Here is a 55,135-nt window from a genome sequence, read left to right on the forward strand (position 1 = left end):
GACAGGCGACGCTTGTGCGTCAGTCCGGCGAGCGGGTTGTTCTGGTCCATGAACTGCGACAGCTGCGAGGTGCCGAAGAACTCCTTGATCGATGCCACGACCGGGCGGATGTTGATGAGGGTCTGCGGCGCGATCGCCTCGACGTCCTGCGTCGTCATCCGCTCGCGAACGACGCGCTCCATGCGGGACAGGCCGGTCCGGACCTGGTTCTGGATGAGCTCGCCCACGGCGCGGATACGACGGTTGCCGAAGTGGTCGATGTCGTCGGTCTCGACGCGGACCTCGATCGCCTCACCGTTCTTGGTGCCGGGGATCGTGGCAGCGTCGGCGTGCAGCGCAGCGAGGTACTTGATCGTCGCGACGATGTCCGTCACGGTGAGGACCGAGTCGCTCAGGGGCGCGTCGATGCCGAGCTTCTTGTTCACCTTGTAGCGGCCGACCTTCGCGAGGTCGTAGCGCTTGGAGTTGAAGTAGAAGTTCTCGAGGAGCGAGCGGCCGGCCTCGACCGTCGGCGGCTCGCCCGGACGGATCTTGCGGTAGAGGTCCACGAGGGCCTCTTCCGCCGTGGTGACGTGGTCCTTCTCGAGGGTGTCGAGGATCGACGGGAAGTCGGCGAACTCCTCCCGGATCTCGGACTCGGTGAGGCCGAGCGCCTTGAGCAGCACCGTCACGGACTGCTTGCGCTTGCGGTCGACGCGGACGCCGACGGCGTCCCGCTTGTCGATCTCGAACTCGAGCCAGGCACCGCGGGACGGGATGATCTTCGCGGAGAAGATGTCCTTGTCGCTCGTCTTGTCGGCGGCGCGCTCGAAGTAGACGCCGGGCGAACGGACGAGCTGCGAGACGACCACGCGCTCGGTGCCGTTGATGATGAAGGTGCCGCGGGCGGTCATGAGCGGGAAGTCGCCCATGAAGACCGTCTGGCTCTTGATCTCACCGGTGTTGTAGTTGAAGAACTCGGCCGTGACGAACAGCGGCGCGGCGTAGGTGAAGTCCTTCTCCTTGCACTCCTCGGCCGTGTGCTTGGGCGGCTCGAAGCGGTGGTTGGAGAACGAGAGGGACATCGACGAGCCGAAGTCCTCGATCGGGGAGATCTCCTCGAAGATCTCCTCCAGCCCGGAGGTCGCGGGGACGTCCTGGCGGCCGCTCTCGTTGGCGGCAGCGACGCGGGCGCGCCACTTGTCGTTCCCGAGGAGCCAGTCGAAGCTCTCGGTCTGGAGACCGAGGAGGTCGGGGACCTCGAGCGGTTCGAAGATCTTGGCGAAGGAGACGCGCCGAGACGCGGTGCGGTTCGCGATCGCGTCGGCGGACGGAGCAGAAGGGGTGCGCGAGGCAGCCAAGAGGGGTCCTTCCCTGCGGTTCGAGTGCACGCTGTTGCGCTTTGCGTCCTGCTCGGCCACCCTTGTGGTGTTCGCCGAGGCTCCGAGGGCCGCTCAGCCCTTGTTTTCCAAGGACTTTCGCGTCTCACAGCTCCGCGGACCACCCTTCGAGAACGCCCCGGAGTTCGCTCCGGACTGTCTGAAGGTTGGTCCACCCGGCATCAGGGATGGGTTTTGCAGGCACACGCCAGCGCAAAGCGTTAGCATAGCCGACCGAGTCAAGGATGAGCAACCCGGACGTTCGTGCACGAGCGTGGGACGCCTCAGCGAGGCGTCGGCGGGGCTCCGCGGCGACATACCGACGCCGTGTGCCCGGGCTCGATCTCTGTGCAGACGACGAAGCCCGCACCCCTGGGGGTGCGGGCCTCATCGTCTGCGATGGTGGAGCTGTGGAGCTCAGATCACTTGAGGGTGACCGTGGCGCCGGCGCCCTCGAGGGCAGCCTTGGCCTTCTCGGCCGTCTCCTTGTTAGCAGCCTCGAGGACCGCCTTCGGAGCACCGTCAACGAGGTCCTTCGCCTCCTTCAGGCCGAGGCTCGTGAGGGCGCGCACCTCCTTGATGACCTGGATCTTCTTCTCGCCAGCCGACTCGAGGATGACGTCGAACTCGTCCTTCTCCTCCTCGACCTCGACCGCGGCGGCGGCCGGACCTGCAACGGCGACAGCGGCGGGGGCCGCTGCGGTGACCTCAAAGGTCTCCTCGAACGCCTTCACGAACTCGGAGAGCTCGATGAGGGACAGTTCCTTGAAAGCCTCGATGAGCTCTTCGGTGGTGAGCTTCGCCATGGTCGGCGTTCCTTCCTGGTTGTCCTGCGTGAAGCAGAGGGTGTGGGGTGTGTGCGGTTCCTGGGCGATCCCTGACGGGAAGGCTCAGGACTCGCTGTCCTGCGAAGCCTGCTTCTCGCGCAGGGCGTCGATCGTGCGCACGGCCTTGGAGGCGGGGGCCGTGAAGAGGTATGCCGCCTGGTAGAGCGACGCCTTGAAGACGCCGGCCAGCTGGGCGAGCAGCACCTCGCGGGACTCGAGGTCCGCGAGCTTGTTGATGTCCGCAGCGGTCATCGGGCGCCCGTCGAGGACACCCGCCTTGATGATCAGCTGGGGGTTCGCCTTGGCGAAGTCACGCAGGCCCTTGGCAGCCTCGACCGGGTCCCCGGAGACGAAGGCGATTGCCGACGGCCCGGAGAGGTCGGCGTCAAGTCCTTCGACACCGGCCTCCTTGGCCGCGATCGCGGTCAGCGTGTTCTTCACCACGGCGTAGGTTGCGTTGCCGCTGAGCGACCGACGCAGCTGCTTGAGCTGCGCGACGGTGAGCCCGCGGTACTCAGTCAGCACTGCAGCGTTCGACTCGCGGAACAGGTCCGAGAGCTCCGCGACTGCGGCTGCCTTGTCCGGCCTCGCCATGGCAATCCTTCCGATGGTGGTGCCGCGTGTCTCGCCGGGGATCCCGGCTCCCGCACCACACACAAAAAAGAGCCCCGCGCAGGCGCGGGGCTCGCATCGCACAGCCCTCACGGGCTGCTGCTCTGGTTGCTCTCTCACCTGCGCCGGCCCCCGCTGCGAGCGGAGCTTCGGTCAACTGCGCCCGTTTCTGGGCACGATCGACGACCTGCGGTCTTGGGTACCTCCATAGCGTACGCCACGTCGTCGCCAGGTCCAAACGCCCCCGGTCGACTCCCCCGGCCACAGGGCCGGGCCGTCGGCTCCAGGACGGCACGAAGCCGGGCCCCTCCCAGGGACCCGGCTTCGTGCTGCACTGCCAGCGGGCCTGCGCCCGCGTCACGACACGACCGTCAGGCGGCCTCGTCCTCGCCGAGCAGCTTCGTCGTCTTCGTCTGGTCCACGGGGATGCCGGGGCCCATCGTCGTCGCGAGCGTCGCCCGGGTGATGTAGCGGCCCTTGGAGGAGGACGGCTTGAGACGCAGGACCTCGTCGATCGCTGCGGCGTAGTTCTCCACCAGCTGGTTCTCGGTGAAGGAGACCTTGCCGATGATGAAGTGGAGGTTCGAGTGCTTGTCGACGCGGAACTCGATCTTTCCGCCCTTGATCTCCGTGACAGCCTTCGCCACGTCCATCGTCACGGTGCCGGTCTTCGGGTTCGGCATGAGACCGCGGGGGCCGAGGACCTTACCGAGGCGCCCGACCTTCCCCATGAGGTCCGGCGTCGCGACGGCGGAGTCGAAGTCGGTGAACCCGGCCGCGACCTTCTCGATGAGCTCGTCGCCACCGACGATGTCTGCGCCCGCGGCGCGTGCCTGCTCGGCACGCTCACCCGTGGCGAAGACCAGGACCCGAGCGGTCTTGCCGGTGCCGTGGGGCAGGTTGACGGTGCCACGGACCATCTGGTCCGCCTTGCGGGGGTCGACGCCGAGGCGGAAGGCGACCTCGACGGTCGCGTCCCACTTGGTGACCGAGGTCTCCTTCGCGAGACGCACGGCCTCGAGGGGCGTGTACAGGTTGTCGCGATCGATCTTCTCCGCCGCGTTGCGGTATGCCTTGCTGCGCGTTGCCATCTGCTTGTTCTCCTTGTAGCAGTCGTGGTCTACGGGTCCGCGCGGACCCTGCCACTCTCCAGCGGGCCTACGGCCTGCCGGACGGATGTGAATGAGGTGCTGAAGGTCAGCCTTCGACCTTGATGCCCATGGAGCGAGCGGTGCCGGCGATGATCTTCGAGGCAGCCTCGAGGTCGTTGGCGTTGAGGTCCTCGAGCTTCGTGGAGGCGATCTCGCGGACCTGGTCGGCCGAGAGGGTCGCGACCTTGACCGTGTGCGGGGTGGGCGAACCCTTGTCCACGCCAGCGGCCTTCTTGATGAGCTCCGCTGCAGGCGGCGTCTTCGTGATGAAGGTGAAGGTGCGGTCTTCGTAGACCGTGATCTCCACGGGCACGACGTTGCCACGCTGCGACTCGGTCGCGGCGTTGTACGCCTTGCAGAACTCCATGATGTTGACGCCGTGCTGACCGAGCGCGGGGCCGATCGGGGGTGCCGGCGTGGCAGCGCCGGCCTTGATCTGGAGCTTGATCAGCCCAGATACCTTCTTCTTGGGAGGCATGTCGGGTCCTTCGTGTTCTGACTCAGTAGATGACGACGCCGCACGGCGCCGTCCGCTCGCTCAGGATCAGATCTTGGCAACCTGGCTGAACGACAGCTCGACCGGGGTCTCCCGGCCGAAGATCGACACCAGCACCTTGAGCTTCTGGCTCTCGGCGTTGATCTCGGAGATCGAGGCGGGCAGCGTGTCGAACGGCCCGTCGGTGACGGTGACGGACTCCCCGACCTGGTACTCGACCTCGATCGCGGGACGCCCTTCGGCACCCTTGCTCGTGCCGTCCGCCTTGGGGGCGATGAGCGGCGCGAGCATGCCGAAGACCTCGTCCTGGGTCAGCGGCACCGGCTGGTGGGTGTGTCCCACGAACCCGGTGACGCCGGGCGTGTGGCGCACGGCGCCCCACGACTCGTCGGTGAGGTCCATGCGCACGAGGACGTAACCGGGGATCCGAACGCGGCGGACGACCTTCTTCTGCGCGTTCTTGATCTCGGTGACCTCCTCCATCGGAACCTCGATCTGGAAGATGTAGTCCTCCATGTTGAGGCTCTGGATGCGGTTCTCGAGGTTGGCCTTGACCCGGTTCTCGTAACCCGCGTAGGAGTGGATGACGAACCAGTCACCGGGCTTGGAGCGCAGCTCGCGCTTGAAGGCCTCGACCGGGTCCTCCTCGACGTCCTCGTCAGCAGCGACGTCGCTGCCTGCGGTCTCGTCGACGGGCTCGGCGTCGGTCGCGGGAACCTCGTCCGAGGCGTCCAGCTCACCGGCATCCACGTCCTCGGACGTGGCAACGGTCGCATCCGCGCTCTCGGCATCGGACACGACGGCGTCGACGATCTCCTCCGTCGGTTCGAACGACTCCTGAGACACGGGTCAACCTGCTTTCTACTGACTGTCCGAGAACCTGCCCGGACGGACTGTGGTGTGGTGCGGCGCGGACCGCGGCCCGGCGTCGCGCTGTTCGTACCCGGCACCCGCAGGGCCAGGCGTCGTCGGGACGACGGCTGGCGTCAGCCGAACACCCAGAAGACACCCTTGCCGATGAGGAAGTCCAGCAGGACGACGAATCCCATCGCGACGAGCACGAAGACGATCACGACCAGCACGTAGTTGAACAGCTCCGAGCGGGTCGGGGTGACGACCTTCTTGAGCTCCCCGACGACCTGGCGCAGGAAGAGGGCGACCCGCGCGAAGAAGTTGGCCTTCTTCTGCGTGGACTTCTTGTCGCTGCTCTTCGCTCCGCTGACGCCGACGCTCTCGGCGTTGGCGGCACCAGATGCGGATTCGCTCACTGTTCGTCCCTACGTCGTGGCCTGTGTCATCACGTGCCCATGACCTCGTCTCCCCCATGACGGGGGCAGCGCCACGACCGACCCGAGGTCGGTGATGACACTCAGCAGGGCAGACAGGACTCGAACCTGCAACCTGCGGTTTTGGAGACCGCTGCGCTACCAATTGCGCCACTACCCTTTGAGGACGACATCCAGTATCCACGGCTGCGAGATACCCTCGCGGGCACGCTGCAGTGTGGTGGACGTCAACCACCGATTGACCACTGTACGCGACGGCGGTCCCCCGGTCTAACCAGCGTCGCTTCCCGCGGCCGGACCGGGGCGAGAAGCGAGCCAGCGGGCCTCCCCTGCCGACCATGTCCACCGATCGACTGACCCGCCCCTCCACCGGTGGGCGCGGCGCAGATCCCGCCGGTCCACGGCTGCCGCGAGCACCCGTCAACGGAGCATGCTGGTCCCATGACACAGACCACTCCCGCTCCGGCCATCGAGGTCAAGGGACTGACGAAGACGTACGGGGACCGTCACGCTGTCGCCGGCGTCGACCTCACGGTCCGCGCCGGCGAGATCTTCGCGATCCTCGGACCCAACGGCGCCGGAAAGACGACGACCGTCGAGATCCTCGAAGGCTTCCGGCAGGCGACCACCGGGCACGTCCGGGTGCTCGGTGAGGACCCCGCTGTCGCGGGCCGGGCCTGGCGCAGCCGCATCGGCGTCGTGCTCCAGGACTCCCGCGACCAGCCCGAGCTCAGCGTCCGCGAGCTCCTGCGGCACGTCGCCACGTACTACCCCGACGCCCGGGACGCTGACGAGGTGATCGAGTCCGTCGGCCTCACGGACAAGGCCACGGACCGCGTGCGCCACCTGTCCGGTGGCCAGCGACGCAGGCTCGACGTCGGCCTGGGCATCGTCGGGCGGCCCGAGCTGCTCTTCCTCGACGAGCCCACGACCGGCTTCGACCCGCACGCGCGGCGGAGCTTCTGGGACCTCATCTCGTCCCTGCGCGACGGTGGGACCACCATCGTCCTGACGACCCACTACCTCGACGAGGCAGCGCACCTCGCGGACCGCGCCGCCGTCGTCCGGGCCGGCCGTGTCGTCGCGCTCGACGCCCCGGACCAGCTGGGGGGCCCCGGAGCCCGCCTCACGACCGTCCGCTGGCAGCAGGACGGGCAGAGCAGGTCCGAGGCGACCGACCAGCCGACAGCCCTCGTGGCCCGGCTCGCCCGGGAGGTGGCCGGACCCGACGGGGAGGTCCCCGGCCTGCAGGTCGTCCGGCCGAGCCTCGAAGACGTCTACCTGTCCCTCATCGCCCAGGCCGACGACGCGGACGCGCCGTCCCGGCCCGGCACCGCACAGGAGGTCTCACGATGACCGCGACCCACGTACCCCAGCGCCGCGACGCCGCGAGCAGCGGCCAGCCCACCCGCCTGCCGAGCACGGCGAAGCTCGGATGGGAACGCACCCGGGTGGAGATCACGACGTTCTTCCGGGAGCGTGACGCGCTCGTCTTCATCTTCGCCTACCCCATCATCATGCTGGCGATCTTCGCGACCGTCTTCGGCAAGGACGGGGCGACGCTGGGCGACCCTGCCGACGGGGCGGTCGTGCCCTTCGCCCAGTACTTCCTCCCTGGCATGATCGCCACCGGCATCATGCTCACGACGTTCCAGACGCTCGCGATCAACATCGCCGTCGAACGGGACGAGGGGACCCTCAAACGCCTCCAGGCCACGCCCTTGTCCCCGACGAGCTACATCCTCGGGAAGATCGGGCAGGTCCTCGTCGTCTCGCTCGTCCAGCTCGCGCTCCTGCTCGTGGTCGCCGCGCTCGTCTTCGACGTCCCCATGCCGTCGACCCCCGGCGCCTGGAGCACCTTCGCCTGGGTCTTCGTGCTCTCGGCGACGACCGGCGCCGTGTGCGGCATCGGGTTCTCGTCGTTGCCCGGCAGCGGCAGGTCCGCGAGCGCCGTCGTGACACCGGTGGTCCTCGTCCTGCAGTTCGTGTCGGGGGTGTTCTTCGTGTTCACCGACCTGCCGAGCTGGATGCAGCGGATCGCCGAGGTGTTCCCCCTCAAGTGGATGGCCCAGGGCATGCGCTCGGTGTTCCTCCCCGAGCACGCTGCGGCGTGGGAGGCGTCGGGGTCCTGGCAGCACACGACGACGGCCCTCATCCTTGGTGCATGGCTGATCCTCGGACTCCTCGTCGGTGTGCGGACCTTCCGGTGGCGACGCCGTGACGACGGCTGACGCGGCGCACCTCGCCGGTCCGCCGACCCGCACCCACCCGGGCGCGGCGTCGGACGGACGTCACGTGCAGCGCGAGGCCGCGTCCTGGTCGCGGGTGCTGCGCTACTGGCACCTGGCGTTCTACGGTCTCGTGGCCATCGCCGCCGGGTCCCTGGTCGCGGGCGCTTCCGACCGCCCGGCCGGCTGGGGCACCGGGCTCACCACCTCGCTCGTCGCGCTGGCCGTCCTCGTCGTCGTGTACGCGTCGGTGGGCAGGCGGGCCGTCGAGACCGAGAACCTCCGCAGCGGCGCGCTGTACCTGGGCGTCCTGTTCGCGGTGACGGGCTTCGTCACCGGCATCGACCCGCTCGGCACCGTGCTGCTGTTCGTCGCGTACTCGCAGGTGTGGCTCCTCGCACCCACGACGCGGTCGGGGGTGTACCTCTGCATCGTCCTCACGGCGGTGGTCACCCTCGCGCTGCTGTTCCGGCTGCGCGACTCGGGAGAGCACCCCGCCGTCATCGTCTTCCAGATGCTGCTCGGGCTGGCGTTCGCCCTCCTCATGGGGATCTGGCTGCGGACCGTGATCTCCCAGGGCACCGCCCAGGTCCAGCTCCTCGACGACCTCGAGGCCGCCCAGGCGGAGGTGGGACGACGCCAGCACGCCGCGGGGGTCGCCGCTGAGCGCGAGCGGCTCGCCCGCGAGATCCACGACACCCTCGCCCAGGGCTTCACGAGCGTCATCATGCTCACGCAGACGGCAGGGATCGACCTCGAGCGCGGGGCGGTCGCCGCCGTCGCCCAACGGCTCGATCTCATCGAGCGCACGGCGCGGGAGAACCTCGCCGAAGCGCGGTCGCTCGTCGCGGCCTTCGCACCACCGCCCCTGCAGGGATCGAGCCTCGGGCAGGCGCTGACCCGGCTCGTCGAGGGCTTCGAGGACGAGACGGGCGTTCCCGTGGCGGCATCGGTGGACGTCCCGGACGACGCGGCGGGACCGACCCTGCCTCCGGGCGGGGACGTCGTGCTCCTGCGCGCCGCGCAGGAGTCGCTCTCGAACGTCCGGCGCCATGCCCGGGCGACGTCCGCGACGCTCGAGCTGCGGTTGACCACGAGCGGCGCGACGCTCGTGGTCGAGGACGACGGCGTGGGGATCGACCCTGGCATGAGCGAGGGGTTCGGCCTGCAGGGCATGCGCGAGCGTGTCGCGGCCTACGGTGGGTCCGTGCAGATCACCTCCCGCCGCCTGACAGACCCCAGCGACGCCCCGGAGCACCCCGGGCCCCGGCGTGGCACCCGGGTGCACGTCACGGTTCCCGGTGCCCACCATGGCGACCACGCACACGCGGTGCACGCCGGTGTGTGACGCCCGGGGAACCGTCCGGGTGCTCGTCGTCGACGACCACCCCGTGGTGCGCGCCGGGATCGCCGGTCTGCTCGCGGCCGAACCGGACATCGAGGTCGTCGGCGAGGCCGAGGACGGCCAGCAGGGCGTGGCGCTCGCGCGCGAGCTCGCGCCCGACGTCGTGCTCACCGACCTGCGCATGCCTGTGCTCGACGGCGTCGCCGCGACGCGGGCCATCCGCGCCCTGCCGGCCCCACCACGGGTGGTGGTGCTCACCACCTACGAGACCGACTCGGAGATCCTGCGGGCGGTCGAGGCCGGTGCCACCGGCTACCTGCTCAAGGACACTCCCCGTGCCGAGCTCGTCGCCGGTGTCCGGGCAGCTGCGCGCGGCCAGACGGTGCTCGCGCCGTCGGTCGCCACCCGCCTCGTCACGCAGATGCGTGGCGAGGACGAGCGCCTCACCGCCCGGGAGATCGAGGTGCTCGGCGCCGTCGCGCGCGGGCTGAGCAACCCCGCGATCGGGCGGGAGCTGTTCATCGCCGAGGCAACCGTCAAGACGCACCTGCTGCGGATCTTCGGCAAGCTCGGCGTGGACAGCCGGACGCTCGCCGTCACACGGGCGATGGAACGGGGGATCCTGCCCGCCCCCCGATGACGGGTTCCTAGACGGCGTGGGCCGGCAGGGATGCCGCCAGCGTACGGCCGAGGGCCTCCGCCCAGGTGCGGACCGCATCAAGGTCACGCGCGTCGCCGTAGGTACCGCGCGCGGCGAGGATGGCGGCACGCTCGGCCAGGGAGAGCTGGAGCACGTCGAGGTTGCCCGGGAAGTACTGGTGCGCCTCCGGTTGCACCGCCACATTCTCGACGGTCGGGAGCGTCACGGCGGGGGCCTTCCCGGACAGGCCCGAGGAGAACAACCAGACGCGACGACCGGGGAGCTGCCGGGCGACGCGGTCGACCATGTCCCGTGCCGCGGGGAGCCACTGCCCCAGGTAGATCGCCGACCCGACGACAAGGGCGTCGTAGTGCCCGACGTCGTAGACGTCCTCGGGGTCGATCTGGTCGACATCGACACCGTGGTGCGCCAGGGATCTCGCGATGACGGTCGCGATCTCCCGCGTCGAACCGTGCCGTGACGCTGCGCTCACCAGAGCTCGCATGGTGTCTCCTTGGTCGTCGTGCCGGCACGCGTCTGCGCGCGTCGTCCCTCCATCGTCCCGCCGCACCGCTCGGGGATCGTGGGCCGGAAGTCCCGGTTGCTGTCAGAATCGGGGAATGCGCCACCCGTCCTTCCCCGCACCCCAGGTTCCAGGAGATCAGCGGTGCGGCGGCGGCCGTCGGGATCTGCGGACCCTGCCCAAGGCCCACCTGCACCTGCACTTCACCGGGTCCATGCGCAAGGAGACTCTCGCCGACCTCGCCGCGGTGTACGGCATCCGGCTGCCCAGCGCCCTCCTCGACGCCGACCCTGTGCTGTTCCCGGCCGACGAGCGGGGCTGGTTCCGGTTCCAGCGGCTGTACGACGCGGCACGTGCCTGCGTGCGGTCGGCCGACGACATGCGCCGGATCGTGCTGGAAGCGGCTGAGGACGACGCCGCCGAAGGCTCCGGCAGGCTGGAGATCCAGGTCGACCCGACGTCGTACGCGCCGTTCGTCGGCGGGCTCACACCCGCGCTCGAGGTGGTGCTCGACGCCGCGCGCACGGCGACCCAGACCTGGGGCACCGAGGTCGCGGTGATCGTCGCCTCGTCGCGCATGCGGCACCCCCTCGAGGCGCGGACCCTCGCCCGGCTCGCTGCGCGGTACGCCGGCGACGGTCCGGGAGAGGTCGTGGGGTTCGGCCTGAGCAACGACGAGCGCCGGGGCACGACGCCGGACTTCGGCCCCGCGTTCGCCATCGCGCGCCGTGCCGGTCTGGCGTCCGTGCCGCACGGCGGCGAGCTCCTCGGCCCCGACCACATCCATGAGGTCGTCGAGAACCTGCGGCCCGACCGGCTCGGCCACGGCGTGCGCGCCATCGAGGACCGTGAGGTGCTCGCGACCCTCGTCGCGAACGACGTCGCGCTCGAGGTCAACCCGGCGTCCAACGTCTCCCTCGGTGTGTACGCCGAGCACGCGGCCGTGCCGCTGCGGGCACTGGTGGAGGCAGGGGCCGTCGTCGCGCTCGGTGCCGACGACCCGCTGCTGTTCGGCTCGCGGCTCGTCGCACAGTACGAGACGGCGCGGGACGTGCACGGCTTCTCCGACGCCGAGCTCGCCGCGCTCGCCCGCTCGTCGATCACCGCGAGCCGAGCGTCAGCGGCCACGAAGGCCCGGCTCCTCGCGGGTGTCGACGACTGGCTGGCGACGCCCGGCGAGCGGTGACGGTCGATCGGGTGGGCAGCGGAGCGGCAGCAGACCGGCCCGGACTCGCCGCGGGTGCGCGCACGCTCAGCGAGCTGGACGCGCTCGTCACCGGGTGCTTCGCCTGCCCGCGCCTCGTCGCGTGGCGTGAGCACGTCGGTGAGGTGCGGCGGGCGGCGTTCCGCGACGAGGAGTACTGGGCACGGCCGGTGCCGAGCTTCGGCGACGAGGCCGCCCGCGTGGTCGTCGTCGGGCTGGCGCCAGCGGCGCACGGCGGCAACCGCACCGGTCGGATGTTCACGGGTGACCGCAGCGGGGACTTCCTCTTCGCTGCCCTGCACCGCGCCGGCTACGCCTCCCAGCCGACGTCCGTACGCGCCGACGACGGGCTCACGCTCCGTGACGTCCGTCTCGTCGCACCCGTGCACTGCGCCCCGCCGGACAACAAACCGACGCCCAGCGAACGTCACCGCTGTGCGCCGTACCTGGGCCGTGAGCTCGAGCTGCTCTCCTCGACGCTGCGCGTCGCTGTCGTCCTCGGAGCGTTCGGCTGGCAGGCGCTCCTCGCCACCCTGCAGGACCTGAACTGGTCGGTTCCCCGCCCCCGGCCGGTGTTCGGCCACGGTACGGAGGTGCTCATCCGGCACCCCGATGGACGTAGGCTCGTCGTGCTCGGCTGCTTCCACGTGAGCCAGCAGAACACCTTCACCGGCCGGCTCACGCCCGCGATGATCGACGACGTCCTCGACCGGGCGCGTGAGGTCACGCGGAGCCCGACCACGGATCCGTCCTCAGATCCGTCCTGAGATCCGGGAACCATCCCACGCGGCGCGCCGTTGATCCCTTACCTGTCACGTACCCGAGAAAGCGGTAACCCATGGAGGTCACACCTCTTGTCTGGACCCTGACGATCCTCGCGATCCTCGGGCTCCTCGCGTTCGACTTCTTCTTCCACGTCCGCAAGGCGCACATCCCCACCCTCCCCGAGGCGGCCAAGTGGTCGGCGATCTACGTCGGCCTCGCCCTCGTGTTCGGAGTGGGCGTGTGGGTGTTCGGCGGCTCCACGGCGGGCGCCGAGTACTTCGCGGGGTACGTCACCGAGAAGGCGCTGTCCGTCGACAACCTCTTCGTGTTCCTCATCATCATGGCGAGCTTCAAGGTGCCGCGCGAGGACCAGCAGAAGGTGCTGCTGTTCGGCATCGTCTTCGCCCTCATCGCTCGTAGCGCCTTCATCTTCGCCGGGGCCGCGCTCGTCAACCGGTTCTCCGCAGTGTTCTACATCTTCGGCGCCATCCTGCTCGTCACCGCGGTGAAGATGCTCAAGCCCGAGAACGAGGACGAGCCGACGGCGGACAACTTCATCATCCGCCTCGCCAAGAAGGTCTTCCACACCACGGACTACTACGACGGCGACAAGCTGTTCACCATGCACAACGGGCGCCGCGCGCTCACCCCGATGCTGCTCGTCATGGTGGCCATCGGTGGCACGGACATCCTCTTCGCCCTCGACTCGATCCCCGCGATCTTCGGCCTCACGCAGGACGTGTTCATCGTGTTCACGGCGACAGCGTTCTCGCTCATGGGGCTGCGCCAGCTGTTCTTCCTCATCGACGGCCTGCTCGACCGGCTCATCTACCTGTCGTACGGACTCGCCGCGATCCTCGGGTTGATCGGTGTCAAGCTCGTGCTGCACGCGCTCCACGAGAACACGTTGCCGTTCATCAACGGTGGCGAGCACGTCGAGGTCTTCGAGATCAGCACCGGGCTGTCGCTGTCCGTCATCGTGGGGGTGCTCACCCTCACCGTGCTCGCGTCCCTGCTGAGCCCGGCCGGCAAGGCGCACGCAGCCAAGACGGCCCAGGAGCGAGCGGCTGGCCCGTCGCACGCCGAGGAGGCCGCCAAGATCACCGACGAGACGCCGCTGGGGAGCGCGCGCTCGTCCGACTGACGTCCGCCCCACGTATTCCCCCGGTCGCCGCACGCGCGACCGGGGGAATACGTGTCTCCGGGCAGGTGTTCTCGCGAAGATGACGACGACATCGACACGAACGATCGGCTTCATCGGCGCAGGGAACATCGGCGGGCAGGTCGCTCGCGCGGCCACCGCCCGCGGGCACGAGGTGATCCTCAGCAACTCGCGAGGCCCGCACACCCTCGCCGACCTCGTCACCGAGATCGGCGACACGGCACGGTCGGGGACGGCGCAGGAAGCGGCAGAGGGCGGCGACATCGTCGTCGTGAGCGTCCCGCTGCACGCCTACACGGCTGTGCCCGTCGAGGAGCTCGCGGGCAAGGTCGTCATCGACACGAACAACTACTACCCGCAGCGCGACGGCCAGATCGAGGCTCTCGACACCGGCCGGTCCACGTCGTCGCAGCTGCTCCAGGAGCACCTGCCGACCTCGAGGGTGGTCAAGGCCTTCAACCACATCCCGGCCGCCGACATCACCAGCGACGCCCTGCCGGCCGGGCGCCCCGAGCGCCGTGCGCTCGCGATCGCCGGAGACGACGACGCCGCGAAGGCGACGGTCACCGCACTCCTCGACGACCTCGGATTCGACGCCGTCGACGTGGGATCGCTCGCGGACAGCTGGCGCATCGAGCCCGGCACCCCCGGGTACGGGCCCCGGCAGACGGTCGCCGAGCTCGAGGCGAACCTCGCGGCTGCCGAGCGCACCGCCCGGGGCTGAGGCGCCCTATCCCTCGGTGGTGGCGGCCGGCTGGGTGGCGGCGGGCTGGGTGGTGGCGGCCGGCTCGGTGGGCTCCGGCTCGGCGAGCGCGAGGTCGAGCAGCGCGAGGACACCCTCACGGGTCTCGGCGGCCGCGATGAAGCCCGCCTTGTGGCAGAACACCGCGTCCGCGACACCCGTCACCTCGGCCAGGTCAGCCCCGTTGAGACCGCGCCAGGCCGCAGGCAGGGCCTTGCGTGACCCGAACTGCGAGCCCTCGGGGGTCACCGTCTTGATGGTCCAGTTGCCCGTCGAACCGGGGAACACGGTGAACAGCAGCTCCGGCTGACGGGTGGCCGCACCACCGTGGGGCATGAAGCGGTCGAGGACGACGAACCTCGTGTCGGGGCTCGCCTCGTACGCGGCGACGAACTCCCGCTCCGCGGCGATCGACGTCGCGTAGCGGGTCTTGAGGCGCACGAGAACCTGGCGGGCGAGCTCCACTGCGACGAGGAACTGGGAGTCGAACTCCTCGTCGTCACCGAGAGGGTTGAACAGTCCGAGGTACTCCGAGATGTCGAGCGGCGCCGTGCGGAAGTCGTTGACCTCGTAGAGGTCCTGGCCGTTGTCGACGGCGTCGATCGCCGCGACGAGGCGCGAGTCGATCTTCTGCCACACGACCTCGTCGCCGTCGCAGAACTCCTTGCCGTAGTGCTGCCACAGCAGACCGAAGGCGGAGTACAGGATCCCGTTGTCGCGGGCCCCGGAGCTGCGCTGGTGGTGGTCGAACCGCTGCGCCTGCGGGTCGTACACCCCGCCGACGTCGAGCACGAGGTCCGCCTCGGCGAGCACGTCTGCGTCGCGGGTGCGCACCACCTGGGCGTCGGGGTGCAGGGAGGTCAGGAGCGCGACGCCGAACACGTCGTCAGCGTGGAACTTGCCGTTGTGGGTAGCGATGATCACCCCAGAACCTTACGCGGGCGCTTCCCAGGGGAGAATGCGGGGGTGACAGGCGTCCTCACCGGGTTCAGCATCATCGCGGCGATCATCGCCGTGGGGTACGTCGTCGGACGGATCGACCTGCTCGGGCCGCAGGCGCGGCCCCTGCTGGCTCGGCTCGTGTTCTTCGTCCTCGCGCCGTGCCTGCTGTTCACCGTGCTGGCGGACGCGGGGGTGGACGAGCTGTTCTCACCGCTCGCGGTGGTGTCCCTCCTGGCGGCTGTCTCGTGCTTCGCGCTGTTCGGGCTCGTCGCGCTCGTCGTGTGGCGTCGGACGCTCCCCGAGGCGGTCGTCGGGTCCCTGTCCGCCGGGTACGTCAATGCCAACAACATCGGGTTGCCCGTCGCCGTCTACGTGCTCGGCGACGCCGCGTACTCCGCGCCCGTCATCCTCCTGCAGCTGCTCGTCTTCACCCCGGTCGCTCTCACGGTGCTGGACGTCGCGACCGGTGGCGCCGCGACCGTGCGCAACGTCCTCATGCAGCCGTTGCGGAACCCGATCATCATCGCCTCGGCTCTCGGGGTGCTGCTCGCCGTGACCGGTGTCGAGCTCCCGGACCCCGTCATGGAGCCGTTCCGGATCATCGGGGCGGCAGCCGTGCCGCTCATGCTCATGAGCTACGGCATCTCCCTGCACGGCCAGCAGCTGCTGGAGCCGGGCTCCGGTCGCCGGGACGTGCTGCTCGCCTCGGCCCTCAAGCTCGTGGTCATGCCCGTCGTCGCGTGGGGCATCGGCGCCGGGGTGTTCGGGCTCCGCGGTGAGGATCTCTTCGTCGTCGTCGCGCTCGCGGCGCTCCCGACGGCGCAGAACGTCTTCAACTACGCGCAGCGGTACGGGCGCGGCGAGGTTGTCGCGCGGGACACCATCGCCATCACGACGATGGGAGCGTTGCCGGTGCTCATGGTCGTCGCAGCGGTGCTGCACTGAGCCGTGGTGCTGCACCGAGCGGCGTCGCTGATCTGACCGGCGTCAGCCGACGAGGTCCTCGACGAGCTGTGAGCGCAGCTCGGTGACGGACAACGACGGTGCCGTCGACGTCGTCGTCGCCGTGCCGACGATCGCCTGGTACGTGGTGCCGCCGTCGACGGAGAACTCCCCCGACCAGGTCGTCGTGAGCGTCACGACGTAGTCCCCCGCCCGCGGGTAGGTATAGGACACGGTGTGGTCGGGGAACGGCGCACCCGGGTCCGTGGTGACGAGCGGCCCGCTGCCGTCCGCGAAGTCCCAGCTGAACTCGACGGGCGTCGCACGGACCAGGACCGGTTGACCCAGGACGGTCGTCGGCAGCACCTGGACGTCGCTGCTCGCATAGACCGCCGCCACCATGTTCACCGGCAGCCAGCCAGCCTCCGGACCCACCGAGATCGACGACGCGGTCAACGGCAACGAACGAAAGTCCGCTTCCGTCACCGTGATCGGGATCGCGCCAGCCGCCGCGTTGCACGCCAGGACCTGGTTGAGCTCCGGGTCGGTCCACGTGCCGTCGTCGTTGAGGCGGCTGATGTCCGTCGGGTCGAGCGCGATACCCAGGTCGACGTCGCAGTCCGCGAACTCCTGGATTCCCTGGGTGAGGCAGTCGACCATGCCCGCCGTCGGGATCCCGCGGAAGCCAGCGGTGCACCGGTCGGTCTCGGTCACTGAATACTGGGAAGGGCCGCCGACCGGTGTTGCGCGCCCGTCGCCGGACGCCGTATCGCGAGAAGCTCCGACGTGAAACCCCCCGTCGTCGCTTCGCCCTTCAAATCCCCGGCCGTTATCCGGTGAAGGAGCAAGACTTGCCCCTGCTGCAAGAGCCATGGCGAACACGAGGGCGGTAGTCATGCGCCCTCGCCGACTGCGGTCGCCCTGACGATCCACTCCCCCGGCAGAACCATCTGGAGGTACACGGTTGTCGGAACGTCCGTCTCGGCTTCCCCCGATGCCACCACAGAGCCGCCATCATCACGGACTTCGTAAGCCGTGACGCTCGTCGTTCCTATGACCTCGTAGAACTCGATGGTGGCATCGGGTGGAATGACATCTCCGACCACAAGCCGGCCGTCGCCCCCCACCTGCACGAATCCCTGCTCGCGACTCTCCAGCGCATCGGCACGAGTATCCGCACAGAACTCACTCTCTTCATGGCAGATCGCATCCCAGTGCGTCACATCGTTGGTCTGGAGCGTGTACGAGTACAGGCTGATGAAGTACTCAGCCGCCGCCTGCGCTCCGGCTTCGTCGTCGTTGGCCATCGCGGCGGGCTTCTCAGGCGGTTGAACCGGTTGCTCCGACGGTTCGACCGAGGGCACGGCGCTCGACGGTTCCGCGGTCGGCCCGGGGTCCGGCCCGTCCTGCGTGCATCCACCGAGGAGCAGCAGGGCGGCGACCAAGAGGACGGCGCGTCGTCGCGCGGCGGGGATCATGCGCCTGACCCTAGGGGTCGAATCCGACGAAAGCCACCGTGTCCACGCATTCTGTGGACAAGGGCGTCAGCCCCCGGTCTGCACCCCGACCCACAGCCCATCGCGGGCCCGTGTCATCGCGACGTACAGCTCGCGTCGGTCGCGGTCCCACCGCTCGCGCGCCGCATCGCCGTCTGGCGGGGCGGCATCGGCGTCGAGGAGCGCTGCGGAGACCCCGCACACGAGCACCTGCTTGAACTCCAGACCCTTGGCGCGCTTCACGGTGCCGACCTTCACAGCATCGACGGGCACACCCTCGTACGCAGCGAGGCTCACCACGGGGACCCCCGCGGCCACCAGGGCAGCGGTCGCGGCGCGTGCGCCTGCGTGTGTCGGGGACAGCACCCCGATGTCTCCGTAGGACGTTCCCACCTCGGTCACCGCCGTCTCGACGTGGTCGACGAGCGCGGGGCCGACGTCGGACAAGGAACCGCGCCACAGCACGGGCTCGTGGCCGTTCCGGGTGACGGGCTGCGGGCTGTCCCCGCGCGTCGTCGACCCCGCCGTGTCTGCGAACTCGATGTCCGCGTACTCGTCGCCGTCGACGAGTCGACCCGCGAACTCGAGGATCTGCGCGGTGTTGCGGTAGTTGATGTCGAGCACGACCCCGCGTCCCGCCAACGAGATGCCCGCCTCGGCGAGCGAGTACCCCCCGGGGTAGATGGACTGCTGGCCGTCACCGATGAGCGTCAGCCCGTCCGGGGCATCGCCGGTCACCGCGTGGAGCATGCGGACCTGGGCGCAGGTGAGGTCCTGCGCCTCGTCGACGATGACGGACGTCACGCGCTCCTCCCCCGCGACGGAGCCGTACGGCTGCGAGCGCAGCGCGGCCTCGGCGAGGAGGATGCTGCCCGCCCAGTCGGCGACGCCCGCGTCGCGGAGGTTCGCCTCGTAGGCGAGGTACAGGTCCCAGACCGCGCGACGCTGGTCGACGGTGAGCCGGTGCTTGCGTCCGACGCGACGCAGGTCCGCGTACTCGTCGAACTCCGTGATGCCGCGTCCGCGCAGGACGATGCTCACCTCTTCCTGCCAGTACGTCACCGGCAGGTCGAGCTTGCCGAGCAGACCGTGACGACCCACGCGCACCCAAGCGAGGTTGAAGGCGTTGATCGCCCGGCCGTCGTCCACCCGGACGCCGACGCCCCGGGCGTCGAGGACGCGTCGGGCGAAGCGGTGCACGCTCGTGAACGTCACGCGCTCCGCGACGTCGGGCGCCAGCCGGGTGAGCGACTGGGCCATGACCCCGGGCAGGGTGTTGACGAAGGTCACGACGAGCACCCGGCCCTGCGGGTTCATCCGGGCGAGGTACGCCGCGCGGTGCAGCCCGACGACCGTCTTGCCGGTACCGGCCGCGCCGCGGATGCGAGCCGGCCCGTTGAAGTTGCGTCGCACGAGCTTGGCCTGGGTGGGGTGGAGGAACGCCATCCAGTCCTCGACCGGGCTGGCCAGGACGGAGTCGAGGAGCGCGGCGTCGATCTCCTCCTCGCTGAGCAGCGGCTCCTGCCACGTGGCGGCGACCCGGGCAGGCTCGGCGACGACGGCGGACTGCGCCATCGCGAGGGCCGCAGCCCGCTGCGGGGCGGAGGCCCCGGGTGCTCCCATGACGGGGAACAACGCCATGCAGCGCGCGAGGATCTCGTCGACGCGCGCCGGGGTGTGCCGCTGACCGTGGCCGGCGATGAAGCTCAGGGCGTCACGTTCGCCGAGGACCTGGACGCTGTCGACCGTCTCGTCGATGCCGGCCCTGCCGTGCAGCACGACCATCGGGTGCACCTCGTTGGGCGACAACCCGATCTCGGCGAGATCCGCCTCGGCGGTCTGCCCGAGGTCGGCGAGCGCGTAGATGTCTTCTGTGACGTCGTCCTGGCCGCGGAAGATGCGCCCTCCGGTGATGGAGACCTCGCGCCACCACTTGGTGTCGACGATGAAGACCCCACCGGGGCCGACGACGACGAGGTCGACGTTCGCGGTCCGGCTGCCGGGCCACCGGCGGTCGGCGAGGAAGTGGTAGCCGACACCCGCGAGCCGCTCGAGCGCGGCGACCGTCGCCTTCTCCGAGACCTCCGCAGCGGCGAAGTTCCGCGACCGTGCGAGCGCTGCCGCGGCCGCCTGCTCGTGGGCGACCGCGAGCGCTGCCTGGCGTCGCGACTCGACACCCGCTGAGCGTCCCGCTGCCATCCGGTCCCCCGTCTCGTCGCACGCGATGGGCGCGTGCACTGCTGCCGTTCTCATCGGCACCGTGCCGCGCGCCTTGAGTGGACCGGACGTAGCGTGGAGAACTCCTCACCCGACGACCCAGGGGGTTCCCTTGCCGACCACCACCGACCGGCCGCTCGTCCTCGTCCTGCACGGCGCACGCGGCGACCTCGCGAAGCGGCTCGTCCTCCCCGGACTCGCGGAGCTCGTCGAACGTGACCTGCTGCCGGAACGCTGGGCCTTGGTCGGCGCGGGCCGCCGCGCCATCAGCGAGGACGAGTTCGCGGAGCTCATCGACGCCTCGCTCGAGGAGTTCGGACACGGCGAGGGATCCGACGCGGTCCGCACGGCGGCCGACCTCACCCGGCACGTCCGTTTCGCTCAGGAGGTCACCGAGGACGACGCTGGCGGGCTCCCCGAGACGCTCGACGAGGTGCGGCAGGCACTGGCGGACGACCCTTCTGACGTCCTCGTGGTGCACTACCTCGCGGTCCCGCCGACCACCTTCGAGCCGTTGACCCGCGCGCTCGGAGCGCACGGACTCGCGGACGGTGCGCGGGTCGTCTACGAGAAGCCGTACGGGACGTCTCCGGAGTCGTTCGCCGAGCTGGACGACGCCGTCCACGAGGTCTTCGACGAGGAGCAGGTCTACCGGATCGACCACTTCCTGGGGAAGGAGGGGACGCAGAACCTCCACGTGCTGCGGTTCGCGAACGAGCTGTTCGGTGGCGTGTGGAACCGGAACCACGTGCAACAGGTGCAGATCGACGTGCCCGAGGAGCTCGACGTCGCGGGCCGGGGCGAGTTCTACGACGCGACGGGCGCGGCCCTGGACATGCTCGTCACGCACCTGTTCCAGGTCGCCGCCGAGGTGGCGATGGAGCCGCCGCACGGGCTCGACGCCGACCACATCGGTCCCGCACGTGAGGCCGTCATCGGGTGCTTCCGGCCGCTCGACCCGGTGAAGGACGTCGTCCTCGGCCAGTACGAGGGCTACCAGGACACCGACGACATCGCCAGCGACTCCCTCACGGATACGTACGTCGCCGCACGCCTGTGGATCGACAACGACCGGTGGCGGGGCGTGCCGTTCCTCCTGCGGACGGGCAAGCAGATGGCTGTCTCCGCGCAGCGGGTCACGCTCGTGCTCAACACCCCGGAGGACCTCTTCGGGGAGGCCGTCGCGCCGGGACGCATCAGCATCTCGCTCAAGGGCGACGGTGCGATCGAGCTCGCGACGACCGTGAAACGCCCCGGCCCTGACCTCGCGCTCGCGACCGGCACGGTGTCCCTCTCGCTCGACGACGTCGAGCCCGGCGAGCCCCTGTCTGCGTACGCCTCGCTCCTGCACGACGTCGTCGCCGGCGACCGGTCGTTGTTCACGACGGCGACGGGGTTGCGGGCCGCATGGGAGACTTTCGCCCCGTTGCTCGGCGAAGACCGCCCGGCTGCCTCGCTCTACGCTCCCGGGTCCTGGGGCCCGGACGCTGCCCGTGAGCTCACCGGCGACATCGGGTGGGTTCTCGGCGACTGACGGGCCAGGGCGCTGGCAGGTACCCGCGCCCTCTCGTGACAGCGAAGAAGGGCCGGTCCCACCCGAGGGTGGGACCGGCCCTTCTGTCCGGTAGCTACCGGCTCATCAGCGACGCGTGCGGTTGCCGCCGCGGACGCCGATGTAGATCGAGATGAAGATGACGGCCATGACGATGGAGATGATCCAGCGGATCCAGTCGATCCCGTCCGTCTCAGCCACCCCGATCACGCCAGCGAGGTAGTACCCCGCGAGGGCGCCGAGCGCACCGAGGACGATCGTCCACAGCATCCCGATGTTCTGGTGGCCCTTCATGACGAGGCGAGCAAGTGCACCGATGACGGCGCCGAAGATGATCAGACCAATGAGTTCACCCATGAGGGCACCTCCTTCAAAAGAGCCGCTCTAAGCGCGGCTTCTGCCGATGTCAACGGGTTGACCCTCCCAGGTTCCTTTCATGTTCGCATCTCGAACTCGAGCGGACCCGCTGGGAGCCGCGTCATTCCGGGGGAAAGTCGCTGTTGTGCGCACGGGGCAGCGCTCTACCGTCGGGCAAAGTTCGCCCGCTCAGGAGCACCACGAGGGACCCGCTGTCCGCGCGGACCGCCGTGCCGGCGCCTTCCCAGCTCCACCCCGTGTCGGTGGCTTCCAGCCGGACGTCCGTGAGATCGACTCCGAACCAGGCTCCTCGCACGGCGGTCAGCTGGTCGAGGACGGCCGCCAACGCCTCCGGTGGGGCAACCGGCGCACGGCCCAGCGCCACCGTCACGTCGAGGGAGTGGATGACGGCGTGGCTGAGTGCACCCGCTGCGCCGCCGCCGGGTGGCTCCCACGCGTGGAGCGCGGGCGACCGGAGCTGCTCGACCAGCTCGCGCACGGGCAAGGACGCGTCTCGGGCGGCCACCGTGTCGGAGAGGACCGTGAAGTCGCCCCGGGCGGCTGCCATCTCCGCCCCGAACTCCACGGGGCCCAGCCGGACGGGCATGGTCATGTGCGCGACGACGTTGCTGACCCGCCAACGCTCGCAGAGGGAGGGAGCGTCCCACGTGGCCGGGGTCGCCGCGGCAAGGAGATCCGCGAGCGCGGTGAAAGTGCCGGCCACCCACGCCTGAGGGTCAGTCATAACGCCCGGAAGTCCTCGTCCGCCTCGAGGATCCGTGCCGCCTGGGCGGCCGCTCGGTCCTCCCCGACGCGCGGGACGAGCCCGATGAGCGTGTGCAGCGGCTCAGCGTGCTCCTCGCACAGGTCCACCTCCACCGCTCGCCCGCCCCCCGTGATCCCATACCGTCGGACGGGACGCCCCAGGTCCCCGCAGGTATCGCACACCGTGATCTGAAGCTGCGCCATGTCACTCCCTCGCTCGTGCGCAACGCCGGGCCGTCGCGCGAGGGACAACTGTTCCCCCACCCACCCACACTTTCCTCCGACCAGGCGGCAGCGGCGCGGTTAGTGTGGGGACGGTGACGACCAGTCGTGGGTACGACCGTGCGAGCGCCGGATGAGCGACCCGCCTCCCGTGCTGCTCGCGCTCGACCTCATCGGCACGTTCGCATTCGGCCTCAACGGAGCGCTCACCGCCGTGCGGGCCGTACGGCTCGACATCGTCGGGGTCATCACCCTCGGCATGATCACCGCGCTGGGCGGCGGCATCATCCGCGACCTGCTGCTCGGCGTGCCCCCGGACACCTTCCGGGACCTGCGCTACCTCGCGGTCGCCGCCGCAGGCGCGCTGCTCGTCTTCGCCTTCGCGCACTTCCTCGAACGGTTCACCTGGTCGATCGAGGTCTTCGACGCCGCCGGGCTCAGCGTCTTCGCGGTCACCGGTGCCGCCAAGGCGCTCGACCTCGGGCTCGGCCCCGTCCAGGCCACCATCCTCGGTGTCATCACGGCCGTCGGCGGCGGGACGATCCGCGACGTGCTCATCCGCGAGGTCCCCTCCGTGCTCCGCACCGGGCTGTACGCCGTCCCCGCGGTCGTCGCCGCAGCTCTCACCGTCGTCGTCGTCCGGACCGACATCTACAACGTGCGCACAGCCCTCGGCGCGGCCGCCGTGTGCTTCACCATCCGTATGGCTGGACTGTACTTCGACCTCCACGCCCCGCAGCCGCTCGAGCCACGCCAGCGGCGCCGGTCAGACGACGAAGGGACGCCCCGGGGTGGCGTGGCCACACCTGAGCACGAGTGAGCGCTCGCTATCGGGGGTCATGACGTTCGTGACACGCCGATGCACCAGGACTGCGTCCGCGGCGGCTACGACACCGACACGGTCGCCGCGATCGCCGGCTCCCTCCTCGGCGCACTCCACGGCGCGTCCGCGGTGCCCGGGACGTGGCGCCGCGTCGTCCACGGCTGGCCCGGCATCCGCGGCGACGACCTCGCCCACCTGGCCCTGCTCGCGACGAGCCGTGGCATCCCCGACGCGGCCGGCTGGCCGTCCGGCCGGCGCATGGCGTACCGCGGGTACGACACGTCCGCGCTCGTCCGCCACCCCCACGACCCGCAGGTGTGGCTCGGCGCGGTCGGCGCCCTCGACGCGCTGCCGGACGAGGTGGACGCCGTCGTGTCCCTCTGCCGCATCGGCACCGGGCAGATCCCGGACCGCATCGAGCCCGGCAACCGCGTCCTCGTCCGCCTCATGGACCGCGCCGGCACCGCGGAGAACATCAACCTCGACCTCGTCCTGCTCGACGCCGCCGACGCCGTCGCAGCCCTGCGCGCCGAGGGGCGCACCGTGCTGCTGCACTGCGTCCAGGCGCAGGCGTGGTGGATCGCGAGCGAGCTCGCCCGACGCCACCCACACCTGCTGGTCGCAGAGACGATGCACGACGTCGTCGGCACCTCGCTCGCTGTCTACGACCCGGACGACATCCCGACCCAGGTGATGCTCAACCGCGCCGCCGGCATCCATGTCATCGAGGTACCGCAGTTCGAGCTCGCGTGGGAGGACGTGTTCTCCGCACCCTCACCGCACGCGGTGGTCAAGGAGCTCGAGGAGTGCGCCGGGCTCGGACCGCCGAGCCGCGTACCGGCGACGACGTCCCGCACGATCGTCTACCGCGTCATCGCGCGGGTGCTGACGACGATGTCCGACGACCGGCACTCCTGGATGGTGCGCGGGCGACGACCCGAGGACGAGGGCTGGGGATGGATGGGTGACCTCGCCGCGTTCCCGAGCCTGCGGCGCCTGCTGCTCACCCAGCTCGAGACCGCCCTGGTCACGGCGACGCCGGGCACGACCTTCGTGCCCGGCGAGGACGAGGACTACGTGCCGGACCGCCGGGTCCTGCTGCGCGACCTCGAGGCGGTCGCCGTCCTCGACGTCACCGGTACCGTGCACACGGGCACCGGGTCCATGGACCTGCTGCCGCTCTACCGAGCGGTCGACAGCAACCTCACGATGACCGTGGCGCGTGCCCTGGGGGCAGTGCTCGGATGAAAGACCGCTGACCTACCCACAGAGCATCGCCCAGAGCATGGCCCCTCGACCAAGGATGTAGACATGACGAACCCGAGCATCGACATCGTCGCCGCGGCACGGAACATCGCCACCCGCGCCCACGCCGGGCAGACCGACAAGGTGGGAGCCGCCTACATCACCCACCCGGCCCGGGTCGCCCAGCGCGTGCGTGAAGCGAGCGGCTGCGACGACGCGGTGGCCGCCGCGTGGTTGCACGACGTCCTCGAGGACACGCCGGTCACTGCGGGCGACCTCGTGACCGCAGGCATCCCACCCCACGTCGTCGCGGCGGTCGACGCGGTGACGAAGCGGGACGGCGAGCCGACCGAGGACTACCTCCGCCGGGTCGCAGCCGATCCGCTCGCAGTCCAGGTCAAGCGCGCCGATCTCGCGGACAACACCGACCCGACCCGGACGGCGCAGCTCGACGACGTGACCCGCGCGCGCCTCGCAGTGAAGTACGCGAAGGCCGAACGCCTCCTCACGGAGTACACCGCCTGACCCCCACGCGGCCCGAGCCGCACCGGTGCCACGTCAGCGACGAGAGAGCGTCAGCGCCCCTGCAGCGCGTCCAGCGCGACGACCATCGCAGCGGCCACGCGCCCGTCGAGCCGCCCGCCGGGGACCGAGACGTTGTAGCGGTCCCGCAGCGAGAACTTGCGCTCGACGGACAGCACGGGCTGACCGTTGCTGTCCGCGAAGTCGAAGTGGAACGCGAAGGGCAGGTCGACGAACCGGCGGATGATCGCGATCGCCGGGCTGCGCTCCTGGCCGCGAGCGTTGATCCCCGCGGCCTCGAGGTTCCACGTGGATCGCAGGAGGGAGGCCTTGAAGTCCTTCTGGAACAGGCCGATGGGCTGACCGGCGGCGTCGAGCACGTCGTACGTCGCGCCGAGGTCGATGGCCTGTCGCGCCCGGAAGGAGAACACGGGCACGGTCCGCGAGTCGTCCGTGTAGAACGTCACCTGCTCCTTGAACGCCATGCGCTTCTGCTGGGCGACGGCGAGCAGAGGACCTTCCTCGCCGTTGGGACCGACCGCGTGGATCGCGTAGCGGTTGACCATCATGGTGATCTTCTGGTGGACGGCGAACTGCTGGATGCCGTACAGGGCGTTGGCGTTCATGGTGCTCCAGACGAAGGTGGGGGGGTGAGCACTTGAACAGTAGTGGTCCCGGTCACGTCCGTCGCACCCCCCACGGCACACCCCCGCCAGGCACGGGCCATACCAAAGTCGCACCCGACCGGCCGTCACGGTCGGCCTGACGCCATCTCCCCCTGCGTCGCGGCCACCGCGCGCTCGACCACACGAGGCAGGCTCCCGTCCTGCGCGAACCACGCCCGCTGGGCATCGGCACCGTTGCCCCGTCGCCACACGTCGTCGAGCAACCCGCGCACGGTGTCCAGGTCGCCGGTGGCCACGAGCGCGTCCTCGACGTACGTGACGAGCTCGCCGATCACCTCCCGAGCGGGCACGGGACGCATCGTCCGGGCACTCACGAGGTTGTCGCCCAACCCCGACCGCGCCGCGCGCCAGGACGCGGCACGCAGCTGCTCCGTCCGCAGGGCGGGCGCGGAGTGTCCGCTGGCGGCGTGGCGCGAGGCGGTCTCGACGAGACCACGGACGAGCGCACCGATGAGCGCCGCGTCCTGCGGGTACAGGCACACGTCCGCGACCCGCACCTCGAGCGTCGGGTACTTCGCGGACAGGCGGGCGTCGAAGTACACCATCCCGGTGTCGAGGATCGCCCCGGAGTCGACGAGGGACTGCACGGTCGCGTGGTACGCGGCGGCGGAGCCGAACCCCGCTGCCGGGCCCGCCGTCGGCCACCGGTTCCACACCTGCGAGCGGAAGCTCGCGTAGCCGCTGTCCTGCTCCTGCCAGAACGGCGAGTTCCCGCTGAGGGCGAGCAGCGACGGCAGCCACGGACCGATCCGGTCGAGGACAGCGACGCCTTCCTCGTCGTCGACGATCTCCACGTGCACGTGGCACCCGCCGGTGAGCTGCTCGCGGGCGGTGAGCGCGAACTGCTGACTGATCCTGCGGTACCGCTCGGAGCGGCTCGCGGTCGGCTCCACCTGGACGGGCGAGGTCGCGATCGCCGCGACCTGGGCGCCGACGTCGAGCGCCGCGGCCTGCGCCTGGCGGCGCCCTGTGCGGATCTGCTCGGCCAGCTCAGCGAGGTCGGCGCACGGACGGGTGCCCGTCTCGATCTGCTGCTGCTGGAGCTCCGCCTCGAGCTCACCGCCCGGGAGCTCGGACGGCGTGTCCGGGTCCCGCTCGGCCGTGACGCCCGTAGCACTCGACCCCGGCTTCTCGACCGCGTCGAGCAGCGCTCCGGCGACCGCGACGGGGCGGCCTCCTCGCCCGATGAGCAGGAACTCTTCCTCAACTCCCATGGTTCGCACCGCCCCAGTGTGGGGGTATGGCGCCATTTGGGCATTCCGGCGACCCGCGGAGGGGAGATCCGCCCTACGCCGGCACCGCGTCGCCCGGGCCGGCGAGCGCCTCGAGGACGCCCTGCCCGAACTTCTCGAGCTTCGCCGCGCCGATCCCGCTCACCCCGCCGAGCTCCTCGAGGGACGACGGCCGCAGCACCGCGATGTCCCGCAGCGTCGCGTCGTGGAAGACGACGTAGGCGGGCACGCCCTGCTCCTTCGCGGTGGCCGCACGCCAGGCCCGCAGCCGCTCGAACACGGACGCCGCGGTGTCGTCGAGGTCGACCGCGGCAGCCGCGCGCCCGCCACCGCGCCCACCTGTCGCACCGCGCTTCGTCGACCGGGTGCGCGGCGCCTTGGCCGCCTCCTCGCGCAGCAGGACGCTGCGCGCCCCGGAGAGCACCTCCGCGCTCGCCTCGGTGAGCTGCAGCGTCCCGTACCCGTCACCGTCGACCCCGAGCAGCCCGCGGGCGAGGAGCTGGCGGACGACACCTCGCCATTGCGTGTCCGTGAGGTCGGTCCCGATACCGAACGTCGAGAGCGTGGTGTGCCCGAGCTGGGTGATCCTCGGTGTCTCGTTGCCGAGCAGGATGTCGACGAGGTGACCCGCTCCGTACCGCTGACCCCGCTCGCGCTCCAACCGCACCACCGTGGACAGCAGCTTCTGGGCGGCGACCGTCCCGTCCCACGTCTGCGGCGGGGTGAGGCACGTGTCGCAGTTGCCGCACGGGGTGCTCTCCTGGCCGAAGTACGCGAGCAGCTGGACGCGGCGGCACTCGACCGTCTCGCACAGGGCGAGCATCGCGTCGAGGTGCGCCGACAGCGTCCGGCGGTGCGCGGCGTCACCCTCGGACTGGTCGATCATGCGCCGCTGCTGCACGACGTCGGCGAGCCCGTACGCCAGCCACGCCGTCGACGGAAGCCCGTCACGGCCGGCACGGCCGGTCTCCTGGTAGTAGCCCTCCACGGACTTGGGCAGGTCGAGGTGCGCGACGAACCGCACGTCGGGCTTGTCGATGCCCATGCCGAAAGCGATGGTGGCGACCATGACGAGGCCGTCCTCGCGCAGGAACCGCGACTGGTTCGCCGCCCGCACCCGGGTGTCGAGCCCGGCGTGGTACGCCAGCGCGGGGATGCCCTGCGCGACGAGGTGCGCCGCGGTCTCCTCGACCGACCGGCGGGACAGGCAGTAGACGATCCCCGCGTCCCCGGGGTGCTCGGTGCGCAGCAGCTCGACGAGCTGGGCCCGCGGGTTGTTCTTGGCCACCACGCGGTACTGGATGTTGGGGCGGTCGAAGCTCGCGACGAAGTGCTTCGCGTCGGTGAGCTGGAGCCGCTGCGCGATCTCGGTGTGCGTCGTGCGCGTCGCGGTCGCGGTGAGCGCGATGCGCGGGACGTCGGGCCACCGCTCGTGGAGCACGGACAGCTGCAGGTAGTCGGGCCGGAAGTCGTGTCCCCACTGGGAGACGCAGTGCGCCTCGTCGATCGCGAAGAGCGCGATGCGCCCCCGGTCGAGGAGCGCGAGCGTGTCCGGGACGCGCAGGCGCTCGGGGGCGAGATAGAGGAGGTCGAGGTCGCCGGCGACGAAGGCCTCCTCCACCGCCCGGCGCTCGGGGAACGTCTGGGTCGAGTTGAGGAACCCGGCTCGCACGCCCAGCGCCGAGAGCGCATCCACCTGGTCCTGCATGAGGGCGATGAGCGGGGACACGACGACACCCACCCCGTCCCGCACGAGCGACGGCACCTGGTAGCACAGGGACTTGCCCCCACCGGTGGGCATGAGGACGAGGGCGTCACCGCCCGCGATCACCGTGTCGATGATCTCGGCCTGCTCACCGCGGAACGCGTCGTACCCGAACACCCGCCCGAGCACCTCGAGCGCCCCGGCGCCACCCTCGATGGCGCGGGCCGCCTCGACGACCGCCTCGGCCTCGACCGACTCCGGTGGGACGGCGCTCGCCGTCACGTCGTCGACCTGGACAGGACTTCCTGGCAGCACACTCTCAGCTCCTCGCACGGCGGTACCAGCACGCTATGCCATGTGCCCGACACTGGGAAGCACGCTCGTCCGCGCCTGTGGACGACCACGGCACAGGTCGACGTAGCCTTGGAGGACCCCCCGACCATCAGAGGAGCGTGCCGTGCCCTGGACCGTGAACGGAGTTGTCGCCCGCGCCGAGGGAGCGCCGGTCGAGACCGTGCAGATCGTCGTCCCGGATCCCGGGCCCGGCGAGGTCGTCGTCGACATCGCCGCGTGCGGTGTCTGTCACACCGACGTGCACTACCGCGAGGGCGGGATCAGCGACGACTACCCGTTCCTCCTCGGCCACGAGGCCGCCGGGACCGTCTCCGCGATCGGCGAAGGGGTGGACAACGTCGCCGTCGGTGACACCGTCGTCCTCAACTGGCGCGCGGTCTGCGGCGAGTGCCGCGCCTGCAAGCGCGGGCGCCCGCAGTACTGCTTCAACACCCACAACGCGACGCAGCGGATGACCCTCACGGACGGCACCCCGCTCACGCCCGCGCTCGGGATCGGGGCGTTCGCGGAGAAGACCCTCGTCGCCGCGGGCCAGGCCACGAAGGTCGACGCGGGCATCGACCCCGCGGTCGCAGGCCTCCTCGGGTGCGGGGTCATGGCGGGTATCGGCGCCGCAGTGAATACCGCGCCCGTGCAGCGTGGCGACACCGTCGCCGTCATCGGGTGCGGCGGGGTCGGCTGCGCGGCCGTCGCCGGAGCCGAGCTCGTCGGGGCACGCCGGATCATCGCGATCGACCTCGACGACCGCAAGCTCGAGTGGGCGCGCACCCTCGGCGCGACGCACACCATCAACTCCAGCGGCCTCGACCAGGACGGCGTCGTCGCCGCGATCGCCGAGCTCACCGACGGGTTCGGGGCCGACGTCGTCATCGACGCCGTCGGCCGACCGGAGACGTGGAAGCAGGCCTTCTACGGACGCGACCTCGCCGGTACTGTCGTCCTCGTCGGTGTCCCGACGCCCGAGATGACGCTGGAGCTCCCCCTCGCCGACGTCTTCGGTCACGGCGGAGCGCTGAAGTCCTCGTGGTACGGGGACTGCCTGCCGGAACGCGACTTCCCGGCGCTGCTCGAGATGTACACCCAGGGGAGGCTGCCGCTCGACGCGTTCGTGTCCGAGCGCATCGGCCTCGACGACGTGGAAGAGGCATTCGCGACGATGAAGACCGGAACCGTCCTGCGCTCGGTGGTCGTCCTGTGACCGCCGACCTCAGCTCCGATGCAGCTCAGCCCACCGCCCGCGTGGAGCACCTCGTCACGTCCGGCACGTTCTCCCTCGACGGGCAGACGTTCGACGTCGACAACAACGTGTGGATCGTCGGTGACGACTCCGAGGTGCTCGTCCTCGACGCGCCGCACGACGTCGAGGCCATCGCCGCCGCTGTCGGCGACCGCCGCGTCGTCGCGATCCTCGCGACCCACGCCCACGACGACCACATCCGCCGGGCACCCGAGCTCGCCCGGCGTCTGGGCGCCCCGATCTGGCTGCACCCGGCCGACCGCGAGCTGTGGGAGCTCACGCACCCGGCGGGCAGTGCTGACGACGTCGTCGTCGAGGACCTCACGGACCGCCAGGTGATCACCCTCGCGGGCGCGACGTTCCACGTGCTCCACACCCCGGGTCACACCCCGGGCTCGGTCAGCCTGTTCTCACCCGAGCTCGGGGTCGTCTTCACCGGCGACACCCTGTTCGCAGGAGGCCCCGGCGCGACGGGCCGCAGCTACAGCGACTTCCCCACGATCATCGTCTCGATCCGCACCCGCCTGCTCACCCTGCCGCCCGACACCGTCGTGCACCCCGGGCACGGTGACTCCACGACCATCGGCGACGAGCTCCCGCACCTCCAGGAGTGGATCGCCCGCGGACACTGAGAGAGCCGATGCGCAGAGACCCGCGCCGGTCTACTCGAGCAGCTCCCGCACGTCGCCCGCCGTGAGGCTGGCGCTGCCGGACGCGCCCGCGCCGTCGAGCACGCTCGCGAAGAGCTCGGACTTGGACGCCTTGAGCGCCATGACCTTCTCCTCGATCGTGTCCGTGGAGACCATGCGGTAGACCATGACGTTGCGCTGCTGGCCGATGCGGTGGGCCCGGTCGACGGCCTGGGCCTCCGCTGCCGGGTTCCACCAGGGGTCGAGCAGGAAGCAGTAGTCGGCGGCGGTGAGGTTGAGGCCGAAGCCTCCGGCCTTGAGGCTGATGAGGAACACCGTGGTCTCCCCCGACGTGAACCGCTCGATCGTCTCGGTGCGCTTGCGGGTCCGGCCGTCGAGGTAGGAGTAGTCCACGGACGCCTTGTCGAGGTGCGTGCGCACCCGCGCGAGGAACTGGGTGAACTGGCTGAAGATCAGCACCGAGTGCCCCTCGGCGAGGATGTCGTCGAGCATCTCGAACAGCACCCCGAGCTTGGACGACGGCACCTTCGCGTGCTCGGCGTCGACGAGGCTCACGTCGAGGCTCGCCTGGCGGAGCACCGTGAGCGAGCGGAACACCTCGAAGCGGTGCTCCCCGAACTCCTCGACGAGTCCCAGCACCTTGGTGCGCTCCCGCTGCAGGTACTGGTCGTACAGCTGGCGGTGGCGGGAGTTGAGGGTCACCTCGACGACCTGCTCCTGCTTCGCCGGGAGATCGGTGGCGACCTCCTCCTTGGTGCGCCGCAGCATGAACGGGGACACCCGGCGGCGCAGCTGGGCCAGGCGCGGCGCGCTCCGTTCCTTCTCGATGGGCCGGGCGTAGTACTCCGTGAAGCGCACCGGGCTGGGGAACAGCCCCGGGCTGACGATCGACAGGATCGACCACAGCTCCATGAGGGTGTTCTCGAGGGGGGTTCCGGTGAGCGCGAGCTTGAACGGGACGTCGAGGCGCCGCGCGCACTGGTACGCGACGGACTGGTGGTTCTTGACGAACTGCGCCTCGTCGAGGACGAACCCGGCCCACCCCATGGCCTCGTACTCCGCGAAGTCCAGCCGGAAGAGCGCGTAGGAGGTGACGACGACGTCGGCGCCGGCCACCAGGTCGGACAACGGTCGCTTGCGGCGGGCCCGCGTCTCGGTGACGGTCGCCGCGACGAGACCGGGCGTGAAGTGGCGCACCTCCGCGGCCCAGTTCCCGACGACGCTCGTCGGTGCGACGACGAGGAACGGCAGCTGCTGCCCGCCCTCCTCGGCCGTCCCCTGCTCGCGCACGTGCTGGACGAGCGCGAGCGCCTGGAGCGTCTTGCCCAGACCCATGTCGTCCGCGAGGATCCCGCCGAGCCGGTTGCGGTACAGGAAGGCGAGCCACTCGAACCCGTCCTGCTGGTACGCGCGCAGCTGCGCGCGCAACCCCTCGGGTGGCTCGACGCGCGCCGGGCGCTCGCCCGCCGCGAGGGCCCCGAGCGCCGTCCGCCACGTCTCGGCCTGGGCACCGACGAGCCCGAGGTGCTCGAGCTCCTCGAAGAGGCCGGCCTGGAACCGGTTGACCCGCAGGGTCCCACCCATCGTGTCCTGGAGGGCGCGCGCCTCGTCGATGAGGTCGCGCAGGCGACCGAACCGCTCGTCCTCGAGCGAGAAGTGCGTGCCGTCGACGAGCAGGATCTTCGTCTTGCCGAGCGCCAGCGCGGTGAAGACGTCGGCGAGCGGCACCTGGTGGACGCCCGCGCGCACGAGGATGCCGAGGTCGAACCAGTCGCGCTTGTCGGGCAGCGTCGTCGTCGTCACCGACACCTCGACGTCGGGCTCGAACCGGTAGGTGACCCCCTCGACGCCGTCGTCCGTGACAGCGACGCCGAACGCGGGCTCGGTCCGAGCGAGCTCCTGCAGGGCGGGCAGCTCCTGCGTGAAGAACTCCGCCGTCTCGATCCCCCAGAGCTCCTCCTGCCCGACGCCCGCGTTCGCCTGCGCGAAGATCTGCCGCCCGCGGGCGTTCGGCCGGGGGCGGCGGCTCGCCTGCGCGTCGCGGACCTTCCGCAGGCGCGGCGAGAGCGCGCTCACCCGGTCGAGGAGAAGCTCCTCGGCGGCGACGTCACGCATCGGGTGGACGAACACGGAACCGACGGCGAAGGCAGGGATGCGCTCGTCGGGCGCACCTGGCCCCGCGCCGTCGGGCACCGCGTAGCGCCACTGCCACCGCAGCTGCGTGCCGTGGTCGGGCAGATGGGTGACGTCGAGCCACAGGTGCGGACGCGGCCGCTCGGGCAGGGCGACGGCGGGGTCGACGTCGACCGTGCCGAAACGGTCCCCGAGGCCGGGCAGCACCCGTGCGAGGAAGCGACGTTCGTCCGCGGCGGGCACCTCGAGCGGGGCGTCACGCTCGAGGAGGGACCGGGCGGCGTCGTCGAGCGGCTCCGCGAGCCGCGCGAGCAGGAGCGGGCTCTCCTTGCTGGGGACCGGACCGCCGACCCACGCGAAGAAGCCGGTCGCGGGCGTCCCGAGGAGCACCGTGCAGGCGCGCTCAAGAGGGACGGTGTGCCCGGCCGGGGTGATGGACGCGGTCACATCGAGCCCCGCAGCGGTCCGCGCCACCCGGAGCGCGGTGGTGGCGGGGTCGAGGGGGAACGGCACGAGCGTCTGCGCCTTGTCGGACTGCACGATCGGCAGCCCCTCCCGGCGGGCCTCGTCGAGCAGCGCCCAGAACGCGGCGCTCGGCAGGGCGTCGGCGAGGATCCACTGCGGCGGGTGCTCGGCGAGGGTGGAGGCGGCGAGCCCGTACAGCGAGCGCAGGATGTCCACGTGACTGTCGGGGTAGTCCGCGCGCCGGTAGTTGACGTAGCGCAGCTCGTCCCACCCGATGCCGGTGCGCACCCAGCGTCCCCGGGCGCCGCGCACGACGGGCCGCATGCCCAGGCGCACCGCCGGTCCGCTCCGCAGGAGCGAGCGCTGGTCACGGGGGCGGGACCCTGGCAGGAGCTCGGCCTGCAGGCCGAGCTCCGGGGCGCCCCCCGTCCCGGACGCTTCGAGAGACAGCTGGGAGAGTGTCGCCGGCTCGGAGTCCGGCAGCGGGTCGGGGGGCGTGAGGAAGTCCGCGAAGGCCTCCTCCCACTCCGCGGGCCGGCGCCCCGGCGCAGCACCCGCGGCCGTCCCGGACAGCTTGTCGCAGTAGGCCAGCAGCACCGCGGCGACATGCTTGCAGTTCAGGCGGACGGGGCAGGAGCAGTGGCCATAGCGCGGCGTCGCGCCGTCGCCCGGCCCGGACATCTCGGCGACGGCGACGTACTGCTTGCCCCCGGACCCCCGCACGTGCCCGACGACGGTCGACCCGTTGTGCGCCACGGACAGCACGTGGCCGGAGCGGACGTACTCAGCGCCCCGATCAAGGACGTCCGCCCCGACGAGGGTCGAGACGTCGGCGGGAGTGAGCACACGGTCATTCAATCACCGCCCGCTGACACCCCCGGATGCTGCGCCGGAGTGCGCTCCCTACACTCGGGAAGGTCCTCAGGCACGACCAGCCCCAGGGAGACCCGACATGAACGACCTCGCCGTGCAGCAGCTCGCCGTCGTGACAGGAGCGTCCAGCGGGATCGGGCTGGAGATGGTCAAGCAGCTCGTCGACGCGCACTTCGACGTCCTCGCCTGCGCGGAGGACGCCGAGCTGGAGACAGCGATCGCCCCCCTCGTCGCCGCGGGAGCGCCGATCGAGACCGTGCGGGCAGACCTCGCGACGCCCGCGGGCCTCGACACGCTCGTCGCAGCGATCGGCGGGCGCCCGGTGGACGCCCTGCTGCTCAACGCCGGGGTCGGCGTCGGAGGCCCGTTCGTCGAGACCCCGCTCGAGGAGGACCTGCGCCTCATCCAGCTCGACGTCGTCTCCGTCGTCAGCCTGACCAAGCGCCTCCTGCCCGCGATGGTGGCGCGTGGCACCGGGCGGATCCTCATGACCGCCTCGGTCGCGAGCCTCATGCCGGGCCCCTACTACGCGACCTACGCGGCGTCGAAGGCGTTCGTCCTCAGCTTCTCGCAGGCGATCCGGTACGAGCTCAAGGACACGGGCGTCACGGTCACCGCACTGCTCCCAGGCCCGACGGACACCGAGTTCTTCGAGCGGGCCCACATGGAGCAGACGCCCGTCGGCAAGCAACCGAAGGACGACCCCGCGAAGGTCGCCCACGAGGCTATCGAGGGCATGCTCGCCGGCGACCACGAGGTGTCGACCGCGTCGCTCAAGACCAAGGCCCAGACGGCGATGGGCAAGGTGCTGCCCGACAAGACGAAGGCCGCGGTGCACGCGGCGTTCACGAAGCCGCTCGACGGCGACCCGACGTAGACGTCGCCGGGCAGCGCCGGCCCGCCGACGTCAGCTCGTCGGGCGGTCCCCGGAGTGGCCCGACTTCTCGGCAGCCAGCTCCGCCAGCGCGCTGTACGGGGCGGGCCGCGATGCCCCGCCGCCGGGGTTCGGGCCGTCCACCGGCCGTGCGGCGGCTCGCGGTCGGGGCGGCGGGGTGGCCTGCCCGCGGTGGATGCTCGTAGCGAGGTCGAGGATGTCGTCGACGTTGGTGGCCAGCCGGTGGACGCCGACGACGATCGCGACGAACGAGAGCGCCGAGAGCAGGAAGCCCAGGATGAACACCGGGCCGAGCGTGGCGATCACTCCCTCGTCGTAACCCTTCGACTCCGGGGGGAACAGCCCTCCCAGTGCCATGAAGAAGCTACCCGCCACATTGAGGATCAGCCCAGCGACAAGCGGACCAGAAGACCGTTTCACGACACTCCCTCGATCGCCACCACTTCCGGGAGCGAAGGTACACCACAGGAATCAGGCCACGCCGAGGTACGCGTCCTTGATCGCCGGGTCGGCGAGCAGCTCCTTGCCGCCGCCGGTCCGCACGACAGCGCCCGTCTCGAGCACGTACGCGCGGTCCGACCGCGACAGGGCCTGCTGCGCGTTCTGCTCCACGAGCAGCACCGTCGTGCCCTGCTTGTTGATCTCGCTGATGATGCGGAAGATCTGCTGGATGATCATGGGCGCCAGACCCATGGACGGCTCGTCGAGCAGCAGCAGGCGTGGCCGGGCCATGAGCGCCCGACCGATCGCGAGCATCTGCTGCTCGCCACCGGACATCGTTCCGCCCACCTGGTTGCGGCGCTCCTTGAGCCGCGGGAAGAAGGTGAAGACCCGGTCGACCGTCTCGTCGTGCTCTGCCTTCGTGTCGAACGTCCGCGCGAAGCACCCCATCTCGAGGTTCTCCATGACGGTCATCCCCGCGAACACACCACGGCCCTCGGGCGCCTGGACGATGCCCCGCTCCACCCGCAGGTGCGGTTTGAGGCGCGTGATGTCCTCGCCGTCGAACACGATGCTCCCGCGCGCGAGCGGGCGGATCCCCGAGATGGCGCGCATCGTCGTCGTCTTGCCGGCGCCGTTCGCACCGATGAGCGTGACGAGCTCTCCCGACTCCACGGTGAGCGACAGCCCGTGGAGCGCCTCGATCCGGCCGTAGGCGACGGTCATGTCCGTGATCTCAAGCAGTGGCATCGTCAGGCACTCCCAGGTAGGCGGCGATGACCGCGGGGTCGTTCGTCACGTCAGCGGGGGTCCCCTGCGCGATGACCTTGCCGAACTCCAGGACGACGATCCGGTCCGTCACCCCTCGCACGAGGCGCATGTCGTGCTCGATGAGCAGCACGGTGTACCCGTCGTCGCGGATCTGCTGGATGAGACCCACGAGGGCCTCCTTCTCTGCGGGGTTGAACCCCGCAGCGGGCTCGTCGAGGCACAGGAGCTTGGGTTCCGTGGCCAGCGCCCGCGCGATCTCCAGGCGCCGCTGGTCCCCGTAGGACAGGTTGCGTGCCTTCTCGGTCGCACGGCCGCCCACCCCGACGAACTCGAGCAGCGCCATCGCCCGGTCGATGCCCTCGCGCTCCTCGCGGCGGTGCCGGGGCGTGCGGAACACGGCGCCCGGCACCGACGTCGAGTGCCGGGCGTCCGTCCCGACGACGACGTTCTCCAGCGCCGTCATCTCGTTGAACAACCGGATGTTCTGAAACGTCCGGGCGATCCCCGTGCGGGTGATCTGGTAGCGCTTCTTGCGTCCGACCGGCTCCCCGTCGAACACCACGGAGCCCGACGTCGGGCGGTAGACGCCGGTCATGGCGTTGAAGCACGTCGTCTTGCCGGCCCCGTTGGGACCGATGAGCCCGAGGATCTCCCCCCGGCGGATGTCGAACGTCACGTCGTCGACGGCCGTGAGACCACCGAACTGCACGGTGACGCCCTCCATCCGCAGCAACGGCTCCCCCGCGGCCGCGTGCACCTCGCGCGTCGGTGCGACCTTCTCCGCGACGACGGTGGGATCAGCCAGCTCGGGCTGGACGTCCGCGACGTCCACGATGACGGGCTCGTCGATCCCCCCTCCGGGCATGTCCGCCTCGCGCGGACCCGAGGTGAGGTTCTTCTCTGTCCCGCGAAACGGCTCGCCGTGCTCCGCGCCGGCACCCACGCCGCCCGGGTCGTGGCTGCTCATGACTGCTCCTCGGTCGCTCGGATGGTGCGGCGGGCAGAGACGTAGAGCTGGCGTCCGTAGGTGAGGAGCTTCTGCCGCACCGGCAGCAGGCCCTGCGGCCGGAACACCATGAGCACCATGAGCGCGAGCCCGAAGAAGAGATACCGGAGCTCGGCGATCTCGGTGCCGTTGATGGGGATGCCGAACAGCTCGGTCCGTCCGAGGAAGAAGTTCGGCAGGTACACGATGAGGAACGCGCCGAGGATCACCCCGAGCTTGTTGCCCTGCCCGCCGAGGACGACGGCGCACAGGAACAGCACCGAGTTGATGACGTTGAAGTTCGTGGGGTTCACGAACTGCACCTGACCCGCGTACAGCGCGCCGGACATACCACCGATGCCGGCGCCGATGACGAACGCCCACAGCTTGAACCGGAAGGTCGGTACACCCATGATCTCCGCGGCGTCCTCGTCCTCCCGGATGGCCACCCACGAGCGCCCGACACGTGACCGCTCGAGGTTCCCGACGAACAGCAGCACGACGACGATGAGCACGAGGCTCAGCCAGTACCACCACACGCCCGAGTTGAGGGTGCCGGACCCGCTGCCCGCGGAGAACACCCCGTTGACGTTGGTCTCGCTCACCCCCACCCGGGGGTAGGCCACCTGCGAGAGTCCACGGCCGCCACCCGTGACGTCGTCGAGGTTGTCGGCGAGCAGCCGGACGATCTCGCCGAAGCCGAGCGTGACGATCGCCAGGTAGTCCCCCCGCAGACGGAGCGTCGGCGACCCGATGACCAGCCCGGACAACGCCGTGACGGCCATCGCGAGCGGCAGCGCCGCGAGCCACGCCCAGTCCTGGGACAACCAGCCGCCCTCGACCGTCTGGTTCCACGGGCTCTTCGGGCTCGTGAGGATCGCGACGGTGTACGCCCCGATCGCGTAGAACCCGATGTAGCCCAGGTCGAGCAGGCCGGCCTGCCCCACCACGACGTTGAGACCGATCGCGATGAGCGCGTACATGCCGAACTGCGCCATGACGGCACCGAAGTTCGTCCCCACGGTGGTGAGCACCGGGAGGTTGAGGATCGGCAGCAGCGCCACGAACACGAGGAACGGGATCCCCACGAGCCACTGGGTGGGGCGCGCGAGCGCGTCCCACCACAGACGGAACCTGTCGCCCACACCTGCGTGGGGGCGCATGTGGGTGCTCGCGCCGACCTCCTCGGACGGCGTCCCTGGCCCCGTCATGCGCGTGCCCTTCCGAGTGATTCCCCGAGGATCCCCGTGGGACGGAACATGAGGACGAGGATGAGCAGCGCGAACGCCACGACATCCCGCCACTCCGTGCCGAACAGCACCTGGCCGTAGTTCTCCATGACGCCGAGCAGCAGTCCGCCGAGCAGAGCTCCGCGAAGGTTGCCGATGCCGCCGAGCACCGCGGCGCAGAACGCCTTGATCCCGAGGATGAACCCGCCCGAGTAGATGATGCCGTTCGGCACGCGCAGCGTGTACAGCAGGGCTGCGGCACCGGCGAGGATGCCGCCGATGAGGAACGTCAGCCCGATGATCCGCTCACGGGACACACCCATGAGCGTCGCCGTCACCGGGTCCTGCGCCACCGCCCTGATCCCTCGACCGAACTTCGTCCGGTTGATGAACAGGTCGGCGGCGAGGGCCAGCAGCAGCGCGGAGAGCACGATGATGATCGCCACGTTCGTGACGTTCGCGCTCCCGATCGTGAACTGCACCTCGGGCTGGACGAGCCGGATCGGTTGCTGCGCGTTCACCCCGCCCAGGGAGTTGCCGGTGAGCCGAGGGAGCACGAAGTGCACGAACTCCTGGAGCACGAACGACGCACCGATCGCCGTGATGAGGAAGACCAGCGGCGCCGCGTTGCGTGCACGCAGCGGCCGGTATGCGACCCGTTCCAGACCGAGCGCCACTCCCCCGGAGATGACCATCCCACCGATCATGGCCGCAGCCAGATACGCGATGGTCATCGGTATGCCGAGGTTGTAGGCGTTCCCGCTGGGACCGAAGCCGAGGAGCATGAGGGCCGCGTACTGGCCGACCATGCCGAGCATGAACACCTCGGAGTGGGCGAAGTTGATGAGCCGGAGCACCCCGTAGACCAGGGTGTAGCCGACAGCCACCAGCGCATACACCGACCCGTAGGTCAGTCCGTCCACCGTCAGTGCCCAGAAGTTGCGACCCAGTCCCGCGACGTCGAACCCGATGAGGGAATCCGCCACGACCATGGTGTCGACGAGGGCTACCGTCATCGAGTGCACTACTCGACGTTGTAGATCCAGATGAGCGCCTCGCTCAGCTCACCCGTGTCGTCCCACGAGTACTCGCGGGCGAGGCCTGCACCCTCGTAGGTGCTGACGAACTCGAGCATGCCTGCACGGTCGGTGATGCCGGAGTCGATCCCGGCGAGCATGATCGTCATGAGGTCGTAGCCCTCGGTGGAGTAGACGCCGGGCGCCTGGCCGGAGCTGGCCTCGTACTCGGCGGCGAACTCCTCGGGCGCGGGGCCGCAGGGGCACGACAGGATGGCGCCCTCGGCAGCAGAGCCTGCCTGGGTGACGAACTGCGGGTCGTTGGTCCCGTCCGCGGAGACGAACGGGATGTCGACGCCGGCGTCGCGCAGCTGCTGTGCGAACGGCGCGCCCTCGGCGTAGTAGCCCGCGTAGAAGACCGCGTCCGCCTCGGCGCCGCTGATGACCTGGACGGCCGCGGCGAAGTCCTTGTCCCCGGTCTTCACGTCCGCGGAGCAGGACTCGTCTGCAGCGTCCCCGAGCCCGGCCGTGATCTGCTCGGCGAGCCCGATCCCGTAGTCGGAGTTGTCCGCCACGACGCACACGGTCTCGTACCCGAGGGTGTCGACGAGGTACTTGGCGACGGCCGGACCCTGGATCGCGTCGTTGGCGAGGCCGCGGTAGAAGGTCGACCACCCCTGGGTCGTGAGGTCCGGGTTCGTGGCCGAGGCCGACAGCGACAGGAGCCCGGCCTGGTTGAAGATCGCGCCGGTCGCGTTGGTCTCACCCGAGAACGCCGGGCCGAGGAGGCCGATGACGCTGGCGTCTCCGACGATCTGCGGCGCTACCTGGGTGGCCTTCTGCGGGTCGCCCTCGGTGTCGAACTCCTTGAGCGTCACCTGGCAGTCCGGGTTGGCCGCGTTGTGCTTGTCGAGCGCCACCTGCGCACCGAGGAGGATGTTCTGGCCGAGGGCCGCGTTCGCGCCGGTGAGGGCGCCGGCCATGGCGATCGCGACACCGTCGCAGGTCGCGGTGCCGTCGCCGGCCGGGTCGACCGGGTCGGTCGCCTCGCCCGCCGGTACCTCGGCACCCGTGACGTCGATCTGGACAGCGGGGACGATCGCGAGGTCGGCCGCAGACGAGCTGCTGCCACCGCTGCTCTCCGTGTCGGTGGACCCGTCCGTGGACTTGGAACTGCAGCCGGTGATGGCGAGAGCGGCGGTGACCGCGAGCGCGAGCCCGGTGGATGTGCGGCGTGCGAACGAACGCATCGATAAACCTCCAACGTGGGAGCCTGCGTCCGGGATCCCGGACTGCAGCGCCGTGGAACGGGAAGTGGTACCTCCCGCGGTGCCCGAAGCCTCCCATCGGTCCGTTGCCGCGAGATTTGTCACATGTTACGCACGCATTTCCCTCCGTAGGCATATCCGCCTATCCAGACTTTCGCGACGTGTCGCTGCGCTCTGCCGTCGCGCCGCTCCAGAACTCGTCGAGCACCTGCGCTGTCGCCCCCGGGTTCTCCTCCCCGGGACAGTGCCCGGCGTCGGGGATCACCCGGTACTCGGCCGCGAGCGTGGTGGCCATCGCACGCTGCCACGCCTGCGGCCAGGCGGCGTCGGTGGCGCCGTGGGCGACGAGGCACCGCAGCCCGGTCGCGGCCAGCCCGGGCGTCCGGTCCGTGGGGTCCCAGAGGATCTCGACGATGCCCCGCAGGCTGTCCGTGGACGTCCGCTCGGCGCGTTCGCGGCGGTACGCGTCGTACGGCTCGAGGCGTGCGGGGTCGAGCGCGGCGAGCCGGACGTTGTCCTTCTCCCACAGCCCCAGCGACCCGCGGTCGTCGAGCACCCGCAGGCGCTCGGCCCGGCCGAGACCCCAACCGCGGGGGCCGGAGCACAGCAGGACGACGTCGCTGAACGCCTCGGGCGCAGCGGTCGCGGCTGCGCGGGCGACGAGCCCGCCGAAGCTGTGCCCGAGCAGGTGCACCGGTTCGCTCCCGCCGACGATGCGCGCCACCTCGACGGCGTCCGTCGCGAAGTCGTCGAGGTGGTAGCTGCTCGTCCCCTGGGGTGCGACGGAGTCCGCCTGGCCGCGTTGGCTGTAGGCCCACACGTCCCACCCCCGCGCGGCGAGCAGCGGCATCGTCGGTGCGAAGTCCTCCTTCGAGCCGGTGAAGCCCGGGACGAGGAGCGCCGTGCCGCGGACGGGTGCGCCAGCGGGCGGCGCGGCGTGCAGAGCGGTGAGTGGACCGACGCGCGCGTCGACGACGACGGCGTCGACGCCCGGCGGGAGGGAGAACAGACCGAAGGGGCGTCCGGGACGGATGTGTTCAGCAGGCATGCGCCTCACTGTAGGACCGCGGTCGTCGCGGTGGCGGGCCTGCGGGAGACTGGGGCCATGACGTTCTCCGACGCGCTGTCGCTGGTGATCGACCCCTCCGCCGCGGCCGCCCCGTACGAGCAGATCCGCAGCCAGGTGGAGGAGCACGTGGACTCCGGGGTCCTGCGCGCGGGCGAGCGGTTGCCCACCGTCCGTGCGCTGGCCGAGCGGCTCGGTGTCGCACCGGGGACGGTGGCCCGGGCGTACCGGGAGCTGGAGAGCGCCGGCATCGTCGAGACGCGGGGACGCGCCGGGACCGTCGTGTCTGCGTCCGCGGTCCGGCTGGAGACCCTCGTGGCGCACGCCGCCGCGGACCTCGTGTCGCGGCTACGCGACGCCGGGGCGTCCGACGCCGAGATCCATGACGCTGTGCGGGCCGCGCTCCGACCCTGACCCGGACACCTGCGCGCCGACGGCGCCGAGGTCCGGGAACGTCTCGTGCACCCACGAGTGCACCGCCTCGAAGTAGGCGCTGCGCGCGGGCTCCGCGGAGAGCGCGAGGTCGTGGATCCCGTCCCTGACCTGGACGACCGTGACGTCGCGCCCGAGCGCGGGCGCCCGCGCGACGATCTGCTCGACGTCGAGCACCGCGTCGACCCGGTGGAGGTCGGGGTTGTCCGCACGGTTGGGCCCGCTGCGCGCTGAGCAGCACACGAGGACCGGGCAGTCGAGGTCGAGACCCTGCGCCAGGCGCGCGTGCCCCGCCCGGACAGCACGCAACCACCCGGTGAGGATCGCGAAGCCGCCCGGGGGCTTGAGGTCGCGGTCGTAGTCCCACTCCCCACCGGACTCGAGGTGGAGCGACGTCGAGTACGCGGACGGGCCGTGCTGCACGACGACGTGCGGCAGCCGCTGACCCGCCAGCTGGAGCGCGCGCGTCGTGACGACCCGGTCGAACCATGGCCGGTTGAGGTCGAACCACGGGCTGTTGAGCAGCAGCCCGTCGACCGTGGCGCGCCCCGTCGCACTGTGCGCCCAGAGCGACACGAGCAACCCGCCGGTGGAGTGGCCCATGACGAGCAGGCGGGTGTACCCGAGCTCGTCGCGGATGATCGCGGTCGCCGCCGCGAGCTCTTCCCCGTACTCCCGCAGGTCCAGGCAGAAGTTGGGCCGCTGGTGGTCGAGCAGGGACCGCCCGTAGCCGTGGAGGTCGAGAGCGAAGAAGTCCATCCCGTCGGCCTCGAGCTCGTCCGCGAGGTGCGTCTGGAAGAAGTAGTCGATGAAGCCGTGCACGTAGAGGACCGCGGTCCTCTCGTGGTCGACCGTGCCCGGCTCTGAGACCCCGGTCGGGACGCGCGACGCCACGAGGGTCGCGATCCGCTCCCCCTGCCGGTCGGGCCGCAGGGGGATCGTGCGCGCCACCCAGTCCCCACCGAGGAGGTCGGGCACCCAGGCGTCGCTCACGCGGTGGGTCCCGCGGCCGAGCCGCCGGCCGCTCCCACTCCCGCGCGCTGCGCCGCATCCGCGGGCAGCACGCGCCCGTCCCGCACGTCGTCCACCCGGACGGGCAGGAGGAGCGCGAGCCCCAGCGCGAGGACGACGACGAGCCCGAGCACGCCCCAGTGCTGGGCGCCGAAGACGGTGATCGACAGGGCGAAGGCAGCCGGCGCGAGGAAGCTCGCCGCGCGTCCCGTCGTCGCATAGAGCCCGAACATCTCGCCCTCCCGGCCCGCCGGGGTGAGCCGGGCGAGCATCGCGCGGGAGGCCGACTGGGCCGGCCCGACGAACACGCACAGGAGCAGCCCGAACACCCAGAACACGCCCTGGCCGCCGTCGTGCAGCACGAGGACGACGAGGGCGGAGGCGATCATCGCGACGAGCGAGAAGACGATCACCGGCTTCCCGCCGATGCGGTCCTCCACGGCCCCGGCGACGATCGTCGCGAGGCCGGCGACGACGTTCGCAGCGATCGCGAAGACGATGACACCGCTCGCGGTGAAGCCGAACGTCACGGACGCGATGACCGCCCCGAACGTGAACACCCCAGCGAGACCGTCACGGAAGACGGCGCTCGCCAGGAGGAACCACACGGTGCGCCGGTCGACGCGCCACAGCTCGGCGACCGTCGCGAAGAGTGCGCGGTAGGACTGCGCGATCGTCCGGCGCGGGACGCGGGGAGCCGGCGGGAGCTCGGGGACGGCGCGCAGCACCGGGACGGCGAACACCGCGAACCACAGGGCGGCGACGAGGACGCTCACCCGGACGTCCAACCCGTCCTCCCCCGTGACGCCGAACCACCCCACGTCGGGGTTGATGAAACCGACGAAGAGGATGAGGAGCAGGACGATCCCGCCGAGGTAGCCCGCGCCCCACCCGATGCCGCTCACCCGGCCGAGGGTGGCGGGGGTCGAGACCTGGCGGATCATCGCGTTGTAGCCCACGGACGCGAGCTCGAAGAAGATGTTGCCGAGCCCGAGCAGGGCGATCCCGAGGATGAGGTTCTGGTCGAGCGCCCCGGGGTCCGGGGTGACGAGGAACATCGCGCACATGAGCGTCACGACGACAGCCGTGTTGATGCCGAGCCACCGCTTGCGGCGGCCGGCGGCGTCCGACCGGGACCCGAGCACCGGTGCCATGAGCGCGATGAGCAGGCCCGCGGCCGCCAGTCCCCACCCGAGCCACGACGAGTGGTCGGCGAGCACCCCGTCGAGCACGGTCTGGGCGACGGAGTCGTCCCCCGCCGTCGACGCGGTCTCCACGACGACCGGGTCGACGAACGCGTCGCTCGTGATCCACCGGGTGAAGACGAAGGTGGTGACGACCGCGTTGAAGGACGCCGACCCCCAGTCCCACAGGGCCCACGAGAGAACCGCTCGACGGTCGGGGCGGACGGCACGGCTCAGGCGGGAGTCATCGTCGACGGCGGTCACGGTCAACAGTGTGGACGACCACCAGGGTTTTGTCTCGACACCTGGCGGCTCGCGCTACAGCGAGATGCCTACGAGCACGGGCTCGGGCACGAGCTCGATCCCGAAGGTCTGCACGACACCGTCGCGCACGCTGCGTGCCAGCCGCACGACGTCGCTCGCGGTCGCCGCGCCGCGGTTGGTCAGCGCGAGCGTGTGCTTGGTCGACAGCGTCGCGAGGCTGTCCGGCCCGTCGACGCCGTAGCCCTTGCTGAAGCCCGCGTGCTCGATGAGCCAGGCGGCGGAGGTCTTGACGAGGCTCTCGTCGATCGCACCGAGGCTCGGGCCGGTCGTGGTCGTCGGGGTGGCCGACCGCACGGGGTACCGCGGCGCGCCGTCCGGCAGGGAGTCTGCGAGCTCGACCGGCACGACCGGGTTCGTGAAGAAGGAGCCGGCGCTCCAGCGGTCGTGGTCGGGGTAGTCCGGCGAGGACGGGTCGTCGAGGAGCATGCCCTTGCGCCCGCGCAGCTCGAGGACCGCGGCCCGCACGTCGGCGCTCTGCGCACGTGCCCCGACCGCGACGTCGAGCCGGCGCGCGAGCTCGGGGTAGGCGATGGGCGCCGAGAGCGTCCCGAGGCGCAGCTGGAAGCTCACGTCCAGCACGACGTACCGGGGTGTGGGGTACCAGGGCGCCCGGGGGTCCGGGTCCGCGGCCGAGCCCGCCGTGGTCGGCGCGTCGAGGCCCGCCGTGGGCAGGAGCTGTGTCGACCGCTTGAGCATCGAGGTGCGGTACCCGAACTCGAGGTCCACGAGCGACAGCGTGCGGACCCGGTTGCGCGCCCGGTCCCACACCCGCGCGGTGGCGATGGCCCCGGAGACCTCCTGGCCGTAGGCCCCGATGTTCTGCACGGGTGCTGCACCGACGGTGCCAGGGATCCCGGAGAGCGCCTCCAGCCCCACCCAGCCGTTGTCGATCGCCTCGGCGACGAGGTCGTCCATCGGGTGCCCCGCGGGGGCCGTGATGTTCGCACCTCCGCAGGCGTCGGCGCCGTCGACCGTCGTGCCGGTCCGTAGATCACGCACGACCACGCCCCCGAACCCCTCGTCCGCGACGAGGAGGTTGGAGCCACCGCCGAGGACGAGCAGCGGCGTCCCGGCGTCGTCGGCCGAGCGGATGACGTCGATGAGCTCCGCCTCCGTGCTCGTCTCGACGTACACGTCGATCTCCCCACCCACGCGCAGCGTCGTGAGGTCCGCGAACGTGGGTTCGATGAGCGGGTCGGTCGCCTGGTCGGCCGGTGTGGTCACCCTGTCAGCCTAGTTCGCGCTCCGCCGCACCGCGTTCGACCGGGTGCGTCCCGGCGTCGTCGGCATCAGCGTCCCCGTCGGCGCCCGCGCGCTCAGCGGCGACGTGGGCCACGAGGAGCCCGAGGAGCACCGGCACGGCGATGGCAAGCAGCGCCTGCCGGTAGCCGATGTGCTCCGCGAGCTCCCCGAGGACAGGTGGCCCTGCGAAGAACGCCGTGTAGCCGATGGTCGAGACGACCGAGAGTCGGCCGGCGGCCCGCGCCGGGTCGTCGCTCGCTGCGCTCATGCCGACGGGGAACCCGAGCGCGGCCCCGAGTCCCCACAGGACGATCCCGACGAACGCGAGCGGGACCCAGGGAGCGAGGCCGAACACGAGGAGGCCGAGGAGCGCGAGCGCCGCGGACACCCGGAGGACGAAGACCCGTCCGCGGGCGTCGAGGAGCCTGGTCCCCAGCAACCGCATCCCGGTCATGGCGGTGAGGAAGACGATGAGCGCGACCGCTCCTGTCGTGTGCGAGGCACCGAGGTCGTCGACGACGGCGAGGCTCAACCAGTCGTTGGCCGCACCCTCGGTCAGCGCGGCGGCGAGGACGACAAGCCCGATGAACAGGGTCCGCGGCTCGAGCCAGGCGGCGAAGGGGTTGGGCTTGCGGACCGTCGTCTCGTGCGGCGCAGGCACCACCGTGTGTGCATCGGGCAGCATGAAGCGCACGGCGACGAGGACGAGGACGAGGGAGAGGCCGGTCGCCACGACGAGGTGGGGAACGAGTCCGACGCCGAGCCAGGACGCGAGCGCACCCACGCCGGCCCCCGCCATCGTCCCGAAGGAGAAGCTCGCGTGGAAGCGCGGCATGATCGAGTGGCCGAGCCGCTGCTCGACCGCAGCGCCCTCGAGATTCATCGCCGCGTCCCAGACCCCGAGGCCGACGCCGGAGAGGAACAGGCCGATGCCGGCCGCGACGACGGATCCGTCGGCCACGCCCCAGACCGCGGTGACGTACCCGACGACGTTGACCGCGGCGAACACCCCGACGGCCGTGGGTGCGCCGAAGCGCTGGACGATCCAGCCGGACAGCGGCAACGCGATGATCGACCCGACCGCCCCGACGAGGAGCAGCCGTCCCATCTGTGTCGGCTCGAACCCGAGGAGGTCGCGGACGAGCGGGATCCGTGACGCCCAGTTGGCGAAGTTGAAGCCGCTGAGGAAGAAGACCGCGTAGACGGCCTTGGTGGCAGCGCGGATCACGGCGGCGCTGTCTGCGGGGCGGGTGGCGGGACGGGCTGCGCCGCTCTTGTCGATGGTCACGCGTCGATCATCTCTTCTCCGGTGGTCCGGGCGCGGGGCGTCCGGCCCGGCGTCGCGGTCGTGGCCACGTGCTTGGACAGGATCACGCTCGCGGCCATCGCCACGAGGATGAGGGTCAGGGCGTGCCGCGCGCCGACGGACTCGGCGACGAGGCCGAGGAGCGGCGGAGCGGCGAGCTGCGCGAGCGAGGCGAAGGCTGAGACGACCGACACCCGCGCGGCGGCGCGCAACGGGTCGTCCGACGCGGCCCCGAGGCCCAACGGGACGGCGAGGGCGGCACCCATCCCCCACAGGACCACGCCGACCCCGGCGACGGCGAGGTTCGGCCCGAACCCGAAGAGCAGCAGACCGACGATGGACACGAGACCCGAGGCGCGCAGGACGGCGACCCGACCGTGCCGGTCGATGAGGCGCGTGCCGAAGAGCCGCACGAGGGTCATGGATGTGACGAACACACCGAACATGAACGCACCGGTCGCCTCCGACTCGCCGAAGTCGTCGACGACGGCGATGGGCAGCCAGTTGTTGGCCGACCCCTCGGACAGCGCCGCGGAGAGGATGACGATCCCGATGAAGATCGTCCGCGGCTCTCGCCATGCGCTGAGCGCGGAACCGAGCCGGGCCCGGCGTGCACCGACGGCAGCGCGCACGCCCAGGGTGCCCGGCTCGGGCTGCACGACTCCGGCCCGGATCTCCGCCTTGCGCACGCGCGCGGTGCGCGCGCGGGTCGACCGGTCCCAGCGCTCCCCGGGAGAGAGGGCGGTGTCGAGGATGATGTGCGGGATCGAGACCAGGCGCCAGACGGTGAGGATGACCCCGGTCGCGGTGAACTGGACGAGCAGAGGCACGTCGAGCAACGCGCAGCCCGCCCCGACGAGCGACCCGAGCACGGCCCCGATGGAGAACGCCGCGTGGAACTGCGGCATGACGGCTCTGCCCATGCGCCGCTCGATCGCGGCGGACTCGACGTTCTGCGGCACGTTCGTGAGTGCGACGGAGGCGCCGTTGAGGAAGATCCCGACGGCGAGCACGGGCACGGACCCGATGGTCGGGCCGAGCCCCTCGAGGAAGAACGCGACGAGCACCCCGAACGCGGCGACGGTGAGGACCGCGCGTCCTCCGAACCGTATGACGAGCGCCCCGGCGACCGTGACGGTCAGCAGTGACCCGACGGCGCCGGAGAGGAGCACGACCCCCAGCTCGGAGGTGCTGAGGTCGAGGGCGGCCCGGACCGAGGGCAACCGGGCGAGCCAGCTGGAGATACCCATGCCGAGCGCGAGGAAGAGCCCGAGCAGCGCGATGCGCGCGCGCCGGAGCTGCGGGTCGGGGATCGATGCCTTGATAGCCGTGCCTCTCGCTTCGAATCGATTCGATCCCTCTTCGCGATGCAACGTCGAATCGTTTCGAGGTGAAGTCTCGATTGTCCGGTACGCTGGCGGCGTCCGTCAAACGTGCACGGGATGAAGAGTGGGGTAACGGTTCTGTCCGCTTCCAAGCCGACGCTCGCGAGCGTCGCCCACGCCGCAGGCGTCTCGCTGTCGACCGCCTCGCTCGCCTTCTCCGCCTCCGGGCCGATCGCCGACAAGACCCGCGAGAAGGTCCTCGCCGCCGCTGCCGACCTCGGTTACCGCGGCCCCAACCCGCTCGGCCGCCAGCTGCGCTCCGGGCGCTCAGGCATCGTCGGCGTCGTCATCGGCGACAAGCTCAGGCGCAGCTTCCGGGATCCTGTCTCGATCCAGGTGCTCGACGGACTCGTGAGCACCCTCGGTTCCCTCGGCCTCGGCGTCCTCCTCATCCCCGGCGCTGCCGCCGACGGGGGGGAACGCGTGGTCGACCCGCTCATCGAGAGCGCCGGGATGGACGTCGCCGTCCTCATCTGGGGGGTCCACCGCGCCGACCCCACCCTCGACGCGCTCGTCCGACGTGGCGTGCCGGTCGTCGTGGGCGAGGGCCGGCGGGTCGAGGGCGCACCGCTCGTCGCGATCGACGACCGTGCGGGGACCGCAGAGCTCGTCCGGCACCTCGTCGATCTCGGTCACGAGCGGTTCGCCGTCGTCGCCCTGCCGTTCGGCGCGACCCGGCGCGGCGGCGAGATCGAGCTCGACGACCCCGAGGACATCGACTGGACGCCGACCCGGCAGCGGATGCTCGGCGTCCTCGACGCCGGCGTCCAGCCGGTCGTGTACTGGGAGACGGAGGCATCGCTCGTCGAGCACGGGCGGGAAGCTGCCCGGAACCTGCTGTCACCCGAGCGCTACCCCGACCCGGCACGCCGCCCGACCGCGATCGTCGCGCAGTCCGACCTGCTGGCGGCGGGCGCCGTGCTCGGCGCCCGCGAGCTGGGTCTGCGGGTGCCGGAAGACGTCTCGATCGCCGGGTTCGACGGGATCGACCTGCCCTGGCTGGGCACCGACGTCCTCACGACCGTGCGCCAACCGCTCGCCGAGAAGGGCGCGGCGCTCGCCCGCGCGGTGGCGGGCCAGCTCGCGGGAGAGGAGCCGGGCGTCACCGTCCTCGACGTCGAGCTCGTCATCGGCACCACGACGGGGCCCCCGCCCGCCTGACGGAGCAGGCGCGCCGGGCGCCCGCGCCCACGCGCCCATGACAGGCACAGCGGCCACGAGAGGCACCGCAGCTACAGGGCGACGACCGCCTGGGACTTGCCGAGCACCCGCGCACCCGCGAAGGTCACTGTGAGGTCGATGCGGACGCGCCGCTGCTCGAGGTCGATCTGCCCGACGACCCCGGTGACCTCGATCGTCGCGACGCCCGGGTCGGGGACGGGCACGGGACGCGTGAACCGCGCCTGGTAGTCCACGACGGCGCCCGGGTCACCTGCCCAGTCCTCGACGAGCGCGACCGCGGCACCCATGGTGAACATCCCGTGGGCGATGACACCGGGCAGGCCGACGCTCTCGGCGACCCGCTCGTTCCAGTGGATGGGGTTGAAGTCGCCGCTCGCACCGGCGTACCGCACGAGGCGAGCACGGTCGACGTCGATCGCCCGCGTGCCGACGCTCGTGCCCACGGTCAACGACGCGAGGTCAGGGCGTGCCGCTGCGCTCATACGTCAGCTCCCCGGACGGCCAGGGTGGAGGTGACGGTCGCGACAGGCTCGGTCGACGGGGCCGACCCGTCGCCGGCTCCGGTCAGCGCGGAGATGTCGCAGCGCGTGGTGATCATGGCCAGGCCTGCCCGCTCCGTGATCGACGCGACGGTGAGGACGGTGACGAGCTCGTCACCCGCGTGGATCGGCCGGTGGTGGACGAACCGCTCGTCGGCGTGGACCACCCGCGTGAAGTCGACACGGGCCTCAGGGTCCTCGATGTACTGCGCCTCGGCGCGCTGCGCAACCACCACGGCGAACGTCGGGGGCGCGATGATGTCCGGATACCCCACACCCCGCGCAGAGGCCACGTCGTGGTGCGCGGGGTGTGTGGATCCGACAGCGTCGGCGAACTCCCTGATCTTCTCGCGCCCGACGGAGTACGGCGCGTTCGCCGGGTACTCGCGCCCGACGTAGTCGAGGTTGACCGAGGAGGATGTCATCGCTGCGCGACTGCGACCGCGAAGGTCAGCGGGTCTCGCGGTGCGCGTTGTGCTTGCCGCAGCGCGGGCAGAACTTCGACAGCTCGAGGCGGTCGGGGTCGTTGCGGCGGTTCTTCTTCGTGATGTAGTTCCGCTCCTTGCACTCCACGCATGCCAGAGTGATCTTGGGGCGAACGTCTTGGCTCTTGCTTGCCACGGTCTTGCCACCTCTCGCGCCGCCGGGGGCGCAACGTGCTTCGTTGTCGCGCACCGCCGGCCGGCACGCGTTGTCTTCCGTACTGGTAGCGGGGGCGGGGCTCGAACCCGCGACCTCACGATTATGAGCCGTGCGCTCTGACCAACTGAGCTACCCCGCCGCAGCGCTGGTGAGAACCTCCGGCGCGGGAACAATATTCCCACGCCGGACGGTCACACACCAACAGAGCCCCCGATGGGAATCGGACCCATGACCTCAGTCTTACCAAGACTGCGCTCTACCACTGAGCTACGGGGGCAGCGCGGAAAACTGTACATGCTCACTCGGGCTGAATGAAATCGGCCCGGGAGAGCCCCGCACACGTCGTCTCCGGCCAGACACACGACTGCGGTCCCGCCCCGCAGGGTGGGACCGCAGTCGTGGTGCTGGTGGCAGCTGAGGGATTCGAACCCCCGTAGCATGACGCGGCTGATTTACAGTCAGCTCCCTTTGGCCGCTCGGGCAAGCTGCCTGGCCAGATGCCCCCCGGACGTCGCGGCAGCGTGAACCACCTCGGCGAACTGCGGGAGCGTGCCAACAATACAAGAGGTGGCCCGTGGGCGGAAATCGGCTGCGATGTGGGCGAGGATGTGCAGGTGACCAGCCCCGCTCCCCGAGCGACCGCCGAGCGCACCGACGCGACCGCACGCACCCGGCAAGGACTCCTCCTCGGGGTCGGCACCTATGCGATGTGGGGCGTCCTGCCCCTCTACTTCCCGCTCCTGCAACCCGCTGGCGCGCTCGAGATCATCGCGCACCGCGTGGTGTGGAGCCTCCTCTTCTGCCTCCTGCTGCTCTCCGTCCTGGGCCAGCTCGGCGCCTACGTCACCGTCCTGCGCTCACGGCGCCTCGTCTCCACGCTCGCTCTCGCGGCCGTGCTCGTCGCGGTCAACTGGATCCTCTACGTCGTCGGCGTGACGACGGGGCAGGTGGTCGACACCGCGCTCGGGTACTTCATCAACCCGCTCGTCACGGTCCTGCTGGCCGTGCTCGTGCTGTCCGAGAAGCTGCGCCCCGCCCAGTGGGTCGCCCTCGGGTTCGGCGTCGCTGCCGTGCTCGTCATCAGCCTCGGGATGGGCCGGGTCCCGTGGATATCGCTCGGGATCGCCGGCAGCTTCGGCGTGTACGGCCTCATCAAGAACCGCGTCGGTCGTGACGTCACGGCGGTACCTGGTCTCGCTGTCGAGACGACGATCCTGTTCCCTGTGGCTCTCGGCTATCTCGTGTGGTTGTCGGTCCAGGGCGAGAGCACGTTCGGGCAGGAGGGCCTCGGCCACGCGCTGCTCCTGGCCTCCGCCGGGATCGTCACCGCGCTGCCGCTGCTCACGTTCGGGGCGGCGGCCCGGCTCCTGCCCCTGCGCGTCGTGGGGATGCTCCAGTACATCGCACCCGTCATGCAGTTCTCGTTCGGCGTCCTGGTCTTCCACGAAGCGATGCCGGCCGCCCGCTGGGCGGGCTTCGGGCTCGTCTGGGTCGCTCTCGTGATCCTCACGGCCGACGCCCTCAACACGATGCGCATCGGGCGCCTCGCCGAGCGGCGCTGAACGCCCTCCGTCACCCACGAGGTATCCGATACCGTGGGACTCAACCCCCCACGTCACCGACACCAGGAGCTGCGCCATGGCCGACTCATCGATGGACATCGTCAGCAAGGTCGACCGCCAGGAGGTCGACAACGCGCTCAACCAGGCGGTCAAGGAGATCGGCCAGCGGTACGACTTCAAGAACATCGGGGCGTCGATCGCCTGGAGCGGCGACAAGATCGTCATGATCGCCAACTCCGAGGAGCGCGTCCTGGCGATCCTCGACGTCTTCCAGACGAAGCTCATCAAGCGGGGCGTCTCGCTGAAGTTCTTCGACACCGGGGAGAACGAGCCCAAGCTGTCCGGCAAGGAGTACCGGCTCGAGGGCGTGCTCAAGGAGGGCCTCGCCGGGGAGAACGCCAAGAAGGTCACGAAGATCATCCGCGAGGAGGGCCCCAAGGGCGTCAAGACCCAGATCACGGGTGACGAGGTCCGCGCCACGAGCAAGTCCCGCGACGACCTCCAGGCCGTCCAGGCGCTCCTCAAGGGGGCCGATCTCGACTTCGCGGTGCAGTTCACCAACTACCGGTGAGCACCGCTCCCCGCGTCGTCGCGACCGATCTCGACGGGACCCTGCTGCGGTCCGACGGGACGCTCTCGTCCCGTAGCCGTCGGGTCCTCACAGCGCTCGAGGAGCACGGCGTCCACGTCGTGTTCGTCACCGCGCGACCCCCGCGGTGGCTCGACTGGCTCTCCGACGCGGTGGGCGGCCACGGCGTCGTGATCGGCCTCAACGGCGCGTGCGTGTACGACGTCGGCCGGCGTGAGGTCACGCACGCGGACGGGTTCGACGCCGACGTGCTCGCCAGCATCGTCGCGGACCTGCGGGCAGAGCTCCCGGGCGTCGCACTGGGCAGCGAGGGCCCGGCCGGCCCCGTCCTGGAACGCCGCTTCGTCTCCGACCACCCCGTCCCGCCCGGCTGCGTCCGCGACGAGGTGGGATCGCCCGGGGCCGGGCCTGTCGGCAAGCTTCTCGCCCAGCTCGCGGGCAGCCGGCCGGCGGAGTTCTTCGCGACGGTCGAGCGGGTCGTCGGCGACCGCGCGCACCTCGCCTACTCCGGCGCCGCCGGCCTTGCGGAGCTCACGGCACGGGGCGTGACCAAGGCCGCGGCCCTCGAGCGCTGGTGCCGGGACCGTGACGTCAGCGCCGCGCAGGTGTGGGCCTTCGGGGACATGCCCAACGACCTCCCGATGCTCGAGTGGGCAGGTCGCTCCTTCGCCGTGTCGACGGCGGACCCGCGCGTCCTGGGCGCCGTCGACGAGGTCGTCGCGAGCAACGACGACGACGGTGTGGCGCAGGCGCTCGAGGCCCTTCTGCCATGACGGCTGCCGGGCACACGCCCGGACGACGGCCGCCGCCGAAGGATCAGTACCGGGTGACCGGTCCCCCGGTGCCAGCCATCTTCTCGAGCCGCGCGATCCGGTCGGCCATCGGCGGGTGGGTGGCGAACAGCTGGCCCGCCCCAGCCCCGCGGAACGGGTTGGCGATCATGAGGTGCGAGACGTCGGCGAGCTCTGGCTTCGCGGGGAGCGGCAGCTGACGGGTCCCGGCGTCGAGCTTGCGCAGCGCGGAGGCGAGGGCGAGCGGGTCGCCCGTGAGCCTCGCACCGTCCTCGTCCGCGTCGAACTCACGCGTCCGGGAGATGGCGAGCTGGACGAGGGCTGCCGCGATGGGGGCGAGCACCGCCATGACGAGCGCGGCGAGCGGGTTGCTGCCCCGGTCCCGGCCCCCGCCGAAGAACATGAGGAACTGCGCGAGCCCGGTGATGAGACCAGCGAACGCCGCGGCGACGGACGACGTGAGGATGTCCCGGTTGTAGACGTGCATGAGCTCGTGCCCCAGCACCCCGCGGAGCTCA

At 70.7% G+C, this 55,135-nt stretch carries 56 protein-coding genes and 4 tRNA genes (2 of these 60 cut by a window edge); 21 read left to right on the plus strand and 39 right to left on the minus strand.

From position 1 onward, the window contains the following. The 8 genes from rpoB to AC54T1_RS10445 form a co-directional block, all read right to left on the minus strand. On the minus strand, positions 1-1,340 hold the 5' end (the start) of the coding sequence (rpoB, locus tag AC54T1_RS10410; RefSeq protein WP_496911886.1) for a DNA-directed RNA polymerase subunit beta. Its footprint begins 2,173 nt before the window's first position; only the first 1,340 of its 3,513 coding nucleotides appear in the window; the start codon lies at positions 1,338-1,340; the stop codon falls past the left edge of the window. A 440-nt stretch (positions 1,341-1,780) separates the two neighbouring features. Next, complete coding sequence (gene rplL, locus AC54T1_RS10415; RefSeq protein ID WP_484345680.1) at positions 1,781-2,164, minus strand: 50S ribosomal protein L7/L12; 384 nt, start codon at positions 2,162-2,164, stop codon at positions 1,781-1,783. A gap of 84 nt (positions 2,165-2,248) precedes the next feature. Next, positions 2,249-2,779: a 50S ribosomal protein L10 gene (gene rplJ / locus AC54T1_RS10420; protein WP_484345679.1), complete on the minus strand. Its 531-nt coding sequence runs from the start codon at positions 2,777-2,779 to the stop codon at positions 2,249-2,251. Positions 2,780-3,168: 389 nt separating this feature from the next. Continuing rightward, entirely contained in the window at positions 3,169-3,888 is a 720-nt protein-coding gene (rplA, locus tag AC54T1_RS10425) for a 50S ribosomal protein L1 (protein WP_484345678.1), read from the minus strand. A 106-nt stretch (positions 3,889-3,994) separates the two neighbouring features. After that, positions 3,995-4,426, minus strand: a complete 432-nt coding sequence (gene rplK / locus AC54T1_RS10430; RefSeq protein WP_484345677.1) for a 50S ribosomal protein L11 — start codon at positions 4,424-4,426, stop codon at positions 3,995-3,997. 66 nt (positions 4,427-4,492) lie between these two features. Next, positions 4,493-5,290 carry a transcription termination/antitermination protein NusG gene (gene nusG, locus AC54T1_RS10435; protein ID WP_496911887.1) on the minus strand — a complete coding sequence of 266 codons (798 nt, stop codon included), beginning with the start codon at positions 5,288-5,290 and terminating at the stop codon, positions 4,493-4,495. Positions 5,291-5,430: 140 nt separating this feature from the next. Further along, complete coding sequence (gene secE / locus AC54T1_RS10440; RefSeq protein ID WP_484345675.1) at positions 5,431-5,712, minus strand: preprotein translocase subunit SecE; 282 nt, start codon at positions 5,710-5,712, stop codon at positions 5,431-5,433. A 105-nt stretch (positions 5,713-5,817) separates the two neighbouring features. Further along, positions 5,818-5,890: transfer RNA gene (locus AC54T1_RS10445), tRNA-Trp, on the minus strand. A 281-nt stretch (positions 5,891-6,171) separates the two neighbouring features. Here AC54T1_RS10445 and AC54T1_RS10450 point away from each other — a divergent pair. From AC54T1_RS10450 to AC54T1_RS10465, 4 genes are read left to right on the plus strand one after another with little or no spacing between them, the layout of a single operon-like run. Further along, a complete protein-coding gene (locus AC54T1_RS10450) occupies positions 6,172-7,086 on the plus strand; it encodes an ABC transporter ATP-binding protein (RefSeq protein ID WP_496911888.1) in 915 nt (304 codons plus the stop codon). Then, entirely contained in the window at positions 7,083-7,961 is an 879-nt protein-coding gene (locus AC54T1_RS10455; RefSeq protein WP_496911889.1) for an ABC transporter permease, read from the plus strand. Before AC54T1_RS10450 ends, AC54T1_RS10455 begins: the two co-directional genes overlap by 4 nt. Next, entirely contained in the window at positions 7,948-9,306 is a 1,359-nt protein-coding gene (locus AC54T1_RS10460; protein WP_496911890.1) for a sensor histidine kinase, read from the plus strand. The genes AC54T1_RS10455 and AC54T1_RS10460 overlap by 14 nt, the downstream gene beginning before the upstream one ends. Next, positions 9,269-9,943: a response regulator gene (locus AC54T1_RS10465; RefSeq protein ID WP_484345671.1), complete on the plus strand. Its 675-nt coding sequence runs from the start codon at positions 9,269-9,271 to the stop codon at positions 9,941-9,943. Before AC54T1_RS10460 ends, AC54T1_RS10465 begins: the two co-directional genes overlap by 38 nt. 7 nt (positions 9,944-9,950) lie before the next feature. Here AC54T1_RS10465 and AC54T1_RS10470 read toward each other — a convergent pair whose 3' ends face one another. Continuing rightward, positions 9,951-10,448: a flavodoxin domain-containing protein gene (locus AC54T1_RS10470; RefSeq protein WP_484345670.1), complete on the minus strand. Its 498-nt coding sequence runs from the start codon at positions 10,446-10,448 to the stop codon at positions 9,951-9,953. Between the two features lie 232 nt (positions 10,449-10,680). On the opposite strand from AC54T1_RS10470, the gene AC54T1_RS10475 reads away from it, so the two are divergent. From AC54T1_RS10475 to AC54T1_RS10490, 4 genes are all read left to right on the plus strand, one after another. Then, on the plus strand, positions 10,681-11,652 hold the full coding sequence (locus AC54T1_RS10475; protein ID WP_496912068.1) for an adenosine deaminase: 972 nt from the start codon (positions 10,681-10,683) through the stop codon (positions 11,650-11,652). An 11-nt stretch (positions 11,653-11,663) separates the two neighbouring features. After that, on the plus strand, positions 11,664-12,437 hold the full coding sequence (locus AC54T1_RS10480; RefSeq protein ID WP_496911891.1) for a uracil-DNA glycosylase: 774 nt from the start codon (positions 11,664-11,666) through the stop codon (positions 12,435-12,437). A 71-nt stretch (positions 12,438-12,508) separates the two neighbouring features. Next, positions 12,509-13,579, plus strand: a complete 1,071-nt coding sequence (locus tag AC54T1_RS10485; RefSeq protein ID WP_484345668.1) for a TerC family protein — start codon at positions 12,509-12,511, stop codon at positions 13,577-13,579. A gap of 79 nt (positions 13,580-13,658) precedes the next feature. Beyond that, entirely contained in the window at positions 13,659-14,321 is a 663-nt protein-coding gene (locus AC54T1_RS10490) for an NADPH-dependent F420 reductase (protein ID WP_496911892.1), read from the plus strand. 6 nt (positions 14,322-14,327) lie between these two features. Here AC54T1_RS10490 and AC54T1_RS10495 read toward each other — a convergent pair whose 3' ends face one another. Beyond that, positions 14,328-15,263 (minus strand): MYG1 family protein, encoded by a 936-nt coding sequence (locus AC54T1_RS10495; protein ID WP_496911893.1) that lies wholly within the window; start codon positions 15,261-15,263, stop codon positions 14,328-14,330. A 42-nt stretch (positions 15,264-15,305) separates the two neighbouring features. Between AC54T1_RS10495 and AC54T1_RS10500 the strand changes: the two genes are divergently transcribed. Then, complete coding sequence (locus AC54T1_RS10500) at positions 15,306-16,226, plus strand: AEC family transporter (RefSeq protein ID WP_484345665.1); 921 nt, start codon at positions 15,306-15,308, stop codon at positions 16,224-16,226. A gap of 42 nt (positions 16,227-16,268) precedes the next feature. Here AC54T1_RS10500 and AC54T1_RS10505 read toward each other — a convergent pair whose 3' ends face one another. The 3 genes from AC54T1_RS10505 to AC54T1_RS10515 all read right to left on the minus strand — a co-directional run bounded on the left by AC54T1_RS10505 (position 16,269) and on the right by AC54T1_RS10515 (position 19,972). Then, entirely contained in the window at positions 16,269-16,937 is a 669-nt protein-coding gene (locus AC54T1_RS10505) for a PKD domain-containing protein (RefSeq protein WP_496911894.1), read from the minus strand. A 179-nt stretch (positions 16,938-17,116) separates the two neighbouring features. After that, the gene (locus AC54T1_RS10510) at positions 17,117-17,701 is read right to left on the minus strand and encodes a DUF6318 family protein (RefSeq protein ID WP_496911895.1); all 585 of its coding nucleotides are present in this window, start codon (positions 17,699-17,701) and stop codon (positions 17,117-17,119) included. Between the two features lie 66 nt (positions 17,702-17,767). After that, positions 17,768-19,972: a UvrD-helicase domain-containing protein gene (locus tag AC54T1_RS10515; protein WP_496911896.1), complete on the minus strand. Its 2,205-nt coding sequence runs from the start codon at positions 19,970-19,972 to the stop codon at positions 17,768-17,770. A 76-nt stretch (positions 19,973-20,048) separates the two neighbouring features. On the opposite strand from AC54T1_RS10515, the gene AC54T1_RS10520 reads away from it, so the two are divergent. After that, positions 20,049-21,470: a glucose-6-phosphate dehydrogenase gene (locus AC54T1_RS10520; protein ID WP_496911897.1), complete on the plus strand. Its 1,422-nt coding sequence runs from the start codon at positions 20,049-20,051 to the stop codon at positions 21,468-21,470. Between the two features lie 105 nt (positions 21,471-21,575). Here AC54T1_RS10520 and AC54T1_RS10525 read toward each other — a convergent pair whose 3' ends face one another. The 3 genes from AC54T1_RS10525 to AC54T1_RS10535 form a co-directional block, all read right to left on the minus strand. After that, positions 21,576-21,845 (minus strand): GlsB/YeaQ/YmgE family stress response membrane protein, encoded by a 270-nt coding sequence (locus AC54T1_RS10525; protein WP_496911898.1) that lies wholly within the window; start codon positions 21,843-21,845, stop codon positions 21,576-21,578. Positions 21,846-21,966: 121 nt separating this feature from the next. Beyond that, the gene (locus AC54T1_RS10530; RefSeq protein WP_496911899.1) at positions 21,967-22,590 is read right to left on the minus strand and encodes a maleylpyruvate isomerase family mycothiol-dependent enzyme; all 624 of its coding nucleotides are present in this window, start codon (positions 22,588-22,590) and stop codon (positions 21,967-21,969) included. Next, positions 22,587-22,814 carry a hypothetical protein gene (locus AC54T1_RS10535; protein WP_484345658.1) on the minus strand — a complete coding sequence of 76 codons (228 nt, stop codon included), beginning with the start codon at positions 22,812-22,814 and terminating at the stop codon, positions 22,587-22,589. The genes AC54T1_RS10530 and AC54T1_RS10535 overlap by 4 nt, the downstream gene beginning before the upstream one ends. A 151-nt stretch (positions 22,815-22,965) precedes the next feature. Between AC54T1_RS10535 and AC54T1_RS10540 the strand changes: the two genes are divergently transcribed. From AC54T1_RS10540 to AC54T1_RS10550, 3 genes are all read left to right on the plus strand, one after another. Next, on the plus strand, positions 22,966-23,652 hold the full coding sequence (locus AC54T1_RS10540) for a trimeric intracellular cation channel family protein (RefSeq protein ID WP_484345657.1): 687 nt from the start codon (positions 22,966-22,968) through the stop codon (positions 23,650-23,652). Between the two features lie 39 nt (positions 23,653-23,691). Beyond that, complete coding sequence (locus AC54T1_RS10545) at positions 23,692-24,903, plus strand: ADP-ribosylglycohydrolase family protein (protein ID WP_496911900.1); 1,212 nt, start codon at positions 23,692-23,694, stop codon at positions 24,901-24,903. A gap of 63 nt (positions 24,904-24,966) precedes the next feature. Then, entirely contained in the window at positions 24,967-25,425 is a 459-nt protein-coding gene (locus AC54T1_RS10550) for an HD domain-containing protein (protein WP_496911901.1), read from the plus strand. A 50-nt stretch (positions 25,426-25,475) separates the two neighbouring features. Here the strand turns inward: AC54T1_RS10550 and AC54T1_RS10555 are convergent, their stop codons facing one another. The 3 genes from AC54T1_RS10555 to recQ form a co-directional block, all read right to left on the minus strand. Continuing rightward, on the minus strand, positions 25,476-26,048 hold the full coding sequence (locus AC54T1_RS10555) for an LURP-one-related family protein (RefSeq protein ID WP_496911902.1): 573 nt from the start codon (positions 26,046-26,048) through the stop codon (positions 25,476-25,478). Positions 26,049-26,173: 125 nt separating this feature from the next. Beyond that, on the minus strand, positions 26,174-27,322 hold the full coding sequence (locus AC54T1_RS10560) for a carboxylate-amine ligase (RefSeq protein WP_496911903.1): 1,149 nt from the start codon (positions 27,320-27,322) through the stop codon (positions 26,174-26,176). A gap of 73 nt (positions 27,323-27,395) precedes the next feature. Continuing rightward, positions 27,396-29,261, minus strand: a complete 1,866-nt coding sequence (gene recQ / locus AC54T1_RS10565) for a DNA helicase RecQ (protein ID WP_496912069.1) — start codon at positions 29,259-29,261, stop codon at positions 27,396-27,398. 241 nt (positions 29,262-29,502) lie between these two features. On the opposite strand from recQ, the gene AC54T1_RS10570 reads away from it, so the two are divergent. Beyond that, complete coding sequence (locus AC54T1_RS10570; RefSeq protein ID WP_496911904.1) at positions 29,503-30,597, plus strand: S-(hydroxymethyl)mycothiol dehydrogenase; 1,095 nt, start codon at positions 29,503-29,505, stop codon at positions 30,595-30,597. After that, positions 30,594-31,268 (plus strand): MBL fold metallo-hydrolase, encoded by a 675-nt coding sequence (locus tag AC54T1_RS10575; protein WP_496911905.1) that lies wholly within the window; start codon positions 30,594-30,596, stop codon positions 31,266-31,268. The genes AC54T1_RS10570 and AC54T1_RS10575 overlap by 4 nt, the downstream gene beginning before the upstream one ends. 30 nt (positions 31,269-31,298) lie before the next feature. Here the strand turns inward: AC54T1_RS10575 and AC54T1_RS10580 are convergent, their stop codons facing one another. Next, positions 31,299-34,730, minus strand: coding sequence for a DEAD/DEAH box helicase (locus tag AC54T1_RS10580; RefSeq protein ID WP_496911906.1), 3,432 nt, complete (start codon positions 34,728-34,730; stop codon positions 31,299-31,301). A gap of 106 nt (positions 34,731-34,836) precedes the next feature. Here AC54T1_RS10580 and AC54T1_RS10585 point away from each other — a divergent pair, with 106 nt between their 5' ends. Further along, positions 34,837-35,634, plus strand: coding sequence for an SDR family NAD(P)-dependent oxidoreductase (locus tag AC54T1_RS10585; protein WP_496911907.1), 798 nt, complete (start codon positions 34,837-34,839; stop codon positions 35,632-35,634). A gap of 30 nt (positions 35,635-35,664) precedes the next feature. Here the strand turns inward: AC54T1_RS10585 and AC54T1_RS10590 are convergent, their stop codons facing one another. From AC54T1_RS10590 to AC54T1_RS10620, 7 genes are all read right to left on the minus strand, one after another. Next, complete coding sequence (locus AC54T1_RS10590; RefSeq protein WP_496911908.1) at positions 35,665-36,027, minus strand: hypothetical protein; 363 nt, start codon at positions 36,025-36,027, stop codon at positions 35,665-35,667. Between the two features lie 96 nt (positions 36,028-36,123). Continuing rightward, the gene (locus AC54T1_RS10595) at positions 36,124-36,843 is read right to left on the minus strand and encodes an ABC transporter ATP-binding protein (protein ID WP_484345645.1); all 720 of its coding nucleotides are present in this window, start codon (positions 36,841-36,843) and stop codon (positions 36,124-36,126) included. Continuing rightward, a complete protein-coding gene (locus AC54T1_RS10600; protein ID WP_484345644.1) occupies positions 36,830-37,831 on the minus strand; it encodes an ABC transporter ATP-binding protein in 1,002 nt (333 codons plus the stop codon). The genes AC54T1_RS10595 and AC54T1_RS10600 overlap by 14 nt, the downstream gene beginning before the upstream one ends. Continuing rightward, complete coding sequence (locus AC54T1_RS10605) at positions 37,828-39,060, minus strand: branched-chain amino acid ABC transporter permease (protein ID WP_496911909.1); 1,233 nt, start codon at positions 39,058-39,060, stop codon at positions 37,828-37,830. The genes AC54T1_RS10600 and AC54T1_RS10605 overlap by 4 nt, the downstream gene beginning before the upstream one ends. Beyond that, on the minus strand, positions 39,057-40,094 hold the full coding sequence (locus AC54T1_RS10610; RefSeq protein WP_484345642.1) for a branched-chain amino acid ABC transporter permease: 1,038 nt from the start codon (positions 40,092-40,094) through the stop codon (positions 39,057-39,059). Before AC54T1_RS10610 ends, AC54T1_RS10605 begins: the two co-directional genes overlap by 4 nt. Before the next feature lie 8 nt (positions 40,095-40,102). Further along, positions 40,103-41,344 (minus strand): branched-chain amino acid ABC transporter substrate-binding protein, encoded by a 1,242-nt coding sequence (locus AC54T1_RS10615; protein ID WP_484345641.1) that lies wholly within the window; start codon positions 41,342-41,344, stop codon positions 40,103-40,105. Positions 41,345-41,504: 160 nt separating this feature from the next. Then, positions 41,505-42,410, minus strand: a complete 906-nt coding sequence (locus AC54T1_RS10620; RefSeq protein ID WP_496911910.1) for an alpha/beta fold hydrolase — start codon at positions 42,408-42,410, stop codon at positions 41,505-41,507. A gap of 57 nt (positions 42,411-42,467) precedes the next feature. Here AC54T1_RS10620 and AC54T1_RS10625 point away from each other — a divergent pair, with 57 nt between their 5' ends. After that, entirely contained in the window at positions 42,468-42,842 is a 375-nt protein-coding gene (locus AC54T1_RS10625) for a GntR family transcriptional regulator (protein WP_496911911.1), read from the plus strand. Here AC54T1_RS10625 and AC54T1_RS10630 read toward each other — a convergent pair. Genes AC54T1_RS10630 through AC54T1_RS10650 form a run of 5 tightly spaced genes read right to left on the minus strand, consistent with a single transcriptional unit; the run spans position 42,777 to position 49,300 of the window. Next, positions 42,777-43,853 (minus strand): alpha/beta hydrolase, encoded by a 1,077-nt coding sequence (locus AC54T1_RS10630; RefSeq protein WP_496911912.1) that lies wholly within the window; start codon positions 43,851-43,853, stop codon positions 42,777-42,779. The two genes, AC54T1_RS10625 and AC54T1_RS10630, sit on opposite strands and share 66 nt — an antisense overlap. Further along, entirely contained in the window at positions 43,850-45,325 is a 1,476-nt protein-coding gene (locus AC54T1_RS10635; protein WP_496911913.1) for an MFS transporter, read from the minus strand. The genes AC54T1_RS10630 and AC54T1_RS10635 overlap by 4 nt, the downstream gene beginning before the upstream one ends. A gap of 48 nt (positions 45,326-45,373) precedes the next feature. Beyond that, the gene (locus AC54T1_RS10640; protein WP_496911914.1) at positions 45,374-46,603 is read right to left on the minus strand and encodes a UDP-N-acetylmuramate dehydrogenase; all 1,230 of its coding nucleotides are present in this window, start codon (positions 46,601-46,603) and stop codon (positions 45,374-45,376) included. A gap of 4 nt (positions 46,604-46,607) precedes the next feature. Continuing rightward, positions 46,608-47,909, minus strand: a complete 1,302-nt coding sequence (locus AC54T1_RS10645) for an MFS transporter (RefSeq protein ID WP_496911915.1) — start codon at positions 47,907-47,909, stop codon at positions 46,608-46,610. Continuing rightward, entirely contained in the window at positions 47,906-49,300 is a 1,395-nt protein-coding gene (locus tag AC54T1_RS10650; RefSeq protein WP_496911916.1) for an MFS transporter, read from the minus strand. The genes AC54T1_RS10645 and AC54T1_RS10650 overlap by 4 nt, the downstream gene beginning before the upstream one ends. A gap of 69 nt (positions 49,301-49,369) precedes the next feature. Between AC54T1_RS10650 and AC54T1_RS10655 the strand changes: the two genes are divergently transcribed. Beyond that, the gene (locus tag AC54T1_RS10655; protein ID WP_484345633.1) at positions 49,370-50,473 is read left to right on the plus strand and encodes a LacI family DNA-binding transcriptional regulator; all 1,104 of its coding nucleotides are present in this window, start codon (positions 49,370-49,372) and stop codon (positions 50,471-50,473) included. A 71-nt stretch (positions 50,474-50,544) separates the two neighbouring features. On the opposite strand, the gene AC54T1_RS10660 is transcribed toward AC54T1_RS10655, so the two are convergent. The 6 genes from AC54T1_RS10660 to AC54T1_RS10685 form a co-directional block, all read right to left on the minus strand. Beyond that, the gene (locus AC54T1_RS10660) at positions 50,545-50,976 is read right to left on the minus strand and encodes a MaoC family dehydratase (protein ID WP_496911917.1); all 432 of its coding nucleotides are present in this window, start codon (positions 50,974-50,976) and stop codon (positions 50,545-50,547) included. Continuing rightward, entirely contained in the window at positions 50,973-51,458 is a 486-nt protein-coding gene (locus tag AC54T1_RS10665; RefSeq protein ID WP_484345631.1) for an FAS1-like dehydratase domain-containing protein, read from the minus strand. The genes AC54T1_RS10660 and AC54T1_RS10665 overlap by 4 nt, the downstream gene beginning before the upstream one ends. A 25-nt stretch (positions 51,459-51,483) precedes the next feature. Further along, positions 51,484-51,654, minus strand: a complete 171-nt coding sequence (rpmG, locus tag AC54T1_RS10670) for a 50S ribosomal protein L33 (RefSeq protein WP_484345630.1) — start codon at positions 51,652-51,654, stop codon at positions 51,484-51,486. 83 nt (positions 51,655-51,737) lie between these two features. Beyond that, positions 51,738-51,814, minus strand: a tRNA-Met gene (locus tag AC54T1_RS10675). Positions 51,815-51,880: 66 nt separating this feature from the next. Continuing rightward, positions 51,881-51,952, minus strand: a tRNA-Thr gene (locus tag AC54T1_RS10680). 128 nt (positions 51,953-52,080) lie between these two features. After that, positions 52,081-52,165 (minus strand) — tRNA-Tyr (locus tag AC54T1_RS10685). A gap of 118 nt (positions 52,166-52,283) precedes the next feature. Between AC54T1_RS10685 and rarD the strand changes: the two genes are divergently transcribed. The 3 genes from rarD (at position 52,284) to AC54T1_RS10700 (ending at position 54,599) form a co-directional block, all read left to right on the plus strand. Beyond that, positions 52,284-53,237 (plus strand): EamA family transporter RarD, encoded by a 954-nt coding sequence (gene rarD, locus AC54T1_RS10690; RefSeq protein ID WP_484345629.1) that lies wholly within the window; start codon positions 52,284-52,286, stop codon positions 53,235-53,237. 76 nt (positions 53,238-53,313) lie between these two features. After that, positions 53,314-53,808 carry a YajQ family cyclic di-GMP-binding protein gene (locus AC54T1_RS10695; protein WP_484345628.1) on the plus strand — a complete coding sequence of 165 codons (495 nt, stop codon included), beginning with the start codon at positions 53,314-53,316 and terminating at the stop codon, positions 53,806-53,808. Next, complete coding sequence (locus AC54T1_RS10700) at positions 53,805-54,599, plus strand: HAD family hydrolase (protein WP_496911918.1); 795 nt, start codon at positions 53,805-53,807, stop codon at positions 54,597-54,599. The genes AC54T1_RS10695 and AC54T1_RS10700 overlap by 4 nt, the downstream gene beginning before the upstream one ends. 43 nt (positions 54,600-54,642) lie before the next feature. On the opposite strand, the gene htpX is transcribed toward AC54T1_RS10700, so the two are convergent. Next, positions 54,643-55,135 carry the 3' portion of a zinc metalloprotease HtpX gene (gene htpX, locus AC54T1_RS10705; protein ID WP_496911919.1) on the minus strand. 386 nt of this gene lie beyond the right edge of the window, so 493 of the gene's 879 nt are visible here — the last part of the coding sequence; the start codon falls outside the window, past its right edge; it ends in the stop codon at positions 54,643-54,645.

The organism is Sanguibacter sp. Z41_6 (assembly GCF_059621145.1).

What these genes read in the sequence shown, in the direction of transcription:
- AC54T1_RS10530 (WP_496911899.1), bottom strand. Translation starts at nt 22,590, where the DNA reads ATGACTGACCCTCAGGCGTGGGTGGCCGGCACTTTCACCGCGCTCGCG.
- AC54T1_RS10600 (WP_484345644.1), bottom strand. Translation starts at nt 37,831, where the DNA reads ATGAGCAGCCACGACCCGGGCGGCGTGGGTGCCGGCGCGGAGCACGGC.
- AC54T1_RS10585 (WP_496911907.1), top strand. Translation starts at nt 34,837, where the DNA reads ATGAACGACCTCGCCGTGCAGCAGCTCGCCGTCGTGACAGGAGCGTCC.
- AC54T1_RS10525 (WP_496911898.1), bottom strand. Translation starts at nt 21,845, where the DNA reads ATGGGTGAACTCATTGGTCTGATCATCTTCGGCGCCGTCATCGGTGCA.
- AC54T1_RS10655 (WP_484345633.1), top strand. Translation starts at nt 49,370, where the DNA reads ATGAAGAGTGGGGTAACGGTTCTGTCCGCTTCCAAGCCGACGCTCGCG.
- AC54T1_RS10620 (WP_496911910.1), bottom strand. Translation starts at nt 42,410, where the DNA reads ATGCCTGCTGAACACATCCGTCCCGGACGCCCCTTCGGTCTGTTCTCC.
- rplK (WP_484345677.1), bottom strand. Translation starts at nt 4,426, where the DNA reads ATGCCTCCCAAGAAGAAGGTATCTGGGCTGATCAAGCTCCAGATCAAG.
- AC54T1_RS10665 (WP_484345631.1), bottom strand. Translation starts at nt 51,458, where the DNA reads ATGACATCCTCCTCGGTCAACCTCGACTACGTCGGGCGCGAGTACCCG.
- AC54T1_RS10610 (WP_484345642.1), bottom strand. Translation starts at nt 40,094, where the DNA reads ATGACGGTAGCCCTCGTCGACACCATGGTCGTGGCGGATTCCCTCATC.
- AC54T1_RS10550 (WP_496911901.1), top strand. Translation starts at nt 24,967, where the DNA reads ATGACGAACCCGAGCATCGACATCGTCGCCGCGGCACGGAACATCGCC.
- AC54T1_RS10450 (WP_496911888.1), top strand. Translation starts at nt 6,172, where the DNA reads ATGACACAGACCACTCCCGCTCCGGCCATCGAGGTCAAGGGACTGACG.
- AC54T1_RS10515 (WP_496911896.1), bottom strand. Translation starts at nt 19,972, where the DNA reads ATGAGAACGGCAGCAGTGCACGCGCCCATCGCGTGCGACGAGACGGGG.
- AC54T1_RS10540 (WP_484345657.1), top strand. Translation starts at nt 22,966, where the DNA reads ATGAGCGACCCGCCTCCCGTGCTGCTCGCGCTCGACCTCATCGGCACG.
- AC54T1_RS10545 (WP_496911900.1), top strand. Translation starts at nt 23,692, where the DNA reads ATGCACCAGGACTGCGTCCGCGGCGGCTACGACACCGACACGGTCGCC.
- AC54T1_RS10595 (WP_484345645.1), bottom strand. Translation starts at nt 36,843, where the DNA reads ATGCCACTGCTTGAGATCACGGACATGACCGTCGCCTACGGCCGGATC.
- AC54T1_RS10555 (WP_496911902.1), bottom strand. Translation starts at nt 26,048, where the DNA reads ATGAACGCCAACGCCCTGTACGGCATCCAGCAGTTCGCCGTCCACCAG.
- AC54T1_RS10535 (WP_484345658.1), bottom strand. Translation starts at nt 22,814, where the DNA reads ATGGCGCAGCTTCAGATCACGGTGTGCGATACCTGCGGGGACCTGGGG.
- AC54T1_RS10490 (WP_496911892.1), top strand. Translation starts at nt 13,659, where the DNA reads ATGACGACGACATCGACACGAACGATCGGCTTCATCGGCGCAGGGAAC.
- AC54T1_RS10660 (WP_496911917.1), bottom strand. Translation starts at nt 50,976, where the DNA reads ATGAGCGCAGCGGCACGCCCTGACCTCGCGTCGTTGACCGTGGGCACG.
- AC54T1_RS10465 (WP_484345671.1), top strand. Translation starts at nt 9,269, where the DNA reads ATGGCGACCACGCACACGCGGTGCACGCCGGTGTGTGACGCCCGGGGA.
- AC54T1_RS10510 (WP_496911895.1), bottom strand. Translation starts at nt 17,701, where the DNA reads ATGATCCCCGCCGCGCGACGACGCGCCGTCCTCTTGGTCGCCGCCCTG.
- AC54T1_RS10470 (WP_484345670.1), bottom strand. Translation starts at nt 10,448, where the DNA reads ATGCGAGCTCTGGTGAGCGCAGCGTCACGGCACGGTTCGACGCGGGAG.
- AC54T1_RS10455 (WP_496911889.1), top strand. Translation starts at nt 7,083, where the DNA reads ATGACCGCGACCCACGTACCCCAGCGCCGCGACGCCGCGAGCAGCGGC.
- AC54T1_RS10695 (WP_484345628.1), top strand. Translation starts at nt 53,314, where the DNA reads ATGGCCGACTCATCGATGGACATCGTCAGCAAGGTCGACCGCCAGGAG.
- AC54T1_RS10560 (WP_496911903.1), bottom strand. Translation starts at nt 27,322, where the DNA reads ATGGGAGTTGAGGAAGAGTTCCTGCTCATCGGGCGAGGAGGCCGCCCC.
- AC54T1_RS10625 (WP_496911911.1), top strand. Translation starts at nt 42,468, where the DNA reads ATGACGTTCTCCGACGCGCTGTCGCTGGTGATCGACCCCTCCGCCGCG.
- AC54T1_RS10615 (WP_484345641.1), bottom strand. Translation starts at nt 41,344, where the DNA reads ATGCGTTCGTTCGCACGCCGCACATCCACCGGGCTCGCGCTCGCGGTC.
- rplA (WP_484345678.1), bottom strand. Translation starts at nt 3,888, where the DNA reads ATGGCAACGCGCAGCAAGGCATACCGCAACGCGGCGGAGAAGATCGAT.
- AC54T1_RS10605 (WP_496911909.1), bottom strand. Translation starts at nt 39,060, where the DNA reads ATGACGGGGCCAGGGACGCCGTCCGAGGAGGTCGGCGCGAGCACCCAC.
- AC54T1_RS10485 (WP_484345668.1), top strand. Translation starts at nt 12,509, where the DNA reads ATGGAGGTCACACCTCTTGTCTGGACCCTGACGATCCTCGCGATCCTC.
- rplL (WP_484345680.1), bottom strand. Translation starts at nt 2,164, where the DNA reads ATGGCGAAGCTCACCACCGAAGAGCTCATCGAGGCTTTCAAGGAACTG.
- AC54T1_RS10475 (WP_496912068.1), top strand. Translation starts at nt 10,681, where the DNA reads ATGCGCAAGGAGACTCTCGCCGACCTCGCCGCGGTGTACGGCATCCGG.
- rplJ (WP_484345679.1), bottom strand. Translation starts at nt 2,779, where the DNA reads ATGGCGAGGCCGGACAAGGCAGCCGCAGTCGCGGAGCTCTCGGACCTG.